This window comes from Flavobacterium algoritolerans (genome assembly GCF_030010385.1).
Classification (GTDB): Bacteria; Bacteroidota; Bacteroidia; order Flavobacteriales; family Flavobacteriaceae; genus Flavobacterium; species Flavobacterium algoritolerans.
Window position 1 is genome coordinate 403700 of the sequence record NZ_JASCRZ010000003.1, and the last position, 57671, is coordinate 461370.

Consider the following 57671-nt stretch of genomic DNA (forward strand, 5'->3'; position numbering starts at 1 on the left):
TTTCTAACTTTCGCAGCTTGTTGCTCGATAGTCATATTTTTATGTAAAACACCAATTCCTCCTTCTTGCGCCATAGCAATTGCCATTGCACTTTCGGTAACTGTATCCATAGCAGCAGATACAATAGGAACATTAAGTGTAATATTTCTTGAAAATTTTGATTGAATACTCACTTCGCGAGGAAGCACATTTGAGTAGTTAGGAACTAATAGAACATCATCGTAAGTTAATCCTTCACCGATAATCTTAGAGTTGTGTGCGATCATTGCAATTGTAGTTGGAGTTTAATTGCGTGCAAATATAGACAATCTTACGCAAAAAATCGCTATGATTTTACAATAAATAATTAAATTACAGTTCAAAGTCAATTCTTTGGTGCCAAATTACTCCTAAGTTTCCAATCAATAAAATTTAATTCATTCTCTTTTCAATAACAGAATATTTAGAAATTTACAAAGGATTTAAACGACAAAGACTCAAATAAAAACCAATATTATTTTTTACTATCCTTAAAAATAACATTAAGACCTAGCTGAAAAGACAGACTATTGGCTTTAGTGACATCCCTATATTCCAAAAGATTATCAGCAAGAATATAGAAATTAACTGGTCCAAGCATACTGGACAAGCCCAATCCTATATTTTTATATGAATAAGAATCTATGGTATAAGTTGCTTTCATTTGCAACGAATTGAAAATTTTTCTTCTGTAATAGGTCGTAAAAGCAACTAAAGGCGTTCTCGGTGTAGACATTATAAATAATTGAGCACCTACAGCACTTTTATAAGTAGTTTCAGGATCATAATTAAGACAATTACAATCTTCGGAGACTTCTTCTTCGAATGAAAACTGAATGGAAGTATTCAGTTTTGTAGGTCTCCAAGTTGTATAATCGGCATACAAGGTATCTAAAGGAACGGCATCCTTAAATTCCTGAAAGCCATCTTCTGCTGAATTTCCAGAGCTAAATTTGGGAATAACTCCTTCGTATTTATAAGTTCCTTTAAAAGTCAAACTTTCTACTTCATTCGTATGTTTTATAAAACCAAGATCTATCACACTTGCAGTAAATTGAATATTTTTCTTTGGATAATAAGTCAAACCGGCATCAAATCCCAAACCTAAATTACCGCCTAAAAAAGCTCTTTTAGTAATATCTTTTACCACATTTGGATCATAATCTTCATCATCATATTTAGCAACCCCTGATGTATTGAATTGCAAATCTGAATAAATCATTTGCTCATAAACACCTTGTGTGGAAGGAATGGTATAAATATAACCTGAATTATTAGTGGAGTTAACATTATAAATACTGGAATAAATCTTTCCTCGCGCTCCTAGAATTAATTTTTCATTTATCTTTTTATGAAACCCCAGATGAAAAACCGAAAGCATTTCTGCCTTTAGATTCAAATCGCCTAAATTGAATACTTTGCCCAAATAATCTCTATTTCCGTCCAAAACCAAAATTGCAATATCTTTAGGCACATAGCTCATAAAATCAAATTCTTGGTACATACCAAAAGAAACATAGGAATCTCCTTGCTCTCCAGCTATTTTAAAACCGCCATTAAATAATTCTATTTGTTCGTTTATGGCCATTCTGTCTTTTCTTGTAGTGGAGAATACTACATTTCTCAGTTTCACATTAAAATCGACTCCGTTATCTGCAAATAAATCATACGCCGAAAATCCACTGGAACCTACATTTGTGGAAATACCAGACAATAAAGGAATCCCAAAATACCAATTGTACTTGACATCAGACCCAGGATTAGTCAGCAAAGACTGAGGCACTGAAGTGAAATTATATAGAATTTGTTTGTTCTGTGAAAAGCAACCTATTGTTAGAAATAGAGCAAAAATTAAAATTATTTTTCTCATTCTACTACAAAATAAGCGGTTACTCCTGAACGTAATTTTAAATTTCCTACACTGCTTTCGCTTAATGGAGGACCTGCTAACATGGTGAGCCTAAAAGTAATTTTAATTGTTCTTTTTAATAAATCCAGTGAAGCATTTTGAAATGTTTCAGTTTTAGTAACTATATTTTCTGCACCGGAGTAAGCAGGTACGAAAAAATTTGAGGAATGAACTGGCTGATTATTTCTATCCAGAAACACTAAGTCTATTCTGTAACTTCTATTTATGGTATTGTTAATTTCAAAAAAAAGATCGATTCTATTTAACTTTTCCGTGAAAAATTTTTCGCTGAACACATCGACAGTTGGCGCATCAAAAATTACGTTTTGTTCTACTCCTCCAGTTACAAACTGATTGGCCTCAACATCAAAATAAGCTAAATTTGATATAATTACAGGTTCTAACTTTATATCATTTACTTGATTGTAATCTAAATCACTTGCGCATGAAGACGAAAATAAGATTAGAATTAGTACACTTAAAATTCTATGGATGGTCCGTAGTTGCATCATATTAGTCTATTAAAAGTAAATTGGGGAACTGTATAACTAACGTATCATTCATAAACTTATTATTTTCAAGATTAGAGTTCAAGTACAATTATCATTTTTTAATTTTAATGAAACTCACCAAATAGCTTAGAAGCCTCATTGTAAGCACTTTCAAAACTCATAGGACTCATGTCTGTTTTTTCTTTTTGCGAAGTAAAATAAGATAATAACTTCTCAGTAGGCATATTACCCGTTAAATCATCTGTTGCCATCGGACATCCGCCAAAACCTTGAATAGCACCATCAAAACGACGGCAACCCGCTTTATATGCCGCATCAATTTTCTCAAACCATTTATCAGGTGTGGTATGAAGATGCGCACCAAATTCTATTTTGGGATATTTCGGAATTAGATTCGAAAACAAATACGAAATCACATCTGGTGTTGAACTTCCTACCGTATCCGAAAGTGACAAGATTTTAACTCCCATTAATGCTAATTTTTCAGTCCATTCGCCTACAATTTCAACGCTCCAAGGATCACCGTAAGGATTACCAAATCCCATAGAAAGATAGGCTACTACTTCCTTATTAGTCCTATCGGCAATTTCAAGGATTTCATGTAAAGTAATTAACGATTCGGCAATCGTTTTATGGGTATTCCGCATTTGGAAATTCTCAGAAATCGAAAATGGGAATCCTAAATACTGTATTTCGGGATGATTTGAAGCCAGAGTTGCTCCTTGCGTATTGGCAATAATTGCCAATAACTTGCTTTTGGTTTGAGATAAATCTAGTTGTGCCAACACCTCTGCTGTATCCTGCATTTGCGGAATCGCTTTAGGCGAAACAAAGCTTCCAAAATCTATGGTATCAAAACCTACACGTAACAAAGACTGGATATAAGTCACTTTTCTTGCCGTAGGAATAAATGGTTTGATGCCTTGCATGGCATCACGTGGACATTCTATAATTTTTATTGGCTCCATAGAAAGCCAAAGATAGAAAAACAATTAAGAATTTTAAATTATGCGTTTCAAATTTTCTAAAATTGAAATTATTACATATTTCGGTAATAAATTAAAATATTACGTAATTTGGTAATAATAAATATTATTACGTAATTTGGTAATAATTTGGTTTTAAAATTGAAACTGATTTTTTAACTATATTTGAATTATGATAAGTATAATCACAGGAGACATTATTAACTCGAGAAAACTACCTTCTACAATATGGATTGACGGTTTGAAAGAACTATTGAATACCAGAGGTAAAAACCCGAGTGATTGGGAAATTTATCGAGGAGACGAATTTCAAATTGAAATTATAAATCCCGAAGAAGCCCTGATCGCGGCTTTGCAAATTAAGGCCTATTTAAAAACGCTAAAACTCGATGCGAGAATGAGTATTGGTTTTGGAGACAAAACTTATTCCGCAGCAACAATTTCTGAAAGCAACGGAACTGCATTTGTTCGTTCAGGAGAGCTTTTTGAAACTTTAAAAAAACTAAAAACGACCTTAGCCATTAATTCCGGCAATAGCGATTTAGATACCGAAATGAATTTAATGCTCCGTTTAGGATTGACCTTTATGGATAATTGGCTGGCGCAATCAGCTGAATTTGTTTTGGTTTCCATAGCTAACAAATCACTTTCTCAAGAAGAAATAGGTGTAAAATTAGGCATAAATCAAGCCGCAGTGAGTCGCAGACGAAAACGAGCGCAGTTTGATTTGGTACTGGAATTAGATAATCATTTTAGAAAAAAAATTAAAACCCTCAGTGTATGATTATTTTTGTAAAACTATTATTGGCACATTTACTTGGTGATTTTTTGTTACAGCCTACATCTTGGGTTTTAGACAAAGAAAACAGAAAATACAAAAGTATTTATCTTTATATCCATACACTCCTTCATTTTATTTTGGCTTGGATTTTAGTGAGTATTAGTGATTTTGTTTGGTTTGCCGTGATGTTGGCGGTAACTCATGGAGGGATTGATTTTTTGAAATTACATTTTCAAAAAAATAAAACAAAACGCAACTGGTTTTTGATTGACCAACTGTTACATCTTATTGTAATCATGACAATTACACTATTTTATACTAACAAACGTATTGATTTTACAGCATTCGACAATCAATTTTGGATTATTGCAACTGGCATCCTTTTATTGACAAAACCTACATCGATACTTATCAAAAATATCATTTCGATTTGGACTCCTGAAAACAAAACAAGTGACGAATCCTTATCGAATGCTGGAAATTACATTGGAATATTAGAACGCTTATTTGTTTTTTACTTTGTTATTACTGCCCATTTTGAAGCCATCGGTTTTTTATTGGCAGCAAAATCTATTTTCAGATTTGGAGATTTAAAAGAAGCCAAAGACCGAAAACTTACTGAATATGTTCTTATTGGAACTTTATTGAGCTTTGGCATTGCTTTATTGACAGGGATTTTAGTAAAATATGGAGTATTACAATCTTTCTAAAATCTTTTTGTTGATGGCTTTCACCAAAGCCGGACCTTCATAAATAAAACCAGTGTACAACTGAACTAAACTTGCTCCTGCATCTAATTTTTCTATTGCATCTTCTGCAGAATGAATTCCTCCTACTCCAATAATTGGGAAGGCTTTATTGCTTTTTTGAGATAAAAAACGGATGACTTCAGTAGAACGATGCATTAATGGTTTACCAGACAAACCGCCCATTTCAGTTTTATTCTCGGATTGTAATCCTTCACGAGAAATAGTAGTATTAGTAGCGATAACACCTGCAATTTTAGTTTCCTTGATAATATCAATAATATCAAGCAACTGTTCATCCGTCAAATCTGGAGCGATTTTTAAGAGGATTGGTTTCTGTTTTGGCTTAGCCAAATTTTTATTTTGTAAGGTTTGCAGTAATTGTGTCAATGGTTCCTTGTCTTGTAACGCTCGAAGATTTGGCGTGTTTGGGGAACTTACATTTACCACAAAATAGTCCACACAATCATATAATGCATCAAAACAGATTTCATAATCCAAAGTGGCTTCTTCGTTTGGTGTCAATTTATTTTTACCAATATTCCCACCTATTAAAACGCCTTTATTTTGTTTCAAACGTTCCACCGCTTCTTGAACACCGCCGTTATTGAACCCCATTCTATTAATGATTGCGCTATCTTCTTTCAGACGAAACAATCTTTTTTTAGGATTTCCTTCCTGTCCTTTTGGAGTTAGCGTTCCTATTTCAATAAAACCAAAACCAAAATTGGACAATTCTTTATACAGCTTGGCATCTTTATCAAACCCAGCAGCAAGTCCAACTGGATTTCTAAATTTTAAACCAAAAACTTCAGTTTCTAATCTTGAATCTTTTACTTCGTAAAGCAATCTAAAAAGGCTAGTAAAACCTGGAATTTTGGACAAAAATCGAATTAATGAAAAAGTAAAATAATGAACTTTTTCCGGATCAAACAAAAATAGAAATGGACGAATGAGTAATTTATACATGGTTGTAGTGTTGTTGGTGCAAAAATAGAACTATCTAATCGATAATTAAATATTTCGAAAAAAAATTATACAGCAACATTTGATTTGGCTCTAGCCAAAGAAGAAATAGTGTAAATAAACATTAGTTAAATAAAGTACAAAAACCTTACACCAATAAAAAACAAACAATTGACTACTAGCAATTTAAAATTAAAAAAAAATGATTCAACATCCTCAACACAAAATAAGAAATGATTTTTTCAATGATTTTTCTTATCTTGTAATAAATAAATTAGTGTTGAACATCAATTTTCATCAACTTAAAAACACATAGCCATGAATATAAAATTATTTCTCACTGTAGTATTGCTTTCTAGTTTTCAACTTTTCTTTGCTCAAGAAACTAAATCAGACACGATAAAGTTAGCCACAAAAACTACGATTACTACGGTTACAACAATCAAAGACACCATAAAAGTTGCTCCAGAAGTAGCAGCAAAATTAGCAACCACTGCCGAAAAAGAAGCATTAAAAAAAGAAGCTAAAGTACTCAAGGACAAAATGAAATTGGAGAAAAAAGCGCTAAGGGAAGCTAATAAAATTGAAAAAGAGCAGAAAGATTTTGAAAAAAAACAAAAAGCTTTTGATAAACGACAAGATAAAATTCTTTCGAGTGAGAAATCGATTAGTAAGATAAAAACAAAAATCTCAGATGAGGAAAGATATTTAACAAAACTCAAAGAAAAATTTGAACAGAGAAAATCAAAAGGAAAGCTTAGTTCTACTGAAATTGAAAAAGAAAATATCAAAATCAGTAAGCGACAAATAAAAATAAATAAGCTGGAAGGCGATCTAGATAAAGCAGAAGAAAAACTGCATAAAATGAGAGATTAATTTGAACCACCTTCGGGTGGTTTTTTATATGTAAAAAAGTTGATTTTTATCAAAAAAAATCATTGTTTATTGCTGTTTATACAATGAAATTATTATTTTTAATTTGCAAGATTTAGTTGCTTATTAACTTCAAAAAGCTCCTGAAAAAATGTTTATATTTGCATTAAAACAAATTTAAAATGCAACATATAATTGACCGTTTCATCAGTTACGTAACTATTGATACTGAATCTGACCACAAATCAGAAAGTACGCCAAGTACAGCAAAACAATGGGATTTAGCCAATAAACTGGTTGAAGAACTTAAAACAATTGGATTGCAGGACGTAACAATTGATGAAAAAGCATATATCATGGCTACTTTGCCAAGTAATGTAACTCATGAAGTTCCTGTAATTGGATTTATTTCTCATTTTGACACTTCCCCTGATTTTACCGGAGCCAATGTAAAACCTCAAATTGTATCGAACTATGATGGTAAAGACATTGTATTAAATGCAGAAAAAAATATTGTGTTATCACCAAGTTATTTCAAAGATTTATTGCTTTACAAAGGGCAAACTTTAATAACTACTGACGGAACAACACTGTTAGGCGCTGATGATAAAGCCGGAATTACCGAGATTGTTACTGCAATGGAATTCCTTGTTAACAATCCTGAAATCAAACACGGAAAAATCAGAATAGGTTTTACACCTGACGAAGAAATTGGCCGTGGTGCGCATCATTTTGATGTAGAGAAATTTGGAGCCGATTGGGCTTACACAATGGATGGTAGCCAAATAGGCGAATTAGAATATGAAAATTTTAATGCGGCTGGCGCCAAAATCACTTTCAAAGGAAAAAGCGTACATCCTGGCTATGCCAAAGGAAAAATGATCAATTCTATGTTGATTGCCAATGATTTTATTAATGAACTTCCCGCAGGAGAAACTCCTGAAGAAACTAAAGGATATGAAGGTTTCTTTCACGTACATCATCTAAATGGAAGTATTGAAGAAACCGTATTGGAATTAATCATTCGCGACCACAACAAGAAAAAATTTGAAAAGCGCAAAGAACTAATCGAGAAAATCGCTCGAAAAATCAATAAGAAATTTGCAAAACAATTTGGTGAAGACATCGTTATCACTGAGATTAAAGATCAATATTACAATATGAAAGAAAAGGTTCTGCCGGTGAAACATATTGTGGATATTGCTGAAAAAGCAATGAAAGAAATAGGAATTAAACCGCTTATAAAACCCATTCGTGGTGGTACTGACGGTTCTCAATTATCTTATAAAGGGTTGCCTTGCCCAAATATTTTTGCCGGGGGACACAATTTTCATGGAAAATACGAATATGTTCCAGTAGAAAGCATGCAAAAAGCAGTTGAAGTAATTGTAAAAATTGCTGAATTGACAGCTACAGAAGATTCTTCTAAAAAATAATCTATTTGGAACCTTCAAAAACGACTCATATCTGGGATAGAAACAACAGCTGGTCAGAAGAATTAGAACTTCTAAAATCAGTTATTGTCAAAACGGAACTTGTGGAAACAACCAAATGGGGCGGTATTATTTATGTCTTGAATGGTAAAAACGTACTCGGAATTGGAGGATTCAAAAATTACTTTGCGATTTGGTTTTTCAATGGTGTTTTATTGCATGATAAAAAAAAGGTTTTGGTTAATGCGCAAGAAGGCGTTACCAAATCATTGCGACAATGGCGATTTTCATCAAAAGAAGAAGTCAATGAAGCAGCAGTTCTAGATTACATTCATGAAGCAATTGCCAATGAAAAACAAGGAAAGAATAGTAAACCACAGAAAAAAGAACCTATCGTTTCTGAACTTCTTCAAAAGGAATTAGATGCAGATGCCAATTTAGCAGATGCTTTTCTAAAATTCTCTCCTTACAAACAATATGAATTTTTAGAATACATTGAAACTGCAAAACGAGAAGAAACCAAACGTTCCCGGATTGAAAAAATCAAACCGATGATAAAAGAAAATATTGGTTTGAATGATAAATACCGATAAAATTAAGTCCCAATTCTGAAACTCAGAGTTGGGACTTTTTTTTTGTTCAAAATCATATTAGAATAGCTCTTTATTCTCCCATAATCTTTTACACAATCTCTTTCTTTAAAAAAAGAAAACACTTCCTTACTAGGTTACTATTTGTTGTAAAACAGAATAAATTTCCTAAATCGTTCTGAAAAACTTAACACTGACCAGTCTATTAAATCACTATATTTACTTACAACCACGTAACAATTTAGTAACACCAGAATAACTATTCGATTAATTGCATAAAAACTAATACTATAAATTATGATACCAAAGAAAGAAGCGGAAACTGATCCAGTATCTCCGGCAAAACCTGAAATTGTTAAGCCAGTTAGAGCTCGAAGAACAAAAGTTGTTAAACCTGAAGTGGAACCCGCTGAAATTATAGTTCCTGTAATTGAAGAAATCATAACAGAAACTATAGAAATTTCGACTATTGATCTAGAAGACAATGATGATAGTGACGTTTCAAATCAGAAAAAAAGTAAAAACAAGATTAAAACCAAAGTAAAGATGAAAGATAAAGACAAGAAAAAGGCTAAGAAAGCCGACGCAAAAGAGAAAGCTAAGCAAAAAGCGAAAGCAAAAGCCAAAAAGGCAAAAAAAGCCAAAAAGGATAAAGCTAAGAAAGCAAAAGTTAAAGCCAAGATAAAAGCTAAAAAAGCCAAAGCAAAATCAAAAAAAGCGAAGAAGAATAAAAAGAATAAAAATTAGGATATTTTTTATCCAAAAAAAAAGTCCCAATCCGAACAATCGGTTGGGACTTTTTTAATTCATTAAAATGAGAATTATTTTTTGTTCAATACTGCACTCATTTCCATAGAAATAGCAGAACGCTCCATTTTCAATTTTCCTGACATCGTTTCAACAACAACAGTTGTATCCGCTAACTCAGAAACTTTTCCGTGAAGACCACTTTTTGTAATGATTTTATCACCTACTTTCAAGCTGCTTTCAAATTCTTTTTCATTTTTCGCTCTTTTCTGTTGTGGTCTGATCATGAAGAAATAGATTACCACAAACATTAATAAAAACGGTGCAAATTGAGTTAATTGTTCCATAATTTAAATTCTTTTTTTATTAGTTAATTATTACATTAAACCACGACCAGCTTTAATGATTCTTTTGCTGGATTCCAGTTCTTTTACTAAATTGTCTAAAATTCCGTTGATAAAAATACTACTTTTTGGCGTAGAATATTCTTTGGCAACTTCTAAATATTCGTTAAGAGTTACTTTTACTGGTATAGATGGGAATTTCAAAAATTCACAGATTGCCATTTTAAGAATAATGGTGTCAATTTCGGCAATTCTTTCAGTATCCCAATTTGGTGTTTTATCAAGGTATTCTTTTGCTAATTCCGTTTCGTTTAAGACTGTTTTTCTGAACAAATCTTTAACAAAATCCTTATCCTCATTGTCTTTATACAATTTTGGAACTCTAAAATTATCATCTTCACCAGATTTAATGGCTTTCAATTGCTTGATAATATGCGTATTCACTAATGGAATATCATCAACCCAAGTTAACTTATCATCCTCTAAATATTCGTATAATTTTTCATTTGGAACAATTACATCCATGAATAAATCAACGATAAACTGTCTGTCTTCTTCAAATGTATTTACTGAATTACTCATGTAATCCGCATACAATTTACTAGCTTTTACGTCATTCAAAAGCAGTAAGATATAATCATCGTTTAAAGACCAATTATTGATTTTACGGTTTTCCAGCGCAATACTTAATGAATTGTTTTCGGCAAGGATTTGAAAGATTCTGTTTTTGATGAACTTTTCGTTGGGTTTACGTTCCTCAGGAGTTGCTAGATGTTTCAAACTAGATTTATGTAAAAAGACAGTTTCTGTTTTACAAATTTCAATCAGGGAAGAAAGCATTATAAGGTATAAATCTTGAATATTGTCGATACTGTAAAAAAGGAATTTTTCTTCTTTTTCCAGATTATCTGAACCGCTTTGATGCATCGCATAAATGGATTGCATTACTTTAACGCGAATGTGTCTTCTATTTACCACCTTGTAAGAACTTTTATTAATTAGTCTGCAAAAATAAGTATTTCATTTTTTAAAATAAAATATATAATCGCTTATTTTAAAGTTTTCAATCAGCAGCATTCAGTGAACGGTAATAAATTGCTCACTGAATACTGATAACTGAGTACTATTTTTTACTTTTTACTGTTTTCTATTTTTCTTTGATTGATGCGATTTTGAGCAATAGTCAAAGCAGCATGATGTGTTGTCATCTTGTTAGCAATGGCAAAATCAAATATTTCTAATGTAGTGTTATAGATATTTTCTGTTTTACGCATAATCTCCACTTTGTCATAATGCGCTAATTCAGCATACACATTGATAATTCCACCTGCATTAATCAAGAAATCCGGAGCATAAAGAATACCTCTTTCCTGTAGAATTGCACCATGAACATTCTCATCAGCCAATTGATTATTAGCAGCACCAGCAATTACTTTTGCTTTAATTTTATAAACTGTATTGTCATTTAATGTTGCTCCCATCGCACAAGGCGCATAAATATCAACATCTGCACTGTACAAATCGTCTCCTCTGAAAATTTCTGCATTGTATTTCGCTCCCACTTCATACAATCTATCTTCGTTGATATCCGAAATGGTTACTATTACTCCTTCTTTTGTCAAATAATCAACTAAAGTTTCGCCAACGTGACCAATTCCTTGAACCAAAACTTTCTTGCCACTCAAAACATCAGAACCAAATTGTTGTTTCGCAGCCGCTTTCATACCTAAATACACACCGTAAGCTGTAACAGGTGATGGATTCCCAGAACCACCTCTTGATTCAGAAATTCCGGTAACATAAGGCGTTACATCTCTAACGATATCCATATCTGCGGTTTCCATTCCTACATCTTCAGCCGTAATATATCTTCCGCTTAAAGAATGTACAAATTCACCAAACTTACGCATCAACTCAGGAGTTTTTTGCGTTTTAGCATCTCCAATAATCACTGCTTTTCCTCCACCAATATTCAATCCTGTAATCGCTGCCTTATAAGTCATACCGCGAGAAAGACGCAATACATCGTTCAATGCTTCCCATTCATTTGCATAATTATACATTCGAGTACCACCTAAAGCTGGTCCCATAACCGAATTATGAATACCAATAATTGCTTTTAAACCTGTATCTTTGTCGTTGCAAAATACAATTTGTTCGTGATCATCAAATGATAATTGACCAAAAACGGGATCCATTTTTTGAAGTTCCTTTCCAGTTGTGAAAGCTGCATTCATAGTGTAAGTTTTTATAGTGATAAATTACGAATTCGTCAAAAAGACAATCCAAATTTAAACAAAAAATGAATATGTATTGATTTTTTGTTTAAAAATTATGAAATCAATAATTTAACTCACTGGCAATTCAACACTGAAATTATTAAAAAATACAATTATTTTAAAAAATAAAATCATTTCAACACAGAATATCTTAAAAAATGAAAGAATTACGTTATTTAAATAAATATTTCGTCAAATACAAATACAGCTTCTTACTGGGAATTATTTTTACCATTATCGCACAAATATTCATGCTTTTCACACCCAAGTTGATTAGCAAATCATTCAAGGTCATTGAGGCTTTCGCCAAAGATAAAACCGTAGCCAAATCAGTTATTCACGAAGAATTAATTTCGAATATCCTATTGATTATTGCTACTACGATTATTGCCGGATTTCTTACTTTCTTAATGAGACAAACTTTAATTGTGATGTCACGCCACATAGAATTTGATTTAAAAAACGAGGTATTCCGTCAATATGAGAATCTTTCGCAGAACTTCTACAAGCAAAATCGTACCGGAGATTTAATGAATCGAATCAGTGAGGACGTTTCTAAGGTAAGAATGTACGTTGGGCCAGCCGTAATGTATACCATAAATACCGTCATACGTTTTGCAATAGTCATTGTCTATATGTATAATGTATCGCCAATCCTGACCTTATACACATTGCTTCCTTTACCAATTTTATCATACGCTATTTTCAAACTGAGTTCCGAAATCAATGTAAGAAGCACCATTTTCCAACAATATTTATCTAAAGTTTCCAGTTTTTCACAAGAAATATTTTCAGGAATCCGAGTGATAAAAGCCTATTCATTAGAAAATCAACATCAAAATAACATGGTGAATTTAGCCAATGAAAGCAAAAGTAAGAGCTTGAATTTGGCCAAAGTGCAATCCTTATTTGGACCGTTAATGTTGGCGCTGATAGGAATCAGTAACTTAGTCGTAATTTATTTTGGTGGTTTAATGTACATCAACGGTTCTATAAAAAGCATTGGAACAATTGCCGAATTTATTTTATACGTCAATATGCTTACTTGGCCTGTAGCATCTTTAGGTTGGGTTTCTTCTATGGTTCAAGAGGCCGAAGCTTCTCAAAAAAGGTTGAATGAATTCCTTAAAATCGAACCGGAGATAAAAAATAAAAATCTGAATAAATCAGTGATTGAAGGTTCTATTTCTTTCGAAAATGTAAGCTATACTTACGAAGACACTAATATCAAAGCGTTGCAAAATATTTCTTTCACCGTAAAAAAAGGAGAAACTTTAGCTATTCTAGGAAAAACAGGATCTGGGAAATCAACTATTTTATCCTTAATTTCCAGGATGTATGATGTAACAGATGGAAAAATAACCATTGACGGAAGCGAAATAAGCACTGTCAATCTTTTTGATTTGCGAAACAGCATTGGTATCGTTCCGCAAGATGCATTCTTATTTTCAGACAGCATCAAGAATAACATCATGTTTGGCAAAGAGAATGCAACTATGCAAGAAGTGGAATCAGCCGCTAAAAGTGCCGTTGTCCATGACAATATTATGGGCTTTAATAAACAATACGAAACCATTCTTGGCGAAAGAGGAATTACACTTTCCGGAGGTCAAAAACAAAGGGTTTCTATTGCAAGAGCAATTATTAAGAATCCCCCTATTTTACTTTTTGACGATTGTTTATCTGCAGTAGATACAGAAACCGAAGAAACTATATTAAACAACTTGTATGAAATTTGCAAAGACAAAACAACTATAATTGTAAGCCATCGTGTCTCATCTGCTAAAAATGCCGATAGAATAATCATCATCGAAAAGGGTGAAATTATACAACAAGGTTCTCATAATCAATTGATAAATCAAGAAGGCTATTATGCCGCTTTGTATTTGAAACAACTTTCAGAAAAAGAAATGCTATAATTGTTGGATAATACATATATTTTTTAGATTTTTGAATACTACTTAACAACCATAAATTGATAGAAAGGATTATGAGAGAACATGACATGTTAGAAAAAGAAGAGATATTTTCTAAAGTTTTAAGAGCTGGAAGAAGAACTTATTTCTTTGATGTGAGAGCGACAAAAGCAGATGATTATTACATTACCATTACCGAAAGCAAAAAATTCACTGAAGAAGATGGATCATTCCATTTCAAAAAACATAAAATCTATTTATACAAAGAAGATTTTGCTGCTTTTGCAGAGATTCTTGGCGAAATGACTTCTTATGTTTTGAACCACAAAGGCGAAGAAGTAATTTCAGAAAGACACCAAAAAGATTTCAAAAAAGAATATGCATCTGAGAAATCAGATGATGAAATTATACCACAAACATCAACGTTCACTGATATTGAATTTGATGATATTTAATTTTTAGTTCCCTACTTACAAAAGTAAAAAGTCCAAAAGTCATTTGATTTTTGGACTTTTTTTGTACATTTAAAAAATAAATGATGCCAAATGAAAAACGTTTCTCTTTTTGTATTGCTATTCTTTTTCGGGTTTACTATATCAGCTCAAAAACTAGAATATACAACACAAACCAATCTTCCTTATTACACAGAAACCATCAATAAATCAGACACATACATAAAAGAACGATGTGTACTAGACGTATATTACCCAAAAAATAGTCCGGGATTTGCAACCGTGATTTGGTTTCATGGCGGTGGATTAACCGGTGGAAACAAAGAACTTCCTGAAGGACTAAAAAACCAAGGAATAGCAGTTATTTCAGTCAATTATCGCTTGGGTCCAAAAGTAAGTGCCCCAAAATATATTGAGGATGCGGCGGCGGCTGTAGCTTGGGTTTTTAAAAATATCCCTGCATTTGGTGGAGACGAATCTTTGCTATTTGTATCCGGTCATTCTGCAGGTGGATATCTGGCAAGCATGGTAGGTTTAGACAAAAAATGGCTGAACACTCAAGGAATCGATGCCAATAAAATAGCGGGTCTTATTCCTCTTAGCGGACAGGCAATTACTCATTTTTTAGTTCGAAAAGAACGCGATATTGCAGAAACACAGCCGGTAATAGATGATTTAGCACCACTTTTTCACGTTCGTGCAGATGCTCCTCCTCTATTACTAATAACCGGAGATCGTGAATTAGAAATGTTAGGCCGTTATGAAGAAAACGCTTATTTAATGCGCATGATGAAAATTGCTGGACACAAAAACACGAAACTATATGAATTAGACGGATTTGGTCACAACATGACAGAACCCGCTTTTCCTTTATTGCTTAATGAAGTCCGAAGAATTACTAAGGAAAAGAAACACTAAAACTAATGACAGAACCAATCGTAAGTGTCGCATGGCTTCAAGCTAATCTTAAAAATCCAAACGTAATAATCCTCGATGCCAGTTTAAAAGAGAATCAATCCAATTTAAAAACTGGCTTAGAAAATATCCAAATTAAAGGTGCCCGATTTTTTGACATAAAGAACACCTTCAGTGATACCGTTAATCCATTACCCAATACACTCCAGAGTCCCAAACAGTTTGAAACAGAAGCTAAAAAACTAGGAATCAATAAGAAAAGTACAATAGTAGTCTATGACAACTTGGGTATTTATTCGAGTCCAAGAGCTTGGTGGCTGTTTAAAATAATGGGACATCAAAATGTTGCTGTTTTAGATGGCGGATTACCCGAATGGGTAAAAGAAGGTTATCCTGTTGAGGAAATACCGGAAAATCCAACCTATGCCCTTGGAGATTTTGAAGCCAAATTTATCCCAGAATTAGTAAAAAGTAAAGAACAAATTCTAGAAAACATACAAACCAAAGATGCTATTTTGATTGATGCCCGTGCAGAAAACCGATTTAAAGGAATTGGCGATGAGCCCAGACCCGGATTACGAAGTGGCCATATTCCCGGTTCTATAAATATTCCGTACACACAGCTTTTACAAAACGGAAAATTTTTACCAAAAGAAGAATTAGTTACTATCTTAAAAACTGACGATAAACCGCTAATATTCACTTGCGGTTCCGGAGTTACAGCCTGTATTGATTTAATTGCCTACGAATTGATTGGTAAAAATCCGAAATCAGTCTATGATGGTTCTTGGACAGAATGGGGACAACTGGAAAATCTTCCAATAGAAAAATAGCCTAATTTATTTAAATATGGAACCAAAATTATTAATTCTAACAGGACTTGGAGATTCAGGAGAGAATCATTGGCAAAGTTATTGGCTGCGAAAATTTGACAACTCAACTAAGCTTATTCAGGATAATTGGGAAGAACCTCAACTTAATAACTGGCTTGCTAATCTCAATAAAACAATCCAAAAATTAGACACTCCAACTGTTTTAGTAGCGCATAGTCTAGCGGTTTCAATGGTTCTGCATTGGGCTTCCACCAATAGTAATCAGAATATAATAGGCGCTTTGCTCGTTGCTCCTGCGGATGTTGATTCGGCTGAACATACACCTGAGGTAACTTGGAACTTTTCTCCTATACCTAAATTAAAGCTTAATTTCCCTTCGATAGTCATCAGCAGCGAAAACGACCCTTATATTTCAATCGAAAGAGCCGAGCATTTATCCCAAAAATGGGGCAGTGATTTTATCAACATAGGCAAAAAAGGACACATCAATTCTGAGTCCAATTTAGAATATTGGGAAGAAGGGCAGTTGATTTTGCAACAATTACTAAATAAAAGGAATCCCTAATTATTTACCCAATTCGTAATCCGTTTTCTATTTTAAAATCAGGAGCCAGTAAAATCACATCGCCTTCGTCTCCAACTGCTCCCAATACCAAGCACTCGCTCATGAATTTTCCGATTTGTTTTTTAGGAAAATTGACTACGGCAACCATTTGTCGGTTGAGTAAATCTTCTTTTTGGTAACGTTTCGTTATTTGTGCGGATGTTTTTCGGATTCCGATTTCAGAACCAAAATCAATCGTCAATTGATACGCTGGTTTTCGGGCCTCAGGAAAATCATTGACTTCAAGAATAGTTCCTACACGCATTTCTACTTTTTCAAATTCAGACCAAGTCAGGTTTTCCATAGTTAGTTAATTTTATTAAACAAAGTACTAAATAACAAACCTATAAATTTTACAAGTATTTACACTAATTCTATAATACTATTTTCCGTTTATGCGCCTAATTTTACAAAAGACGAATATTAAATTCATCATGTAAATAGTAACTATTATGGGAACGAGTCAGAAAAATAGCCGTGAATCGAGAAGGGAAAATAATATTGGATTGGACATGTATATTGAAACAGCGCCAAATGTAAAATTATATGTTAAAGATTATGGCGAAGGAAAACCAGTAATTCTTATTCACGGATGGCCACTATCTAACGAAATGTGGGAGTACCAAATTGATACTTTAGTCCAAAATAACTTTAGAGTAATTACGTATGATCGTCGTGGTTTTGGTAAATCGTCACAACCTTGGGATGGCTATGATTATGACACTTTAGCAGACGACTTAAAGGCTATTATTGAGCAATTTGATTTAAAAGAAGCCACACTTGTTGGATTTTCAATGGGTGGCGGAGAAGTGGTGCGTTATTTTAGTCGTCATGGTGGAAAAGGGGTTTCTAAAGCAGTTCTTATCGCTTCGATTACACCATTTCAACTGCAAACGGATTCGAATCCAAACGGTGTTCCACAAGAAAAGTATGACGGTATGGCAACGCTAATCAAAGAAGACCGAATCAATTTTCTGGATAATTTTGGAAAAACGTTTTTTGGAGTGAGCTTTATCAGCAAACCTATAAGTACTCCTTTATTAGATTATTACAGAATGTTGTGTTCTTTTGCTTCACCACGTGCCACTTTAGAATGTGCCAAATCATTTTCTACAACCGATTTTCGTCATGAAATGGCATCTGTAAATGTTCCAACATTAATTATTCACGGTGACGAAGACAAAACCGTTCCTATTGAAATCACTTCAGAAATAGCAGCAAAATTAATCCCCGACAATAAATTTATTGTTTATGAAGGAGCACCACACGGTTTATTTTACATTGAAAAAGATAAATTAAACAACGATTTAATTGAATTTTTAAATTCCTAAATTCGGATTTTATAGACTTTATTAGTCGCGATTTATGTATTGCAAAAAAAATCCCAAAACTTTCGTTTTGGGATTTTTTAATTTTATGTGAATCGTTTAAACTATTTAACGTCCATTAATTCTACGTCAAAAATCAAAGTAGCATTTGGTGGAATTGCTCCTCCAGCACCACGAGATCCGTAACCTAAATGAGCCGGAATCACAAAACGTGCTTTATCACCTACGCGCAACAAGGCAATACCTTCGTCCCAACCTTCAATAACGTTTCCTCTACCTAATGGAAATTCAATTGGTTTTTTACGAGGATAAGAACTATCAAAAACTTTTCCGTCAGGAAGTTGTCCTGTATAATGTACAGAAACTGTTTTTCCGTTCTCTGCTTTTTTACCTTCACCTCTTTGGATGAATTGGTAACGCAAACCGCTTTCTGTTTTTTCAAAACCAGCAGCCAATTTTTCCATAGCCGCTTCAGCATCTGCTTTTAAAGCTGCATCACGCTTGTTACGAGCTCCTTTGAAAGTGATAAAAGCTTCGATTGCATTCCAATTTTCAGCTTCTTCTCCTACTCTAACAATCTCTAAAGACTCCAAAACATCCCCTTGAGCAACAGCATCAACAACATCCTGTCCTTCAACCACATGACCAAAAACAGTATGTTTGTTATCCAACCATTCTGTTGGGATGTGAGTAATGTAGAATTGAGAACCGTTTGTTCCGGGTCCTGAATTAGCCATTGCCAAAACTCCCGGACGATCGTGTTTCAAACTTGGATGAAACTCATCATCAAATTTATACCCTGGATCTCCAGTTCCTGTTCCTTGTGGACAACCACCTTGAATCATGAAATCAGGAATTACTCTGTGGAATTTTAATCCGTCATAAAATTTAACCCCTTGTGGTTTTACTTTATTTTCTAAATTTCCTTCTGCCAATCCTACGAAATTCCCCACTGTACCAGGAGTCAAATCGTGTGCTAGTTTTACTAAAATAGCACCTTTAGAGGTGTTGAATTTAGCATATATTCCGTTTTCCATGTTTTTTAATTTTTATTGAAGGGCAAATTTACGAAATTAATTTTAAAAAGGGAATTGGGAGATTCGTTGATTTGACTATTTGAAAGTTTGCAAATTATTTAGACTTTTTCAGATAATTATAATCTTTTCCGCTACGCAAATTCGGCTCTTTAATCTCATAATTCCACTACATCCTAGCCCAGATTGAAACAACATACTTTTCTTGCTTTCTTTAAGCAAGGAAAGATAGCGTGTAAAGCTGGAAATAGCTCCTAAAAAAAATGACATCCTTACGAATGTCATTTTAATTATTTATACCAAAATTTTATTATTTCACTAATAAACCCGCGTTTCTCAAATACGGTTCTATTTGCATGTCATGCCCAATAAAATCCTTGAAGGCTTTGTTTAAATCGACACTATTACCCACCGATAAAATGTATTTCCTGAAACGCTCACAATTGGCTCTTGTCATACCACCATTGGCTTGCATCCAGTCGAAAGCATTATAATCCAATGTTTTTGACCAAGTATACGCATAATATCCTGCTGAATATCCTCCACCCCAAATATGGGCAAAATAAGGCGTGTGGTATCTTGTTGGAACTTCATTTACCAACAAACCGAATTTTTGCAATGCTTCTTTTTCGAAAACTAAAGTCGGTTTGAAATCCGATTCTTTTTCGACACTATGCCAAGCCATATCTAGCGTTGCCGCTGCTAAAAGCTCCGTTACTACGTATCCTTTATTAAAGGTATCGGCTTTTTTAATTTTATCTATTAACTCCTGAGGAATGGCTTGTTTGGTTTGATAATGTATTGCATAGTTTTTTAAAACCAAAGGATCCAATGCCGCATGCTCATTGATTTGGGAAGGAAACTCTACATAATCACGCGGGACAGATGTCCCTGAAAGCGTTACATACTGCTGGTTTGCAAACAGTCCGTGTAAAGTATGTCCGAACTCATGAAACAGCGTGGTTACATCATCAAAACTAATCAAGGATGGATTTCCTCCGGCTGGTTTTGAGAAATTATATACATTGACAATAACTGGTTTTTGCATTAAATAATGCGACTGATTCACAAAATTACTCATCCAAGCACCTCCGTTTTTATTGTCTCTGGTGTAAAAATCTAAATAATATATTGCAATTGATTTTCCGTCATTATCAAATACTTCATACACTTTTACATCAGGATGATAGACCGGCAAATCATTCCTTTCTTTAAACGTGATACCATACATTTGTTGTGCTGCGAAAAACACGCCTTTTTCTAAAACAGTACCAATTTCGAAATACGGTTTTATTTGGCTTTGATCTAAATCATATTTTGCTTTACGCACTTGCTCTGAATAAAAGTTCCAATCCCAAGGCTCTAATTTAAATCCTCCGTTTTGTGAATCAATCAAATCTTGAATTTCTTTGGCTTCTACTTTTGCTTTTACAACTGCCGGACCTGCAATTTTCGCCAATAAATCCATCGCTGGTGCTGGTGATTGCGCCATTTGATCTTGTAATTTCCATTCGGCGAAACTTTTCTTGCCCATTAAATTTGCTTTTTGCAAACGCAATCTTGCCATTCGTTCTATTACTTCACGAGTATCACCATCATCATTTTTTTCGGCACGATTCCATGATGCTTTAAATATCTTTTCTCTTGTGGCTCTATTAGTAAGACTTTGCAATAATGGTTGCTGTGTCGTGTTTAACAACCCTATTAAATACTTTCCGTCTTGCCCCGCTTCTGTAGCTTTTGCTTTTGCAGCAGCGATTTCATCAGCACTTAAACCCGCTAAATCATTTACATTGTCAAATAAAACGGCTCCGTTTTTTCGGGCAATCAATAATTTATTTCCAAAGAGCGTGCTCAAACTCGCTAACTCTTCATTGATTTTTTTCATTTTATCTTTATCCGTAGCTGATAAATTTGCTCCGGCTAATTCAAATTGTTGCAAATAATACTGTGTTAATCTTTTATCCTCTCCTTTTAAAGCTGCAATATTCAATGCCTTGAAGCGATTATACAGCTTACTGTTCAAATAAATTTTATCATTATGAGCCGAAAAAATTGGAGCGTATTCCTCATCAATCGCTTGTAATGTCGGGTTAGTATTAGACCCCGTTAAATTATAAAAAACACCTGTTGCTCTCCCTAAATCCACACCACTGGTTTCTAATGCCAATACTGTATTTTGAAAAGTTGGTTTCGCCGGATTGTTTGCAATCTTTTCAATTTCTTGATCATGAATTTTTAAACCGTATTCAAAAGCAGGTTTAAAATGTTCGTCTTTGATTAAATCAAAAGTCGGTGCTTGATACTGCAACGTACTTTTTTGTAAAAGAGGATTTGTCATCTTAACAGATTTGTTTTGTGCATAGAGTGTTTCAGTTTGTATAGAAGCGACTAAAAACAAGGAACTAGCAACAATTATTTTCGAAAAAATTTGCATAATTAAGTGGTTTATTTTTAAGACATAAAAGTAGTTGAAAAAAGCATAGTATGAAATAGTGCACTAAAGAATTAATCCCTGTCAAAAGCATCATTAGCTCAGCAAAAAGCTAAAATAGTGCCTAAAAAAGTTTAATCATTGATTTGGTTATTTGAAAACCTCTGCAACTTTGTACCTTTGCACCTTTCAAACTAAGATTCAAAATTATGCGCATCGATATTGTTACCGTCCTCCCAGAATTATTGCGAAGTCCATTTGAGGCTTCAATCATGAAACGCGCTATTGACAAAGGTTTAGTAGAGGTTCATTTTCATAACTTACGGGATTACACCACAAACAGACAAAAAAGTGTAGATGATTATCCCTATGGCGGTGGTGCTGGAATGGTCATGACGGTGCAGCCTATTGATGCCTGTATTACCCATTTGAAAAGTGAAAGAACCTACGATGAGATCATTTATATGTCGCCGGACGGGGAAACCCTGAACCAGAAAATGGCGAATACGATGTCAATGTACGAAAATATCATTATTCTTTGCGGACATTATAAAGGTGTGGACCAACGCGTACGCGATCATTTTATCACCAAAGAAATATCAATTGGTGATTATGTATTGAGCGGAGGTGAATTAGGAGCTTTGGTATTATCGGATGCATTAATCCGATTGATTCCAGGTGTTTTGAGTGACGAAACCTCAGCATTGACCGATAGTTTTCAGGATGGATTATTGTCAGGACCTATATATACAAGACCAGCCGACTACAATGGATGGAAAGTTCCTGAGGTTTTGACCAGTGGTAATTTTGCTAAAATTGATAAATGGCGTGAAGATATGGCGTACGAACACACAAAGAACAGACGACCTGATTTACTGGAGGAGTAAAAATTTGTTTAAAGTTTTAGGTTTAAAGTTGGTATTCAAGAACTTCTAAACTTTAAACTAGAAAAACTTTAAACTTTAAACTTTTTTATTTACTTTTGCGCCCACATTAGTTCAACCTCTGGCGAGATCCGTGAATGTTGATTTAATACAAACCATAATTAAAAAAATTATCATGGCAGATTTAATGAAATTCGTTCAAGACGAATTCGTAACAAGAAAAGAATTCCCAGTTTTTGCAGCTGGAGACACTATCACCGTTTACTACGAAATTAGAGAGGGTGAAAAAACTAGAACTCAGTTTTTCAAAGGAGTTGTTATTCAAAGAAGAGGTTCTGCTAATACAGAAACTTTTACTATCCGTAAAATGTCAGGAGCTATTGGAGTTGAGCGTATCTTCCCAGTAAATCTTCCTGCTTTACAAAAAATTGAAATCAATAAGAAAGGTGCTGTACGTAGAGCTAGAATTTTCTACTTCAGAGAACTTACTGGTAAAAAAGCTAAAATTAAAGATAAAAGAAGATAGTTTACTGTCTCTTTATTATAAAAGTCCCAACATTGTTGGGACTTTTTTTGTTTAATATTTTCCTTATAAATTCCTAATTTAGGATTATTGAACCCATAAAACTAACAATATAAGAATAACAAGTTAGTAATCTTAAAATTCGTATTTTTCTACATAAAATCCACCTTCTATTACATCTGATTTTCATATATTTGTCCGCCTTATTTTAGGTGAAATACCTTATATAAGCTACATTTAACCGTGATTCGATTATAAAAATAAAAAAATGACACAGAAATCAAAAATTTTTTACACACTTACTGATGAAGCGCCTTTATTGGCAACTTATTCATTTTTACCTATTGTACAAGCATTTACATCAACTTCTGACATTGAAATTGAAACTAGAGACATTTCTTTAGCCGGAAGAATTTTAGCAAATTTCCCTGAATTTTTGACAGAAGATCAAAAAACAGGAGATGCTTTATTAGAACTTGGACAATTAGCTACAACCCCAGAAGCTAATATCATAAAATTACCAAATGTATCGGCATCTGTTCCTCAATTAAAAGCGGCTATTGCTGAATTACAATCTCATGGTTATAATTTACCGAATTTTCCTGAAGAACCGCAAAATGAAGCGGAAACAACTATCAAAGCTAAATACTCTAAAATATTAGGTTCAGCTGTAAACCCTGTTTTACGCGAAGGGAACTCTGATCGTAGAGCTCCAAAAGCAGTGAAAAACTACGCTAAAGCAAACCCACATTCTATGGGAGCTTGGTCTGCTGACTCAAAAACACACGTAGCCTCTATGGAAAGCGGTGATTTTTACGGAAGTGAAAAATCAATAACTCTTGCTGATGCAACTGATGTAAAAATCGAATTCGTTGCTAAAGATGGCTCAACTACTGTCTTAAAAGCGAGTACTCCACTAAAATCAGGTGAAATAATCGATAGTTCAGTAATGAACTTGAACGCTTTAAAAACGTTTATTACCAAAACAATTGCAGAAGCAAAAAAATTAAACGTTTTACTTTCGGTTCACCTGAAAGCTACTATGATGAAAGTTTCTGATCCTATTATTTTTGGAGCAATCGTAGAAGTATATTTCGCCGCTGTTTTCGAAAAATACGCTGCCTTATTTAATGAATTGAATATTGATACCAGAAACGGTTTGGGTGATGTATATGCAAAAATTGCAGGACAACCAATGCAGGCTGAAATAGAAGCCGCATTAAACCAAGCAATAGCAAACGGACCAGCATTGGCCATGGTAAATTCTGAAAAAGGAATTACTAATCTTCATGTTCCTTCGGATGTGATTGTGGATGCTTCTATGCCAGCCATGATTCGTACTTCAGGACAGATGTTCAATAAAGACGGTAAACAACAAGATACCGTAGCTATTATACCAGACAGAAGTTATGCCGGTGTTTATACTGCAACTATTGATTTTTGTAAAAAACACGGTGCTTTTGACCCAACTACCATGGGAAGTGTACCAAACGTAGGTTTGATGGCACAAAAAGCAGAAGAATATGGTTCTCATGATAAAACATTCCAAATGACTGCTGACGGAGTGGTTCGTGTTGTAGACACGAATGGAAACGTTTTAATGGAACAAGCTGTTGAAGCTAAAGATATTTTCAGAATGTGTCAGGCAAAAGATGCTCCAATTCAAGACTGGGTTAAATTGGCTGTAAACAGAGCGCGTTTATCTAATACTCCCGCTATTTTTTGGTTGGATAATAATAGAGCACACGATAGAGAACTTATTGAAAAAGTTACAAAATATTTAAAAGATCACGATACTACCGGTTTAGACATTCAAATCCTGAATCCTATTGAAGCAACAAACTTCACATTGGAAAGAATCGTAAAAGGATTAGATACTATTTCTGTTACAGGAAACGTATTACGTGATTATTTAACAGACTTATTCCCAATTTTAGAAGTGGGAACATCAGCAAAAATGCTATCAATTGTTCCATTGATGAATGGTGGTGGTTTGTTTGAAACTGGTGCAGGTGGATCAGCTCCAAAACACGTAGAGCAATTTACTGCTGAAGGATATTTACGTTGGGATTCTCTTGGTGAGTTTTTGGCTTTAGGTGCTTCACTAGAGCATTTAGGACAAACTTTAAACAATTCTAAAGCAATTGTTTTAGCGGAAACTCTTGATGTTGCCACGGAGAAATTCTTAGCAACTGATAAATCTCCAGCACGTAAACTAGGAGGAATTGACAACCGTGGTTCTCATTTTTACTTAGCAATGTATTGGGCAGAGGCTTTGGCAGCACAAGATAAAGAGGCTGGATTAAAAGCGATCTTTACTCCTATTACAGCAGAATTTACAGCAAATGAAGCCAAAATTAACGCCGAGTTAATTGCAGCACAAGGGAAACCACAAGACATTGGTGGTCATTACCAACCAAATCCTGAATTAACAAGTAAAGCAATGCGTCCAAGTGAAACGTTCAATACAATATTGGCAAAAATCGCTTAATAATTGCTTTATAAGTAATACTATTGAAAAGACGACTGGAAACGGTCGTCTTTTTTTTATATTAGCAATACCTTAACATCTGTTATAATGCAATTGAAATTCTATTTAATGTAATTTGCATTTCTTCCTTTCGATAAAATTTAAACAATGACTCCAAAGAAAATTATTACCTTTTTAGTTGTATTATTATCTTCGTTCTTTTCTTTCGCCCAAGAGAAATTTACGCTAAGCGGAACTATTATTGATGCCAACAGCAATGAAACTTTAATAGGTGTCAATGTTGTAATTCCAGAACTAAAAACAGGCGTAACTACCAATGAATATGGGTTTTACTCCCTCACTGTTCCTCAAGGAAAATATACTGTACAAATCAGCTATTTGGGATATCAGACCATCGAGGAATCAATAAGTTTGAACCAAAACATAAAAAATAATTTCAATTTATACAGTAATGAAACAGCATTGAAAGAAGTTATCATTACCGATAATAAAACAAAAACAGACATCAAGAAACCCGAAATGAGCGTTAATAATCTCTCTATTTCAACCATCAAGAAAATGCCTGTTGTTCTGGGTGAAGTTGATGTTTTAAAATCTATTTTATTACTTCCCGGAGTTACTAATGCTGGCGAAGGTGCCTCTGGTTTCAATGTTCGTGGTGGCGGAGCCGACCAGAATTTGATTCTATTGGACGAAGCAACTATATTCAACTCTTCGCATGTTTTTGGTTTTTTCTCTGTTTTTAATCCAGATGCCATCAAAGATTTAAAATTATACAAAGGTGGAATTCCAGCGCGTTATGGCGGAAGAGCTTCTTCTGTTTTGGATATTTATCAAAAAGACGGCAACAGCAAAGGATTTCATGTCAATGGCGGAATCGGATTGATTTCCAGCAGGATTTTGGCCGAAGGACCATTGGTAAAAGACAAAGGTTCATTCCTTATTGGCGGTAGAAGTTCCTATGCGCATTTATTCCTTAAATTATCCGAAGAACAAAAAAACAACTCGGCATATTTTTATGATTTGAATACCAAGTTGAGTTATAAATTGGATGCTAACAACAGCCTGTATTTATCCGGTTATTTTGGACGGGATGTTTTCAGCCTGAATAAAAGCTTCACCAACATTTACGGAAATGCAACTTTAAACCTTCGTTGGAACCACTTGTTTTCTGAAAGATTATTTTCGAATTTATCTTTAATTTACAGCGATTATTATTACGGCCTGGATTTAGATTTTGTAGGTTTCAAATGGGATTCCGGCATTAAAAACTACAATATCAAATACGATTTCAAGAATTATATTTCGGATAAATTCAAATTGAATTACGGGATAAATGGAATTTATTACGAGTTTAATCCGGGAACTATTCAGCCATCTGATGCTGACTCTGGAATTAATTTTGATCAATTGGATAAAAAATATGCTTTTGAACCGGCACTTTATATCAATGCCGATCACGAAATATCCAGTAAAATAGCACTTTCCTACGGACTTCGCTATAGTATGTTTTATCGCTTAGGACAATCTACCGTGAATATTTATGAAAATGACAATCCGGTAATCTTCAATTCAGAATTACAGATTTATGAAAAAGCAACTCCAATTAGCACCAAGTTCTACGATAGAAATAAAGTTATTCAAAGCTATAATTACTTGGAACCGCGATTTTCATTGGCGTATCAAATCAATGAAGACCAATCTATAAAAGCAAGCTACAACAGAATGGTACAGTATTTACAACTAATTTCGAATACCTCATCACCTACTCCGCTTGATGTTTGGACGCCAAGCGATAGTTTTATCAAGCCACAAATTGCCGATCAAGTGGCTTTGGGCTACTTTAAAAATTTCGAAAACGATATGTATTCACTTGAAGTGGAAACGTATTATAAAGAAGTGCAAAACCGATTGGATTATATTGATGGTGCTGATTTGATTGCCAATAAAGCCATTGAGCAAATAATCCTGAACGGTCAATTAAGATCCTATGGTTTAGAAATTATGTTCCGAAAAAATGAAGGGAAATTTAACGGCTGGATTTCGTATACGCTATCCAAATCAGAGCAACAAACTCCGGGAAGAACGTCAATAGAAACAGGAATCAACAATGGTCAATGGTACAATTCAGTATATGACAAACTGCATAATATAGCCATAACCACATCATATAATTTGAACGAGAAATGGTCTTTTGGAGCTAATTTCGCCCTGCAAACCGGACAACCGGTAACGTATCCCGTTGGGCAATATGAATACTTAGGAATCAATGTACCCAGTTATGGACTGAGAAACGAGAATCGTCTTCCGGCATACCATCATCTGGATATTGCCGCTACTCTGACTCCAAGAAAAAACAAAAACAGAGAATGGAAAGGAGAATGGGTTTTTAGCATTTACAATTTGTACAATCGGAAAAATGCAGCCTCTATCAATTTTAGACAAAACTCAGATACCGGAAGCAATGAAGCTGTAAAAACTTCGATTTTTGGTGTTGTTCCTGCGGTGAGTTATAATTTCAAATTTTAAGCTTCGAATTCAATAAAGCAAAGAAATAAAAAATAAAATCATGAAAAAAATAACACTATATCTGGTACTTTTCATTGCTGTTTTTTCGGCGAGTTGTGAAGATGTTGTCGAAGTAGATTTAGACAATGCACCACCAAAACTGGTTATTGAAGCAGCAATCAATTGGAAAAAAGGAACTTCAGGAAGCCAACAGAAAATAAAACTAACCACTACCACCGGATTTTACAGCACTGAAATTCCAAAAGTTTCCGGAGCAACAGTTTCCATTAAAAACAGCGCTAATGTAGTTTTCAATTTTTCTGAAATCCAAAAAACAGGCGAATATACTTGTGCTACTTTTATACCGGTAATCAACGAAACCTATACACTGACAGTGATCAGCAATGGCAATACGTATACCGCTACCGAAACGTTGAAACCCGTTACGCCTATAACAAAAATTGTTCAAAACAACCAAGGAGGTTTTACTGGCACAGATATAGAAATTAAAACATTTTATCAAGATCCAGCAGGTGAATCGAATTATTACCTCTACAAATATGTGTATTCAAACCAAGTAAAATCAAACTATTATGTAGACCAAGATGAGTTTTTTAACGGAAACGAATTCTTCAGTATCTCGCAAAATGATGATTTAAAAAAAGACGATAAAATCGAAATAAGCCATTTCGGGATTTCTAAAGCATATTACAATTACATGAGTGTTTTAGTAAGTATTGCCGGAAATAATGGCGGCGGACCGTTTCAATCTCCGCCAGCAACCGTTAGAGGAAACATCATCAACACCACCGATGCGGCTAATTATCCATTAGGCTATTTTTCCCTTAGTGAAGTCGATATTAGAAATTACACTATCGAATAAGTATATTTGCATGTAATTTTCAATTCATAATTAACTATGTCCTCACATCATATCGTTCGCGACGACCAAGAACCTGCTTTAATCATTGCCAACGGCGCTTCCTGCAACCCGGAACTATTGGATCAATTACTGGAATGGTCGCCACTTGTGGTAGTATTAGATTCGGCTATGGTGCGTGTTATGGAATTAGACATCAAAGTCGATGTGCTTTTAGGCGATTTTGACAGAGGATTTGATCCTGAAATTTACAGAACATCTCAATTTCCAATCGAAATCATTCATACTCCGGACCAAAATAAAACCGATTTAGAAAAGGCTTTTGACTATTTAATCGAAAGAAAAATTCCCGCAGTAAATGTGGTTTGGGCAACCGGACGAAGAGCCGATCATACGATTACCAATCTTACCAACATCACACGATACAGAAATCTATTGAAAATTGTGATTCTGGACGATCACTCGAAAGTGTTTTTATTGCCTAAGAAATTCGAAAAATGGTACACGGCAAACACTCCTATTTCTTTAATTCCCATCGGTCACGTTACTGGAATTCATTCGGATAATTTATTTTATCCGTTGAAAGATGATAGTCTGACCATTGGTTACAGAACCGGAAGCAGCAATCATGTCATCAAAGACGGCATCGTAACAATAGAACATGACGAAGGTGATTTATTGATGATGGAATGTCTGGATTAGGACTTATTGAATAGTCAACAATGCATTTCTCACAATTTCATAATGACTCCACGGGATAAAATGATTCGCTTTTTCGATCGTTATTGTATCCATTGATTTTGCATTGACAAACTTTTTTTGAATAAAGGCAACATTACTGTACGGTACCAAAACATCTTTAGTTCCATGAATAACGGTAACATCGCAAGTAATGTTTTTCAGTTCTGGCTCTAAGTCTACTAAATCTTGTTTCAGCCACCACAACTCATCATTAGAAGGTCGTAATGCTCCGGGAATCAAATACCGCAAAGGCGAAACCTTGATAACAGTTCTCCATTTTTCTGGGTTTTCTGCTTTTGGGTCCAATGATCCAGCCAGAATTACTAATCGTTTGTACCAAGTTGGATTATCTACAGCTAATTTAGCCACAACTGGTCCGCCAACGGAATGTCCTACCAAAATTAGCGGCTTTTTATTATCGATTTTTTTTATAAACTCCGAAATTCTTTTAGATTGCACATTTAAATTTTGAGCATCCCCAAAATCACTGTACCCAAAACCAGGTCGGTCAATAGCAATCATTCGGTATTTTTTCAACAATAAAGTGTCTTTAAGATATTCTTTAAAGGCATTCCAACTTCCTGGCGAACCGTGTACAAAAAACAATGTCGGATTTTGCGCATTACCCGTTTCTACATAATGAATTTTATAGCCTTCAAAAGCAATTGTTTTATCCTGAAATTCTATTTTTGATGGCGCAAAAAAAGTGATGGTTTCTTTATTCGAAAATCGCATCATCATACAAGACTGACACATTATGATATAGAAAAACATAAAACTGTAAGCTATGTATCTCTTTTTGAATTTAAATGAAGCGGGCATAAAAGTCATACTATTTGTAATTTTTATAAAAGTAACCGTTTTTATGTTTCAAAAAAGCGGCAATATTCTAATTTTATGATTTATTTTTCATCCGTTTAATAGGTCAAAGTCGTCATTATGCGTTTACAAAATAGTTATGCCTATCTTTGCATCGAAATATAGAAAATGAAACCGAAAACGATTACCGAAAAGACTAATTTACATCCCAGAAATCTTGATAGATTTGGATATAACTTTGAGCAATTAATAGAAAAATCTCCTGAACTGCAGCATTTTGTTTCTATCAACGAGCATAATATCGAGACTATTGATTTTAGTAATCCTGATGCTGTAAAATCACTCAACAAAGCGTTATTATTATCGCATTATGACATTAAAAACTGGGATATTCCTAAAAATTATCTTTGCCCTCCCATTCCCGGAAGAGCAGATTACATTCATTATATCGCCGATTTATTAGCTTCTGGCAACAACGGAATCATTCCTGAAGGAGAAACTGTTCAAGGTTTAGACATTGGTGTTGGTGCGAATTGCATTTATCCTATAATTGGTAATTCAGCTTACGGATGGAGTTTTGTAGGAACTGATATCGATTTACAAGCAATTGAAAATTGCAGCGCCATCATTGAAGACAATCCAAAATTGATTGATGCCATTAGTTTACAACAACAAACGGAATCGCGTTTTATTTTTAAAAATATAATTACTCCTGAAGACAAGTTTACATTCACCATTTGCAATCCTCCTTTTCATGCCTCACAAGATGAAGCCACAAAAAGCACCGTTCGCAAAATAAATAATTTAGAAAATACCAAAACTACAACCCGAGGCGCAGCCGAAAGAAGCGAAACTAAACCTGTTTTAAATTTTGGTGGTCATAATGCTGAATTGTGGTGTGAAGGCGGCGAATTAGGTTTCGTTACCCAAATGATTTACGAAAGTGCAAAATATCCGATGCAGTGTTTATGGTTTACGACTTTAGTGTCTAAAAAAGAAAATCTTTCCAGTCTTTACAAAACATTAAACAAGGTTAGTGCTGTCGAAGTTAAAACGATTGATATGGCTCAAGGCCAAAAAACAAGCCGAATTGTAGCTTGGACTTTCCTGAGTGAAGCGCAACAAAAAGCCTGGAAGTTCGAATAAAACTCCTATTCCGTTTTAGTATTCAATCCCACAATCATTCTTGATAGTCGGGATAATCCATATATTCCTATACTTTTTCACATTATTTACCTTAAATTATTTATTTAAAATCAAGGCATTAAAAAACCTCCATTATTAAATCTATAATTAAACTTCTAAAAATTTATTTTCTCGAAAAAAAAATACGTCTATCTATAAATAGTTGTATTTCTTCCTATTTTAAAGAGCAAAAATGAATTTTAACATAAATTTGCGTAATTTTGGTAAAGAAATCTTTAAATAATTAAAAAGAAATTTCTTTTACGATGCATCAAAAAGCTAACTGAAAATCGTAATTCTCAAACCAAAAAAGCACTTAAAATAAGATACTAACACCCCATTATTATTCTTTTTTATTTTATTTTTTTGGCATTTAATATCAAAAATACGTGTATCAAAATTTCGCATAAAACCAATGAACTAATTCAAAACAAATTGTGAAAAAGCAACTCTTACATACCGAAATACTTGAGGATTCCACACTTTGGAACAGCCTGAAGGAAGGGAATGAAAATGCTTTTTCAATACTTTTTAAAAGACATTATTCTCATTTAGTGCGTTATGGAAATTCATTTCTTCCTTTTCCTGAAAAAGTACAAGACTGTGTTCAAGATGTCTTTACAGATATTTGGATTTACAGAGACAAACTGAGTGATAAAGTGGTAGTAAAAGCCTATTTACTGGCATGCGTTCGCAAGCGAATTACAAGATCACAAGAACGAGATCGCATTTTTCGCCTCAGCACTTCTATAGATACTGTTGAATTTTTATTTGATTTCTCCATTGAACACAACCTTATCTCAGATGAAACGACAGCTTCTAAAGTTTCGCATCTCAATCATCTGATAAATAATTTACCTTCTCGACAAAAAGAAGCCTTATATCTTCGTTATTCCCAAGAACTTACCGTAGACCAAATTGCCGATACACTTGACATTAATTATCAATCAGCAAACAACCTTTTACATCGTGCTTTGTTGAGCTTACGCAAAGAATGGAAAGGAAATATCTTCCTTATTTTAGTGCTGTTTTCATTTGCATTTTAAGCTACAAAAATAAATTCAAAAAAATTTACGTTTTAGTGAGTATCAATTAAAGAAATGGTCCTCTATATAATTGTAACCCCTTTTTTTGATGCAACACCGTAATAATTATACCGAGATAGAACACTTTTTAGCTGATGAATCATTCCGACTATGGGTCTGTTTCAAAGACGACCAACAAGAATGGGAAGAATGGACTTTAGAGAATTCCAGTCGTGCTAAATTGGTTGAAGAAGCCAGATTATGGTTGTTAGCAATGAAAGTCCCTGCGGATAATTTAGCTGCGGATGACGTTCAACATGCTTTGGAAGCTACTTGGGGAAAAATTGAAAGAGCAGAAGAAAATAAAAAAGATACCGAAAAACCAGTTCTTAAATTTTTGAGAAAAAAATGGTTTAACGGAGTTGCTGCTGTTTTAATTTTAAGTCTTTTATCCGGCTGGTTGTACAATCAAAGCACCAGTTCTGAAAATTCCGCGTTAAGTTATAGTGAATTGATCAATGAAAATGAAGAAGGTTTGGTTGAGCAAACCAATAATTCAGACAAACCACAAATTATAACGCTATCCGATGGTAGTTCTGTTTTATTACAACCCAACAGTAAATTAAGTTATCCAAAAATATTTGTGGGCAATGAAAGAAAAGTGTACCTCTCCGGTGAAGGCTTTTTCGAAATCAGTAAAGACCCTAAAAAACCGTTTTTTGTATTCGCAAATGAAATCGTTACTAAAGTAGTTGGAACCAGTTTTAAAATAAAAGCATACGCTAATCAGCCAAATGTAGAAGTGGTAGTTCGAACTGGAAAAGTAAAAGTAAGATCTAATGAATTAATCTCAAATACAAAAGACGAATTGATTGTTCTATTACCGAATCAAGCCTTACGATTCGTTCGAAAAAATTTAAGTTTCAATAAAATTACGGATATAACGCAGGACGAATCATTGAGTCGTTCGACCAGCAATATAGAGCAATTGGGATTTGAATTCACCGATATTCCTGTGGCTCAAATTTTCAAAACTATTGAGCAGGCGTATTTAGTAAAAATTGATTTTCCTCAATCAAAATTAAAAGATTGCTATCTCACCACGTCTTTAAGCGATCAGCCTTTGCCTGAGAAACTAAAAATTATTTGTAAAAGTCTTGGAAACAATACGAGTTATGAAATGAATGGAAACCAAATTATTATTATATCAGATGGATGTAACTAACAGTAACTCGCCTATGAATTAAAGTATACCATAAAAAAGCGCCGAAAATGCTGTAACATTCCCGACGCCTTGAATAAAATCAATTCACTCTCTGTAAAGAGTAATTGTTGTGTTCTACCAATACCCTAACTAACGAATATTAATAAAAACAGACCAAAACTATGAAAAAAACCGTCCTTAAACAACGACTACTAATTCGAATTATGAAAATAACCTTATTTCAATTTGTTTTAGCCCTTGTCTTTTCAAGTGTAACTATAGCGAACAATATCAGAGGTCAAAAAAAGCTGGACACAAAGGTAACTATTACCGTGACCGACTTGAACTTAGATACTGCGCTGACGAAACTTGAAAAATTGGCACATGTGAAATTTTCGTACAATTCGAGAATGTCACAACTGAATCAAAAAGTGAGTGTATATGCTAATAATGAAGCATTATCAAGCGTACTTACCCGCATTTTAAAACCACTAAAAATTAATTACACTGAAGTAAGCAATCAAATTATTTTACAAAAGGAAGGAATTGCCAAAACAGGAATTAATGGAGAAGTTTTCCCGACTTTAAATCAAAACGCAATGGCTGAAATCATTAAAGGCCGTGTAGTGGATGAAAAAGGGGAATCTTTACCAGGCGTAACCATTCTTGTAAAAGGAACTACAAAAGGCACAACAACTGATATCGATGGAAACTATACTATTAGTGCCGAGATTGGAGATGTTTTACAATTTTCTTATGTGGGACTTGAAACTAAATCGGTAACTGTAACTGGGACTACATTAAACGTTACTTTAACGGGAAGTGGAGAAACATTGCAAGATGTTGTTGTGATAGGTTCCCGTAATCCTACACGAACTGTAACAGAATCTGCTGTGCCTATTGATGTAATTTCTATGAAAGAGATTGCTTCACAAGGAGCTCAAGTAAACTTAAACCAAATTTTGAACATGGTTGCACCATCGTTTACATCAAACACTCAAACAGTTGCTGATGGAACGGATCACATTGACCCTGCACAATTAAGAGGTTTAGGACCGGATCAAGTATTGGTTTTAATAAATGGAAAAAGAAGACACACTTCTTCATTAGTAAATATTAACGGATCTCCAGGTAGAGGATCTGTAGGAACAGATTTAAATGCTATTCCTGCTTTTGCTATCGAAAAAATTGAAGTATTAAGAGACGGAGCTTCTGCTCAATACGGTTCTGATGCTATTGCTGGTGTAATCAACATTAATGTTAAGAAAAACACGAATAAATTAGAAGTAAACCTTTTTGGTGGAGGAAATCTTTCTAAAGGTGCTAATGATCATGATGGTGGTTTTGATGGTGGTAACTACCAATTAGACTTAAACTACGGAACAAGTCTTGGTAAAGAAAAAAGTTTCATTAATGCTACTGGTAGTTTCCAATTGCGTGATGCTACAAGTAGAGCAAAAGATGTAACCGGAACTTTATTCAATGGGTACAATGCTGTTGAACAAAGAGCTGCTGAAGCTGGAACAAATATTAATGCATTGTTTGGAAACATAACAAATACTCCAAATACAACTCAAATTCTTACCACTATAAAACAGTATGCTCCGAGTGTATCTTATTTTACAGCTGCACAGCAAACTGCAATACTTGGTGCAACTAGTATTTCTCAAATGCAAACAGCATTAAATTTTGATGCTACTGCAGGTGAATTAGCTTACAGAGGTCTTGAAAGAAAAAATTTCAACATGAGAGTGGGACAATCTTCCTTGCAAAGTGCCCAGTTCTTTTTAAATGCTGCTTATCCAATCAATGATAAATTAGAAGCATATGCTTTTGGTGGAACCAGTTACAGAAATGGTGAAGCTGCCGGTTTTTACAGAAGACCGAATCAAGCAAGATCATATACAGGATTGTATTTAAATGGTTTTTTACCTGAAATACATTCTACAATCAATGACATCTCCGTTGCTGCTGGACTTAGAGGTATGCTATTCGAAAATTGGAATTTTGATTTAAGCAATACTTTTGGAAAAAATGCTTTTGATTACAACATTGAAAATACAGTAAATGCCTCTTTAAGAGAAAATTCTGCAACTGAATTTGATGCAGGTGGATTGGCTTTCTCCCAAAACACTACAAATTTTGATATGAACAGAAAATTTGATGTCCTGAAAGGACTAAACGTTGCTTTTGGGGCTGAATACCGTCATGAAAACTTCCAAATCAATGCTGGTGAGCCTGATTCTTACAATCAATACGACATTAATGGTGGTGTAGTAACAGGAACAACAGCTGCAAACATAAGAGTTACTGACTTTTTTGGAGCAGCCAGACCAGGAGGAGCTCAAGTGTTTCCGGGTTTCAGACCAGCAAACGCCATCGATAAAGACCGTAACAGTGTGGCTCTTTATACTGATTTAGAATTAGACGTTACTGACAAATGGTTATTAAACGGAGCAGTTCGTTTTGAGAATTATTCTGATTTCGGAAACACCACTAATTTCAAGTTGGCGACTCGTTATAAACTAACAGATAATATCAATTTACGTGGTGCTATTTCAACTGGATTTAGAGCGCCATCATTACACCAAATCTATTTTAATTCAACCGCTACACAATTCGTAGGTGGTGTGCCATTTGAGGTAGGAACTTTCAGTAATGATTCACAAGCAGCACAATTATTAGGAATTCCTAAATTGAAACAAGAAGAATCTCAAAGTGCCAGTGTTGGTTTTACTGCTAAAATACCAGAAGCCAATTTAACCTTGACTGCTGATGCTTACATTGTAAAAATAGACGACAGAGTGGTTCTTACCGATCAATTTTCAAGACCGGGTGGAACTCCTGCAGCTGGATCTCCAAATGCAGTTTTGAATGCATTATTTGATACAGCCGGAGCAACAGCAGCAACTTTCTTTGCTAATGCAATTGACACAGAATCAAAAGGCATTGATGTTGTAATAAGCCATAAAACAAGTTTTGGAAATAATATTTCTCTAAAAACAGATTTATCAGGAACTTTTTCTAAAACCTACAGAGTGGACGAAATTCACGCTTCACAAGTATTAGAAGCTGCAGGTCAAATCAACAGATACTATTCTGAAGCAAGTAGAGTGTACTTACAAGAAGCAATTCCTAGAGTTAAAGCTAATTTAACCAATTCTATTACCTACAAAAAATTCGATTTCTTCTTGAGAAATGTTTATTTCGGTAAAGTTACTGATCCAAATACTGCTGACGTAAATGGAGATGGAAGAGTTGAAGGTGTTATAGTAAACGGTCAAGCAGTAGAAATTGAGCACCCAATTTGGGGAGCTAAAATCATTACTGATTTATCTGTTGGCTTCAAAATTACTAGTGCTGCAAAAATTGTTATTGGAGCTAATAATATTTTTGATATTTATCCAGATGCAAATCTTGGAACACAAACTGCAATCAGACCTAGATTAGTATCAGGTGCTATTGATTACACCGCTGCTCCAGCAACAATCGATTTATCAAATGCAAATCAATTTGTATATTCAAGAAACGTGTCTCAATTTGGTCAAAACGGTCGTTTTGTTTTTGCCAGATTAAACTTCAGTTTCTAGAAAAACATTTTTATATTATGGAAAGCCATCAACAAAAAGTTGATGGCTTTTTTTTGGCTTAAACTTTGGTAAAAAAAGAATTCAAACTTTGTACCTTTACGGTTCTAAAACTTTGCCTCTTAATTAAATGAATTTCCAAGTAGTATCCGATTACCAGCCAAAAGGCGACCAACCGCAAGCGATTGACAAATTAGTCCAAGGGATTATTGATGGTGATAAATTCCAAACACTTTTAGGAGTTACCGGATCTGGAAAAACATTCACAGTGGCTAATGTGATTCAGGAAGTACAAAGACCAACATTGGTTTTGGCACACAATAAAACTTTGGCAGCTCAACTATATTCAGAATTCAAACAATTTTTTCCGAATAATGCTGTGGAATATTTCGTTTCATATTACGATTATTACCAGCCCGAAGCGTTTATGCCTGTAACCGGTGTTTTCATTGAAAAGGATTTATCTATCAATGAAGAATTGGAAAAAATGCGAATGTCAACCACTGCTTCATTGCTTTCTGGACGAAGAGATATTTTGGTTGTCGCATCGGTTTCCTGTTTGTACGGTATTGGAAATCCGATAGAATTTCAGAAAAACTTGATTCCGATTGAGAAAGGACAAATCATTTCCCGAACCAAATTATTGCATCAACTGGTGCAAAGTTTATATTCCAGAACCGAAGCCGATTTTAACCCCGGAAGTTTCAGAATAAAAGGTGATACAGTAGATGTTTATCCTAGTTATGCAGATGAAGCGTATAGAGTTCATTTCTTTGGTGATGAAATCGAGGAAATAGAAAGTTTCGACACAAAGAATTCTCAGGTCATCGAAAAATTTGACAGATTAACGATTTATCCTGCTAATATGTTTGTGACTTCTCCGGATGTTTTGCAAAATGCCATTTGGGAAATACAACAGGATTTAGTGAAACAAGTCGATTATTTCAAAGAAATTGGAAAACATTTAGAAGCAAAACGATTAGAAGAACGAACCAATTTTGATTTAGAAATGATTCGTGAACTTGGTTATTGCTCCGGTATTGAAAATTATTCCCGTTATCTAGATGGGCGTTTAGCTGGAACAAGGCCTTTTTGCTTGCTCGATTATTTCCCGAAAGATTACTTAATGGTGGTCGATGAAAGTCACGTGACACTTTCCCAAGTTAGCGCTATGTATGGCGGAGACAGAAGCCGAAAAGAAAATTTAGTGGAATATGGTTTCCGACTTCCCGCAGCAATGGACAATCGCCCTTTGAAGTTTGAAGAATTTGAAGCCATGCAAAATCAAGTTATTTACGTTTCTGCAACACCTGCCGATTATGAATTGCAAAAAACCGAAGGAGTTGTTGTGGAGCAAGTGATTCGCCCGACAGGATTATTGGATCCAATTATTGAAATCCGTCCAAGCTTAAATCAAATTGATGATTTAATTGAAGAAATTCAGGTTCGAGCAGAAATTGACGAACGTGTTTTGGTGACAACTTTAACCAAAAGAATGGCAGAAGAACTGGCCAAGTATTTAACCAAAGTCAATATTCGATGTCGTTATATTCACTCCGAAGTAGATACTTTGGAACGAATAGAAATCATGCAAGATTTACGAAAAGGAATTTTTGATGTGTTAATTGGTGTGAATTTACTTCGTGAAGGTTTAGATTTACCCGAAGTTTCTTTGGTAGCAATTTTAGATGCAGACAAGGAAGGTTTTTTACGAAGCCACCGTTCGCTTACGCAAACAATCGGTCGTGCAGCGAGAAATTTGAACGGAAAAGCAATTATGTATGCGGATAAAATTACGGCTAGCATGCAAAAAACCATTGATGAAACCAATTATCGCAGAACCAAACAAATTAATTACAATACTGCAAATAATTTGGTTCCTCAAGCATTGAACAAAAAAATAGAAAGTGCCTTTACCAAAAATCCTTTAGCAGATTACGAACTAGGTTATACGCTATCAACTGCAGCCGAACCTGTTACTGAATATCTATCAAAACCCGATATTGAGAAACGCATTCGAGAAAAACGAAAAAACATGGAAAAAGCGGCAAAAGAATTAGACTTTATGCAAGCTGCAAAATTACGTGATGAAATAAAAGCGTTGCAAGGGCAATTATCTTAATTGTGTTGTTCCTGAAAAACATTCAATAAAATCTCGCCATCAATAATAGCATTGGGCGCTTCATTCATCAACTTAAGAATTCGTTTTGTAGCTATAGGATTTAGTCCCATATCAATCGCAATTTGCTGAATCGTTGTCATTTCTTTTTCATGTAAAATCCCATCACAATACATCAACAAAGCCAATCTGTAAAATTGTTGAATGCGTAAAAACTCTGTTTTAATAGGCAATTGTGGTAATTCCTGATGAAACAAATCTTTAAAAACAGCTGTTTCAAAACTCAATTCCTTAGCAATAATGGCTAAAAAATCATATTCTCTCTTATGCAAATGTCCATCAACTGTGGAAAAAGCAATCATCTCTAAAAGTAAACTCCTCTTTTCTTCGAATGTATTCATCAAATTATTATTTTTAGCTAAAATATTGTTTTTAAATCAAAACACAAAAACTAATAATGATTCGACCACAGTTCCTACTGCTAATTTTCTTTTTTACAATAGCAAAAATTGCTGCTCAAGACTCTAACCAGTCAAAACAAAGCACTTCTTCAAAACAAGTTTCCACTTTTACTATTGAAGCACCACAACTGCAAGTGACAAAGAAAATTTGGGTGTATTTGCCAGAAAATTATGCAACTTCCAAAAAGAAATTCTCAGTAATTTATATGCATGATGCTCAGAATTTATTTGATGCTAAAACTTCCTATTCGGGTGAATGGAATGTGGATGAAAAACTGGACAGCCTAAAAGCGCCTGTTATTGTAGTAGGAATCGAACATGGAAATGATAAACGAATCGATGAATTAACACCTTTCAAAAATGAGAAATATGGTGGTGGAAAAGCAGACAGTTATTTAGAATTTATCGTAAAAACACTAAAACCACATATCGACAAAACGTATCGAACAAAAACCAAAAAGAAAAATACTATCATCATCGGAAGTTCTTTGGGAGGTTTGAATTCCTATTATGCGGTTTTAAAATACCCTGAAATATTTGGAAAAGCGGGTGTGTTTTCTCCTTCGTTTTGGTACAGTAAAGACATTTATGATTTGACTGAAAAATCCAAAAAAATAAAATCTAAAATCTATTTCCTATGTGGAGATCATGAAAGTGACGATATGGTTTCGGATTTGAATAAAATGGAATATTTATTAAATTCAAATCGATGTTATTGTCTTAATTTGAATGAAAAAAAAATTATAAAAGGCGGACAACACAATGAAAAACTCTGGCGTGATAATTTTGTAAAAGCAGTGTTATGGCTTGGTTATTAAATTTCCCGTTTAAAGAAACGTATTAATTTTAAGTGCAAAATCAGATTCAAATGAAACTAATATTAAGAGAATACAACCTCAAATTAAAACATACATTCACGATCTCGAGAGAATCGATAGACTTTCAACCTTCTTTGATTGTAGAGTTGCAGCTTGACGGCTTTTCAGGTTTTGGCGAAGCAACTTCTAATCCGTATTACAAAACAACTGTTCCAGTGATGATGCAAGATTTAGAAAAAATTCGTTCAGTAATTGAAGCTGCGACAAATGAAACACCTGAAGAATTTTGGGCAAAAATCCATACTTATTTAAAAGACGATATGTTTGCATTATGCGCTTTAGATATGGCATACAATGATTTATATGCCCGCAAAAAAGGAAAGAAACTGTACGAATTGTGGAATTACACCATTCACAAAAATCCATTAACAGATTATACAATTGGAATAGCGTCCATCGAAAAAATGGTTGCTAAAATGAAGGAACTTCCTTGGCCGATTTATAAAATTAAATTGGGAACCAAAGAAGATATTGCCATTGTTACTGAACTTCGAAAACATACAGATGCTATTTTTAGAATTGATGCTAATTGTGGTTGGAGCGTGGAAGAAACCATAAATAATGCTGTCGAGTTAAAAAAACTAGGGGTGGAATTTTTGGAACAACCCATGAAAGCGGACAATTGGGAAGGACATAAGGAAGTTTTCAAACACTCGGTTTTACCAATAATAGCCGACGAAAGTTGCATTATAGAAGAAGATGTAGCCAAATGTCACAACCATTTTCATGGTGTCAATGTAAAATTGGTAAAATGTGGCGGACTAACTCCTGGAAGACGAATGATTCAGGAAGCCAAGAAATTAGGTTTAAAAACGATGGTGGGTTGCATGACCGAATCAACTGTTGGAATATCTGCGATTGCACATTTATTGCCACAACTGGATTATGTAGACATGGACGGCGCATTACTTTTGGCAGAAGACATTGCAACTGGTGTAACCATAGATTTTGGAAAAATAAACTATTCTGACTTAAATGGAACCGGTGTAACTTTAATGTAGTTTTAAATGAAAGTCAGCCAATTTCCAAATCGAATAATTGAAATAGACAACGAAGAATATCTCTATTTTGGAGGAACAGCCTATTTGGGTTTACCGACACATCCCGAATTTCAAAAACTGCTCATCAAAAACATTTTACAATGGGGAACGGCTTATGGAAGTTCGAGAAGTGCCAATATTCAGCTAACCGCCTACGAAAAAGGCGAACGATTTTTAGCTAATTACATCAAAGCAGCTGCTACACTTACCCTTTCTTCAGGTATGCTGGCGGGCAAATTAGTTATTGAAGCATTAACACCTGAAACCGATTGCTTTTTTCATTTTCCGGATACGCATACTGCCATCAAAGCACAAAACAGTCTTCCTTTTTTTATTGGAGAAAAATTAAATCCTCGTTTGCTGGATAACACAACTAAAAAAATCACGATTCTTACGGATTCAGTTCCTTCATTTCATATTAAACCAATCGATCTTACGATTATAAATTCGATTCCGTACAATAAAGAAATTACTTTGGTTATTGATGAATCACATTCGCTTGGAATTTTGGGTATGAATGGTTGCGGAATTTTTTCGACAATCAATCTTCCCAATATTAAAAGAAAAATCATGGTATCCTCTTTAGGAAAAGCCTTTGGATTGACAGGAGGTGTAATTGCCAGTGATTCTGAGTTTATTAATCAAATGGCAACTCACGACACTTTTGTTTCCAGTGCCGGAATGAATGCTGCATTTGTACAGACAATGGCTGATGCGGACAATATTTATTTGCAACAGCATCAAAAACTAAAAGACAATCTTCAATATATAGATGTAAATTTGATTAAAAACAAAGCGATTCATTTTGATTCAAATTATCCTTTAATTTATCCTGAAATAGAAGGCTTAAATGAAATTTTCACAGCGAATAAAATTATCGTAACCAATTTTAAATACCCGACCGACAGTAAGAATCTAAATCGAATTGTAATTACTGCGAATCACCAAAAAGAAGATTTGGATACAATAATTCACATTCTGAACCAAAATCAATTCTAAATCTAAAATTGTGGTGCAATTGCTTTTAAACCGTACCTTTGTAAAAAATTAGAATATGATGACAAACAACGATATCTTTAAAAAACTTCGTGTAGCCTTAATGTTACGTGACGATCAAATAGTTGAAATATTAGAATTAGTAGATTTTAGAATCACTAAATCAGAATTGGGTGCTTTTTTCCGTGATGAAAAACATGAAAATTATATGGAATGTGGTGACCAAGTGTTGCGCAATTTCCTAAATGCATTGGTAATTCACTTGCGTGGAACTAAAGAAAATCCAAAAAATCCAAATGATGTTTTAGCTAAACACAAAGCTCAGATTCCTGTAAAAGAAGGAGCTCCAGAAAGAGCTGAATTCAAAGCAAAGCCAAGAGACGAAGAAAGATCAAGAGGTGACGAAAGTCCTTCAAAATCGAAACCTGCTGCTAAGAAACCGTTCAAAAAACAATTTACAAAAGGAACTCCAAAAGTTCAGGTAGTAGAGAAAGTGAAATTTAATTTCGGTAAGAATAAAAAATCGTAAATAGTAGCGAATCACTGCAGTGCCTTGCTAAATAAGTCAAAAAAACCTGTTTGCCGCGGCGAACAGGTTTTTTTTTGTATATTTAATTCATCATTACTACTTTATCCCTTGAAAAATGAAATTTATTCTCATCTTCTCTCTATTATTTTTTACTACACTCTTTTTTGGACAAAACAATAAAACTGAAGAACCAGCCATGTTTTTTGATTCAACCTTACTTTCAATAAATACAATGGAATATATTGAGCCAAATGAAATTGAATCTATAAATGTTGTCAAAAAAGACACCGTAATAAATGGTGTTTTGTATCGTGGCCAAATTAACATTACTTCCAAAAACCCTAAGAAATATGATTTTATAAGTTTGGAACAAATTAAATCTGAATTTACCAAAATCAAAAGTAACGATGTCATTTATATGGTAAATGGAGCATTTATAAAAGACAATATTGAAACTTTCAAATTAGATCGAAACTATATTTTAGAAGTTGAAATCACTAATTCAGAAGAATTTTATAACTTAAGAAAGAGTGATACCAAATTTGACATCATCAACATCTTAGGGAAAACCAAAGAAAATTTAGAAAATAAAAACAAGGTTTTATTAAGAGGTCATGAAGCAATAGGTGTTAAATAGATTCTGTTTTTAATAGTGTTGAAATCTAATTTAAGAACTACAGCTTAACATAGAACATCCCACTTTATCTCTCGCCCAATCGGGTCTTTTGGCAAACCATTTTTGCAAATTCGGTTGTTCGTTATAAGGATTTTTAAGCATTTCAAATAATTCGTTCAGCAACGAATAATCTCCCTTGTCCGCGTCATCAATACACAACTGCGCCATGTAATTTCGCAATACATATTTAGGATTTACGGTATTCATTTGCTCTTTTCTTTCAGAATCAGAAAGTGTTTCTTCATTGATTCGAATGGTGTACTTCTCAAACCAATCGTGCCAATCTTTCAATATTGCTTCATTCAAATCCTTTTCATTATAGAAGGCGTCTTTTATGGTAGTGAAAGCTGTTATTGTGGTATCGGCTTTGGTAACAGTGCTTAGATTTCTAAAGAAAACAGTCATATCAGTTTCTACTCGTTCCAACAATTGAGTCAAAGTCTGAATCAAAACCACATCTTGTTCTTTTTTGATTTGGAAACCAAGTTTATTTTGCATCATATTCAAATACTCCTTTTCGTAATCAACACTAAAAGTATCCAAAATAGTTTCTAGAGGTTTAGCATCCTGAATCAAAGGATACAAAGCGTTAGCCAATTGATACAAATTCCATAACGCAATTTCAGGCTGATTGCCAAAACGGTATCTTTTATGCTGTATATCGGTTGTATTGGGCGTCCAACTGGAGTTATAATCATCCAACCAACCGTAAGGGCCGTAATCAATAGTAATACCATGAATGGACATATTGTCGGTATTCATAACGCCATGAACAAAACCAACACGTTGCCAATGCACAATCATATTCAGTGTAGTTTGGGTAACTTCATGAAAAAAGTCCAGATATTTCCCAACACCTTCTCCTTGAATATGAGGGAAATGATGTTTGATGGTGAAATCAGCTAATAATTTGAGATTAACATAATCTTTTCGAGAAGAAAACAATTCAAAGCTACCAAAACGGATAAAAGACGGAGCCACTCTACAAACAATTGCTCCTTTTTCGTAGGCAGGATTTCCATTATACATTACATCACGTAATACTTGATCGCCAGAAAGCATTAGAGAAAGCGAGCGTGTTGTTGAAACTCCCAAATAATGCATTGCTTCGGCACACAAATACTCTCGAATGGAAGAACGCAATACGGCAAAACCATCTGCAGTTCTGGAATATGGTGTTGGTCCTGCTCCTTTTAGTTGCAAAGTGTATGTTTTATTATCATGAACTACTTCGGTAAGATTGATAGCACGCCCATCTCCTAATTGTCCAGCCCAATTCCCAAATTGATGTCCGGCATAACACAAGGCAAAAGGTTTTGTTTCCGGAAAAACAGTACTTCCTGAAAAAGTATTTAAAAAATCAGCGGAAAGTATATCTTCCTGAGAAAGACCAATAGCATTAGCCACTTCAATTGAAGCGTGAATCAGCGATGGATTTGAAGGTTTTTTTGGCAAAACAAACGAATAACAAGCTTGTTGCACTTGCCTTGGCATATTGATATCACTCGTATCAGCAGGTAACTCGGCTATAAAATTATTTTGCAAATGAAGTTTCATAATATTTAAAAAAGAATTTTTTACAATAGTAAAGGTAACGGTTGTAAGTCAGTATTATTTATACTTTTATTTATTTTTATGATTTTTAGGTCCTAAAAATTCTAGCTATAAAAAAACACGTTCCTTAAAAATAGATTTCAAAAAACAAATAATCTACTGGTAAAAACAAAAAAATCCTGAGTGAAAGCTCAGGATTTTTTGAATATATATAACAATTTTCTAATTAAGAAAGTGCTGCTTTTACTTGGTCAGCTGCTTCTTGAAATTCAACAGCAGATAAAATTGGCATTCCCGAATTATCAATTAATTCTTTTGCGATAGCTGCATTTGTACCTTGTAAACGAACAATGATTGGCACTTTAATTGCATCACCCATATTTTTGTAAGCGTCAACAACTCCTTGCGCCACACGGTCACAACGAACGATTCCACCAAAAATATTAATCAAAATTGCTTTTACGTTTTGATCTTTTAAGATAATACGGAAAGCAGTTTCCACACGTTTTGCATCAGCAGTTCCACCTACGTCAAGGAAGTTAGCAGGCTCAAAACCAGCATACTTGATTAAATCCATAGTTGCCATAGCTAAACCAGCTCCATTCACCATACATCCTACTGTACCGTCAAGATCAACATAATTTAAACCTACTTCTTTTGCTTCAACTTCGATTGGGTTTTCCTCACGAACGTCACGCATGTCAGCATACTTCTTTTGTCTGTATAAAGCATTATCATCGATATTTACTTTAGCATCTACAGCCATAATTTTATTATCAGATGTTTTTAAAACCGGGTTGATTTCAAACATCGAAGCATCAGATCCAATATAAGCATTGTATAAAGAATCGATGAATTTCACCATTTCTTTGAAAGCATTTCCAGAAAGACCTAAGTTAAAAGCAATTCTTCTTGCTTGAAAACCTTGTAATCCAACAGAAGGATCAACTTCTTCAGTAAAAATTAAATGTGGAGTGTGCTCCGCAACTTCTTCAATATCCATTCCACCTTCAGTAGAATACATAATCATGTTACGACCTGTAGCTCTATTCAATAAAACAGAAACATAAAACTCAGAAGTTTCACTTTCACCAGGATAATAAACATCTTCAGCGATTAAAACTTTGTGTACTTTTTTACCCTCAGCAGAAGTTTGAGGAGTTATCAATTGCATTCCGATGATTTGCTCTGAAATCTCTTCTACTTGTTGTAAATTTTTGGCAAGCTTAACTCCACCACCTTTACCACGCCCACCTGCATGAACTTGGGCTTTTACTACATACCAACTTGTACCAGTTTCGGTAGTTAATTGTTTTGCAGCAGCAACCGCTTCTACTGGGCTATTAGCAACGATTCCGCGTTGAATGCGAACTCCGTAGCTAGCTAAAATTTCTTTTCCTTGATATTCGTGTATGTTCATAATATAGAATTTGTCTGGATTCTGAATTTATTTCAGAATAAAAGTGGCACAAAAATAGCAAAATTAAACTTAACTGTTATTTTTTTTTCAATTTAAATGGAGTCTAAATTTAGATATTTTAAACCCGGCAATAACAGGCATCAAATTATAAAAAATATAAAAATTAATTACTAATTTGTTATAAATATTGAAGAAAAACCATCAGTAAAACATTTCTCTCAAAATTCTGGGCTTTACGGCTCAAAATTCATTTTGTTTTTGTCGAAAAATCAAATCAGATGTCCTTAAATCTTATTATTGTGATTTATTTAACCTTTTTCTATTAGAACTGTAAAAACAAGGCGTTTTTAACTTTTAAGCCTGTTATATGTTACTAAATCTTTAATTTTGTAAAAAAAATATTAAGCATGAAAGTTAAAGAACAAGGCCTTTATTTGCCCGAATTTGAACACGACAATTGCGGAGCAGGATTCATTTGTAATTTGAATGGAATTAAATCAAATGATATTATACACAAAGCACTGGACATTCTAATCAAATTAGAACACCGTGGTGCTGTGAGTTCAGATGGCAGAACTGGAGATGGAGCTGGAATATTATTTGATATCCCTCATGATTTTTTTAAGAAAGTATGTGATTTTGAAATCCCAGAAGCTAGACAATATGCTGTAGGAATGGTTTTTATGCCTAAAAGTCCAAACCAAGTAGCTTTTTGTAAAACAACTTTTGAAGCATCAATACGTGATCAAAATTTAGAAGTTTTAGGATGGAGAGATGTCCCTGTAGATGTTTCTAATTTGGGTCAAATTGCTGCTGAAAAAGAACCAACCGTTAAACAAGTATTTGTTGGTAAAAATGGATTAGACCTTACAGAACAACAATTTAACGCCAAAATGTTTGCGGGAAGAAAAATTGCTGAGCATACAATCAGGAATTCACGAATTTCAGAAAGTTACAGATTCTATTTTTCAAGTTTCTCCACTACAACCATTATATACAAAGGTTTGTTGATGCCGGAAGACATCAGTAGATACTATACTGATTTGTTAGACGATGACTTGGTAACCAGATTAGCTTTGGTTCACCAACGTTTCTCTACCAATACATTCCCATCTTGGGAATTGGCACAACCTTTCCGTTACATGTGCCACAATGGTGAAATCAATACACTTCGCGGGAATATTAGCCGTATGCGTGCTCGTGAAGAACTGATGAAAAGTGATGTTTTTGGTGATGACATCAAAAAATTATTCCCAATTATTTTAGAAGGAAAATCAGATTCGGCTTCTATGGATATGGTAATTGAACTGTTATTGATGACAGGTCGTTCTCTACCTGAAGCAATGATGATGGTTGTTCCTGAAGCTTGGGAAAAACACCAAACCATGTCGGAAGACAAAAAAGCGTTTTACGAATACAATGCATGCATCATGGAACCATGGGACGGACCGGCGTCTATTCCTTTTACAGATGGTAACGTTATTGGTGCTTTATTGGATAGAAATGGATTACGTCCATCTCGTTATACATTGACTAAAAGTGGTTTTGTAATTATGTCTTCAGAGATTGGTGTTCTTGACATCAAACCCGAAGATGTGATTCAACACGGTCGTTTAGAACCAGGAAAAATGTTTTTGGTTGACATGAATGAAGGTCGTATCATTGAAGATGATGAGATTAAAAATGCGATTGTAACCAAACGTCCTTACAAACAATGGTTGGATGAAAATTTATTGCAATTAGCAAAAATCCCTTATACTGACAATCCAATCCCTACGGAAAATATTGATTTCGAAACAAGACAACGTTTGTTTGGTTACACAATAGAGGATTTAAAAACAATTATAAACCCAATGGGAGCTGAAGGTGCAGAAGCATTAAGTTCTATGGGTAACGATACTCCGCTAGCTGTTTTATCTGATCAGCCACAACTGTTATACAACTATTTCAAACAATTATTTGCTCAGGTTACCAATCCACCTTTGGATGGTATTCGTGAAGAAATCATTACTGATATCAGTTTAGCGATTGGTGGAGATTTTAATATTTTTGATATTGAGCCTAAGCATTGTAAAAAATTAAAAATACAAAATCCTGTAATTTCAAACGAGGATTTAGATAAAATAAGAAATATTGATCATGCTGATTTCAAATCAGTCACTATTTCTACATTATACGATATAAAAAAAGGAGTAAACGGGCTAGAACGCGCTTTGGAAAGAGCGGTTCAGGCGACTTTCAAAGCAGTTTCAGAAGGTTGCAACATTGTGATTCTTTCGGATAGAGGAGTAAGCGAAAAAATGGCTCCAATACCAATGTTATTGGCGTGTTCTTACATTCATCATTCGCTTAACATTCTGAAAGTTCGTTCTAAATTTGGAATTATAATCGAATCCGCAGAACCTCGCGAACCACATCATTTTGCCTTATTATTTGGTTATGGTGCCAGCGCAATTAATCCTTACATGGTAAATGAAATTATTCATGACCAAGTTAACCAAGGTTTTATCACTGGTGTAAAAGCAGATTATGCTATTAAAAACTATAATAAAGCTATTGCAAAAGGGATTCTGAAAATCATGAACAAAATTGGTATCTCTACTTTACATTCGTATAGAGCAGCACAAATTTTTGAAATTTTAGGATTAAACAAAACATTCACTTCTAAATATTTCCCATATACTCCTTCCAGAATTGAAGGAATTGGGCTAATCGAAGTGGAAAAAGAAATTAAGAAAAGATACCAAAAAGCATTTCCAAATTCAAAAGTCAGCAATTTATTGCCTTTAGAAATTGGAGGTATTTACAGATGGAGAAGATCAGGAGAAAAACACATGTTTAATCCAACGACGATTTCTAAATTGCAACAAGCAGTACGTTTAAACAGTCCTGAGAGTTATAAAGAATACTCTAAAATGGTAAATGATCAAAGTGAAAACTTGATGACCATCAGAGGTTTATTTGAATTCAATAACTTAGATCCTATTTCAATTGACGAAGTGGAGCCTTGGACAGAAATTGTAAAAAAATTCAAAACTGGAGCCATGTCTTATGGATCTATCAGCCAAGAAGCTCATGAAAATCTAGCGATTGCAATGAACAGAATTGGTGGAAAAAGTAATTCTGGAGAAGGTGGAGAAGATTCTAAACGTTTCCAAAAAGACTTAAATGGTGATTCTAGAAATAGTGCTATTAAACAAGTTGCTTCTGGAAGATTTGGGGTTTCTATCAACTATTTGACAAATGCCAAAGAGATACAAATAAAAATGGCTCAAGGTGCAAAACCTGGAGAAGGTGGACAATTACCTGGCGAAAAAGTAGTGCCTTGGATTGCTGAAGTAAGAAATTCTACACCTTATGTTGGATTAATTTCACCTCCGCCACACCATGATATTTATTCTATTGAAGATTTATCACAGTTAATTTTTGATTTAAAAAATGCCAATCGTGAAGCTAGAATTAACGTAAAATTAGTTTCTGAAGTGGGTGTTGGAACAATCGCTGCCGGTGTTGCTAAAGCAAAAGCCGACGTGATTTTGATTTCAGGATACGACGGAGGAACTGGAGCTGCACCATTAACATCACTGCAACATACAGGTATTCCTTGGGAACTTGGATTAGCAGAAGCACAACAAACATTAATTCTAAATGATTTAAGAAGTCGTGTAGTTTTAGAATGTGACGGACAATTGAAAACAGGGCGTGATGTTGCTATCGCTGCATTACTTGGAGCTGAAGAATTTGGTTTTGCAACCGCTCCTTTAGTAGCATCTGGTTGTATTATGATGAGAGCGTGTCACTTGAATACGTGTCCTGTAGGTATTGCAACGCAAGATCCTGAATTGAGAAAAAATTTCAAAGGAACACCGGAACATATCATTAACTTTATGTATTTTATTGCTGAAGAGTTGAGAGAAATCATGGCACAACTTGGATTTAGAACATTAAAAGAAATGGTGGGACAATCTCAAAAATTGAATGTCAATAAAGCCATCAAGCATTATAAAGCAAGTGGATTAGATTTATCTACTATTTTATATAAACCAGAAAAAGCTAAAGAAGTTCCAAACCACAATACGACTACACAAGACCATGCTTTAGACCATGTACTTGATTTTGAAATTATAAAAGCAGCTATTCCTTCTATTTATAGAAAAGAAAAAACAAGAGTTACTTTTGATATCAAAAACACAGACCGTTCCGTTGGAGCTATATTGAGTAATGAAATTTCAAAAATATATGGTGCACAAGGTTTACCTGAGGACACAATATTAGTTGATTTTACAGGTTCTGCCGGACAAAGTTTTGGTGCTTTTGCAACAAATGGTCTATCTTTTAAAATTCATGGAAACTGTAATGATTATTTAGGAAAAGGACTTTCTGGAGGTAAATTAATTATAAAAGTCCCTCCTACTGCTACTTTCAAACCAGAAGAAAATATCATTATTGGTAACGTGGCACTTTACGGAGCAATCACTGGTGAAGCCTATATTAATGGTATGGCTGGAGAACGTTTTTGTGTGAGAAATTCTGGTGCAACAGCTGTTGTAGAAGGGATTGGAGATCATGGATGCGAATACATGACCGGAGGAACTGTAGTGGTTTTAGGAAAAACAGGAAGAAATTTTGCTGCAGGAATGAGCGGTGGTATTGCTTATGTTTTTGATCCAAATAAAAAATTCGATGCTACATTATGTAATATGGAAATGGTCGCTTTTGAAACATTGGAAGATGATGACTTTACTAAACTGAGACGTTTGATAAAAAATCATTCTATGTATACCAATAGTCCTTTGGCAAAAAGGATTTTAGAAGATTGGGAAAACCAACGCAACCATTTTATCAAAGTAATGCCTACTGATTACAAAAAAGCATTACAGAGATTGGCAGAAGAAAAAAAAATTGAAGAACTAATAGCACTATAGTCATGGGAAAGATAGGAGGATTTAAAGAATATACTAGAACCGACGAAAGTAATGTTGCTGTTCCAGAAAGAGTATCGAATTATGATGAATTTACAATTCCGTTAACCAAAGATAAAATCAAAGAACAAGGATCCAGATGTATGGATTGTGGGATTCCATTTTGCCACAGTGCCTGTCCATTAGGAAATTTGATACCAGATTTTAATGACATGGTACATCAGGAAGAATGGGAAAGTGCATTGAAAATATTGCAATCAACCAATAACTTTCCAGAATTCACAGGCCGTTTATGCCCTGCTCCATGTGAAAAATCATGTGTATTAGGAATTATAAGCGAGCCAGTAGCTATCGAGAATATTGAAAAAAATATTATCGAAAGAGGTTTCGCTGAAGGTTGGATTAAACCACAACCACCAGAAGTTAGAACAGGAAAAACAGTAGCTGTAATAGGCTCTGGCCCTGCTGGTTTAGCGGCTGCACAACAATTAAATCGTGCAGGACACACTGTTACGGTTTTTGAAAGAGACAATGCCATTGGTGGATTATTACGTTACGGAATTCCTAATTTCAAATTGGAAAAAGGAATTATCGACAGACGTGTTGCTGTTTTAGAAGCTGAAGGAATTACTTTTAAAACTAATGTAAATGTTGGCGTAAACTATAGTGTTGAAGAATTAAATTCTTTTGATTCTATCGTATTATGTGGTGGTGCAACCGAAAGACGAAGCTTGCCAACCAAAGGAATAGAAAGTAAAGGAGTTGTTCAGGCTATGGACTTTTTAACGCAACAAACTAAAGTATTGTACGGAGAATCCATTGCAGATCAAATTAAAGCAACTGGTAAAGATGTTATCGTTATTGGTGGTGGAGATACAGGTTCAGATTGTATTGGAACTTCAAACAGACACGGTGCAAAATCAGTTACTAATTTTGAGATTTTACCAAAACCACCAGTTGGAAGAAGTGAAACTACTCCTTGGCCATTTTGGCCACTGCAATTAAAAACATCTTCTTCACATGAAGAAGGTTGTAATAGAAACTGGCTAATCAATACCAAAGAATTTATTTCTAATGAAAAAGGAGAGCTTGTTGGTTTAAAAACCGTTGAAGTGGCTTGGAAAATGATACCTGGACAAAGACCTGAACTGATAGAAAAAGAAGGTTCAGAAAAAATTTGGCCTTGTGATTTAGCTTTATTGGCACTTGGATTTACAGGTCCGGAGAAAACTTTAAGCGATCAATTAGGATTAGAAATTGATATGAGAAGCAATTTTAAAGCGACTAATTATCAAACTAATGTTCCTCATATATTTACTGCTGGTGACATGCGAAGAGGACAATCTTTAATTGTATGGGCAATATCTGAAGGTCGTGAAGCTGCCAGAGAAGTTGATAAATACTTGATGGGTTATACCAATTTACCTACCAAAGGAAATGGCGATTTACCCAACTTATAGGTTTGAATAACATTTTATAACCCTTGATAGAAAAATTTGTCAAGGGTTATTTTTTTTATAAAATTTCAAATAAATGTTTAATTTATAACTTTTTGTTAGAATTTGTTAGAATTCATCTATTAGCTTGTGGGACTAAATAAAGAATAATAAATTTGCTCAAAATTAATAATCATGCAATCAAAAGACTTACTACAATTAGCAGAACAATTTGGCAGTCCATTATACGTTTATGATGCCGAAAAAATACAATCTCAATACAACAGATTAACGAAAGCTTTTTCAAAGGTAGATAAGTTGCGCATCAATTATGCAATGAAGGCTTTGTCTAATGTTGCTATACTTCAATTATTGAAAGAAATGGGGTCAGGATTAGATACTGTTTCCATTCAAGAAGTGTTATTAGGACTTCATGCCGGCTACGACCCAGACAAAATATTTTATACTCCAAATGGTGTTTCTCTTGAAGAAATTGAAGAAGTATCGGCGATGGGAGTTCAAATAAATATTGACAACTTATCCATATTAGAGCAATTTGGTACAAAATACCCAAATGTTCCAGTATGTATCAGAATAAATCCGCACGTAATGGCTGGTGGAAATGCTAATATATCTGTTGGTCATATTGATAGTAAATTTGGTATTTCTGTTCACCAATTACCTCATTTAGTTCGTATTGTTGAAAATACTAAAATGAACATTGTGGGAATTCATATGCATACCGGTTCTGATATTTTAGATATCGAAGTATTTTTATATGCTGCCGAAATATTATTTGATGCCGCTAGAAACTTTAAAAACCTTGAATTCTTAGACTTTGGAAGTGGATTTAAAGTACCTTATAAAAAAGACGATATCGAAACTGACATTGAAGAATTAGGTAAAAAATTATCCAAAAGATTCAATGCCTTTTGTACTGAATACGGGAAAGAATTAACGTTAATATTTGAACCTGGTAAATTTTTAGTAAGTGAAGCAGGTTTCTTTTTGGCTAAAGTAAATGTAGTTAAACAAACTACTTCAACTGTTTTTGCAGGAATAGATAGTGGTTTTAACCATTTGATCAGACCAATGTTTTATGGTTCACAACATCATATCGAAAACATATCACATCCAAAAGGGAAAGAACGTTTCTACTCTGTGGTAGGATATATTTGCGAAACCGATACTTTTGCTAATAACAGAAAAATTGCTGAAATAAAAGAAGGCGATATTTTATCTTTTAGAAATGCAGGAGCTTATTGTTTCTCTATGGCATCCAACTATAACTCTAGATACAAACCGGCCGAAGTATTATGGATGAATGGTGAAGGGCATTTAATAAGAGCGCATGAAACCTTTGAAGATTTATTAAAAAATCAAATTCCGCTGCCAGTTGCAGCAACAACAGCATAAATAAAAAATCCCATTCGCAGAGGCGAATGGGATTTTTTAATAATACGCAATACTATTATTTCTTATCTAACAGGGTATCTAAAACTTCAGATTCAGTTCCATTAGGAAATGGAATTTTCAACATTTGTGAAAGCGTAGGTGCTATTTGAGTAATGAATTTTTTAGAGTGCAATTCTCCTTTTGGAACTTGCCATCCATAAAAAAGCAAAGGCACATGTGTATCATAACTATTAGGTGAACCATGTGTAGTTCCTGTAGCTTGATATTGCATATACCCAGTTTTATCAAGTATAACAATATCTCCATTTTGTTTAGGATCATAACCTTTAGAAATAAAACTTAAAAAATAGTCATCTCCTGACGAAGCTAAAATTTCTTCTTCAGTATACACTCTTTTAACTTGTTCTTGCGTCATCAAAAAATCCTTAAAACTTTGCTTTACTTTTGCTAATTCTAAACCTTTCTGTTTAATAATTTCTTTATTGAAAAAAAGATTAAAGTTAGAATAATCTAATATTAAATCAGCGCCGAAAGTTTCGTTAGAATGTTTTTTTAATGCCTCTACAATGTCTTTAGAAGGAATATTTTTTACATCATATTTATTATCTTTTAGATAATTTGGATTTTCAGCACCGGCATGATCAGCAGTCAGAAAAAGCAAGTAATTATCCTTTCCAACCGTTTTATCTAAATAGTTTAAAAACTGAGCCAACGTCTGATCTAAACGTAAATATGTATCCTGCAACTCCATAGAACGTGGTCCAAAAGTATGTCCTACATAATCCGTTGAAGAAAAACTAACCGTCAAAAAATCCGTAATTTCATCTTTCCCTAACTCTTCTTTTTCTATAGCTTTCATGGCTAATTCTGCCAAAATATCATTCCCAAAAGGGGTAGTTCTCAAAACATCTGCTCCTTTTTCTTTATACATTTTACTTAAATCGTATGGAAAAACCGGTGCATTAGCTTTATCTAACTTTCCTTCATAAGGATTATCATCAGGAAGACTTTCATTATAAGTGGCTATGGGATTCAATAAATTCCATCCTTTATTGATGTAATTCATAAATCGTTTTTCTTGGTTAAATTCCGTAACCCAATTCGGTAATGCTGAACCATAAAAAGTGCTTGAGATAAAAGCTCCAGTTTTACTGTACCAAAATGCCCAATTAGCAAAATGACCCGCAGGTAAAATTGCTCCACGGTCTTTTATACTCATCCCAATTACTTTTCCTTTAAAATTTGTTGCCATTCGCAACTCATCGGTAATGGTTGTGGTTAACAAATTTTTTGGAGACATGGCTCCTTCTTTCTCTGTTCCATCGCCAATTATTTTAACTGAAGCATCATCAGTACAATACATATCTTTTCCGGTAGCTTTATTAAACCAATCATTTCCTACAATACCATGAGTAGATGGAGTAGTTCCAGTATAAACACTCGCGTGTCCCGGTGCAGTATAAGTAGGTACATAATTATAATGCATATTGTGAAAAGTATAGCCATTATTCATTAATCTTTTAAAACCATTCGCAGAAAAGTCATCTGAAAAACGATATAGATATTCCATTTTCATTTGGTCTACCACTATACCTACCACTAATTTTGGGCGTTGTTGAGCTTGTGAGTTTAAAGACATAATAAATGTCAAAAACAAAATAATTCTTTTCATATTATATTTTTATATAGTTTACCAAAAATACAATTTAATGTTTAAAAATTGTACGGAACAAAACTTAAAACCTATAAATTAATCTTCTCTTAACTCGGTTAAAATCGAATCTAAAAAAATATAAGCACTTAAAATATAAAGGCTCTTCAGATTTAATTATGACAGATTACATTTGAAATTTAAATCAATAAAAATAAAGTAATTATTGAAAAGTATTACAATGAAAAATACTACACACAAATCATTTGATAATAATTATTCATCCGAAGAGTTATTACAACTACAATAGGATAAGCTCATAGAAATAATCAAACTAATTGCTAAAATATACCTTAAAAAGGAAATCCTATAATTATTTTAGACATAGGAATTAGAAATGGAAGAGTAGAAAAACACTTATATGGAATACCAGAAATGTGGGACATGATTGAATTGTATGATGGTACTTGGCTATGTCGAAACAGGTGTTACTTTATCCCGTAACGCAACAAAAAAATTAAATATTGAAGACAAAGTAACTGTTTTTTAATTAGATGCAGTAAATTTAAATCAATTACAAAAGCATTATGATTTGATTATTACAACTTGGTTTACAGCAGGTAATTTTTATCCTGAAAACTTCCCTTTTGAAAATTATAATTTATTATCCGAAAAACTTGATTTATCAAAAAATTTGATACTATTTTCACCTTTGCCTATAAAATGCTGAATGCAAATGGAGAAATTTTAATTGGAGCCTGCTATATTGACAACGAAAATACAAGAAAAAAGCAAGAACTATCGTATCAGAAAATGGGAATAACAGTAATAACTGATACAAAAGATAGTTTTACGACTACTAAAGAAAGATTTTGGTCACAACGATTTACAAAAGGAAAAATATAGAGCTATTTTGAATTTGTGAAACAGGAGAAAATATCATTTACAACACTTGATCCATATAATTATGCAATGCAAATAAGGATAAAAAAATGATAACAATTCTCTAAATTCTAACATTAGAAT

General features: G+C 34.0%; 48 protein-coding genes (1 of these 48 cut by a window edge). 32 read left to right on the top strand and 16 right to left on the bottom strand.

Features of this window, described 5'->3' with window-relative positions; genetic code table 11:
- The 4 genes from guaB to QLS65_RS09555 all read right to left on the bottom strand — a co-directional run.
- Positions 1–266, bottom strand: partial view of an IMP dehydrogenase gene (guaB, locus tag QLS65_RS09540; RefSeq protein ID WP_099715965.1) — the start only. It extends 1207 nt beyond the left edge of the window; 266 of the gene's 1473 nt are visible here — the first part of the coding sequence; the start codon lies at positions 264–266; the stop codon falls past the left edge of the window.
- 227 nt (positions 267–493) lie between these two features.
- Complete coding sequence (locus QLS65_RS09545) at positions 494–1888, bottom strand: DUF5723 family protein (protein WP_282712252.1); 1395 nt, start codon at positions 1886–1888, stop codon at positions 494–496.
- Positions 1885–2439, bottom strand: coding sequence for a hypothetical protein (locus QLS65_RS09550; protein WP_233550007.1), 555 nt, complete (start codon positions 2437–2439; stop codon positions 1885–1887). Before QLS65_RS09550 ends, QLS65_RS09545 begins: the two co-directional genes overlap by 4 nt.
- A gap of 104 nt (positions 2440–2543) precedes the next feature.
- Positions 2544–3407, bottom strand: coding sequence for a hydroxymethylglutaryl-CoA lyase (locus QLS65_RS09555; RefSeq protein WP_282717082.1), 864 nt, complete (start codon positions 3405–3407; stop codon positions 2544–2546).
- A gap of 190 nt (positions 3408–3597) precedes the next feature.
- Here QLS65_RS09555 and QLS65_RS09560 point away from each other — a divergent pair, with 190 nt between their 5' ends.
- Positions 3598–4209, top strand: a complete 612-nt coding sequence (locus QLS65_RS09560; RefSeq protein WP_282717084.1) for a hypothetical protein — start codon at positions 3598–3600, stop codon at positions 4207–4209.
- Positions 4206–4916, top strand: a complete 711-nt coding sequence (locus QLS65_RS09565) for a DUF3307 domain-containing protein (protein WP_282717085.1) — start codon at positions 4206–4208, stop codon at positions 4914–4916. The genes QLS65_RS09560 and QLS65_RS09565 overlap by 4 nt, the downstream gene beginning before the upstream one ends.
- Here the strand turns inward: QLS65_RS09565 and QLS65_RS09570 are convergent.
- Positions 4902–5921: a quinone-dependent dihydroorotate dehydrogenase gene (locus QLS65_RS09570; protein WP_282712257.1), complete on the bottom strand. Its 1020-nt coding sequence runs from the start codon at positions 5919–5921 to the stop codon at positions 4902–4904. The genes QLS65_RS09565 and QLS65_RS09570 overlap by 15 nt on opposite strands.
- Before the next feature lie 315 nt (positions 5922–6236).
- Here QLS65_RS09570 and QLS65_RS09575 point away from each other — a divergent pair, with 315 nt between their 5' ends.
- From QLS65_RS09575 to QLS65_RS09590, 4 genes are all read left to right on the top strand, one after another.
- Positions 6237–6794: a hypothetical protein gene (locus tag QLS65_RS09575; RefSeq protein WP_282717092.1), complete on the top strand. Its 558-nt coding sequence runs from the start codon at positions 6237–6239 to the stop codon at positions 6792–6794.
- A 179-nt stretch (positions 6795–6973) separates the two neighbouring features.
- Positions 6974–8227, top strand: coding sequence for a peptidase T (gene pepT / locus QLS65_RS09580; protein WP_282712260.1), 1254 nt, complete (start codon positions 6974–6976; stop codon positions 8225–8227).
- A 5-nt stretch (positions 8228–8232) separates the two neighbouring features.
- Positions 8233–8817, top strand: coding sequence for a YdeI/OmpD-associated family protein (locus QLS65_RS09585; RefSeq protein WP_282717098.1), 585 nt, complete (start codon positions 8233–8235; stop codon positions 8815–8817).
- Positions 8818–9111: 294 nt separating this feature from the next.
- Positions 9112–9561 carry a hypothetical protein gene (locus tag QLS65_RS09590; protein WP_282717100.1) on the top strand — a complete coding sequence of 150 codons (450 nt, stop codon included), beginning with the start codon at positions 9112–9114 and terminating at the stop codon, positions 9559–9561.
- A gap of 74 nt (positions 9562–9635) precedes the next feature.
- Here the strand turns inward: QLS65_RS09590 and yajC are convergent, their stop codons facing one another.
- From yajC to QLS65_RS09605, 3 genes are all read right to left on the bottom strand, one after another.
- Positions 9636–9908 (bottom strand): preprotein translocase subunit YajC, encoded by a 273-nt coding sequence (yajC, locus tag QLS65_RS09595; RefSeq protein WP_099715973.1) that lies wholly within the window; start codon positions 9906–9908, stop codon positions 9636–9638.
- A gap of 30 nt (positions 9909–9938) precedes the next feature.
- On the bottom strand, positions 9939–10850 hold the full coding sequence (gene nusB / locus QLS65_RS09600; RefSeq protein WP_121343287.1) for a transcription antitermination factor NusB: 912 nt from the start codon (positions 10848–10850) through the stop codon (positions 9939–9941).
- Positions 10851–11035: 185 nt separating this feature from the next.
- Entirely contained in the window at positions 11036–12142 is a 1107-nt protein-coding gene (locus QLS65_RS09605) for a Glu/Leu/Phe/Val family dehydrogenase (RefSeq protein ID WP_282717102.1), read from the bottom strand.
- A 200-nt stretch (positions 12143–12342) separates the two neighbouring features.
- Between QLS65_RS09605 and QLS65_RS09610 the strand changes: the two genes are divergently transcribed.
- From QLS65_RS09610 to QLS65_RS09630, 5 genes are all read left to right on the top strand, one after another.
- Entirely contained in the window at positions 12343–14103 is a 1761-nt protein-coding gene (locus QLS65_RS09610) for an ABC transporter ATP-binding protein (RefSeq protein WP_121341447.1), read from the top strand.
- A gap of 71 nt (positions 14104–14174) precedes the next feature.
- Entirely contained in the window at positions 14175–14555 is a 381-nt protein-coding gene (locus QLS65_RS09615) for a PUR family DNA/RNA-binding protein (protein ID WP_099715976.1), read from the top strand.
- A 90-nt stretch (positions 14556–14645) separates the two neighbouring features.
- A complete protein-coding gene (locus QLS65_RS09620; RefSeq protein ID WP_282717104.1) occupies positions 14646–15470 on the top strand; it encodes an alpha/beta hydrolase in 825 nt (274 codons plus the stop codon).
- A gap of 5 nt (positions 15471–15475) precedes the next feature.
- On the top strand, positions 15476–16300 hold the full coding sequence (locus QLS65_RS09625; protein ID WP_282717105.1) for a sulfurtransferase: 825 nt from the start codon (positions 15476–15478) through the stop codon (positions 16298–16300).
- Positions 16301–16316: 16 nt separating this feature from the next.
- Positions 16317–16865, top strand: coding sequence for an RBBP9/YdeN family alpha/beta hydrolase (locus QLS65_RS09630; RefSeq protein WP_282717106.1), 549 nt, complete (start codon positions 16317–16319; stop codon positions 16863–16865).
- 4 nt (positions 16866–16869) lie between these two features.
- Here the strand turns inward: QLS65_RS09630 and QLS65_RS09635 are convergent, their stop codons facing one another.
- A complete protein-coding gene (locus tag QLS65_RS09635) occupies positions 16870–17208 on the bottom strand; it encodes a tRNA-binding protein (protein WP_282712269.1) in 339 nt (112 codons plus the stop codon).
- A gap of 148 nt (positions 17209–17356) precedes the next feature.
- On the opposite strand from QLS65_RS09635, the gene QLS65_RS09640 reads away from it, so the two are divergent.
- Positions 17357–18235 carry an alpha/beta fold hydrolase gene (locus QLS65_RS09640; RefSeq protein WP_345959602.1) on the top strand — a complete coding sequence of 293 codons (879 nt, stop codon included), beginning with the start codon at positions 17357–17359 and terminating at the stop codon, positions 18233–18235.
- 101 nt (positions 18236–18336) lie between these two features.
- Here QLS65_RS09640 and QLS65_RS09645 read toward each other — a convergent pair whose 3' ends face one another.
- Together QLS65_RS09645 and QLS65_RS09650 are read right to left on the bottom strand one after the other, a co-directional pair.
- On the bottom strand, positions 18337–19269 hold the full coding sequence (locus tag QLS65_RS09645; RefSeq protein ID WP_282712271.1) for a peptidylprolyl isomerase: 933 nt from the start codon (positions 19267–19269) through the stop codon (positions 18337–18339).
- Positions 19270–19576: 307 nt separating this feature from the next.
- Positions 19577–21607 carry a M3 family metallopeptidase gene (locus tag QLS65_RS09650; protein WP_428831875.1) on the bottom strand — a complete coding sequence of 677 codons (2031 nt, stop codon included), beginning with the start codon at positions 21605–21607 and terminating at the stop codon, positions 19577–19579.
- Between the two features lie 302 nt (positions 21608–21909).
- On the opposite strand from QLS65_RS09650, the gene trmD reads away from it, so the two are divergent.
- The 6 genes from trmD to QLS65_RS09680 all read left to right on the top strand — a co-directional run bounded on the left by trmD (position 21910) and on the right by QLS65_RS09680 (position 29688).
- Positions 21910–22587: a tRNA (guanosine(37)-N1)-methyltransferase TrmD gene (trmD, locus tag QLS65_RS09655; protein ID WP_074723946.1), complete on the top strand. Its 678-nt coding sequence runs from the start codon at positions 21910–21912 to the stop codon at positions 22585–22587.
- A 172-nt stretch (positions 22588–22759) separates the two neighbouring features.
- Positions 22760–23110 carry a 50S ribosomal protein L19 gene (rplS, locus tag QLS65_RS09660; protein ID WP_073354306.1) on the top strand — a complete coding sequence of 117 codons (351 nt, stop codon included), beginning with the start codon at positions 22760–22762 and terminating at the stop codon, positions 23108–23110.
- A gap of 265 nt (positions 23111–23375) precedes the next feature.
- Entirely contained in the window at positions 23376–25598 is a 2223-nt protein-coding gene (locus QLS65_RS09665; RefSeq protein ID WP_282717110.1) for an NADP-dependent isocitrate dehydrogenase, read from the top strand.
- A 147-nt stretch (positions 25599–25745) separates the two neighbouring features.
- Positions 25746–28127, top strand: a complete 2382-nt coding sequence (locus tag QLS65_RS09670; RefSeq protein ID WP_282717112.1) for a TonB-dependent receptor — start codon at positions 25746–25748, stop codon at positions 28125–28127.
- 40 nt (positions 28128–28167) lie between these two features.
- The gene (locus tag QLS65_RS09675; RefSeq protein WP_282717114.1) at positions 28168–28989 is read left to right on the top strand and encodes a DUF4249 domain-containing protein; all 822 of its coding nucleotides are present in this window, start codon (positions 28168–28170) and stop codon (positions 28987–28989) included.
- Positions 28990–29025: 36 nt separating this feature from the next.
- Positions 29026–29688, top strand: coding sequence for a thiamine diphosphokinase (locus QLS65_RS09680; RefSeq protein ID WP_282712279.1), 663 nt, complete (start codon positions 29026–29028; stop codon positions 29686–29688).
- A 3-nt stretch (positions 29689–29691) separates the two neighbouring features.
- On the opposite strand, the gene QLS65_RS09685 is transcribed toward QLS65_RS09680, so the two are convergent.
- Positions 29692–30558, bottom strand: a complete 867-nt coding sequence (locus QLS65_RS09685; protein WP_282717119.1) for an alpha/beta fold hydrolase — start codon at positions 30556–30558, stop codon at positions 29692–29694.
- Between the two features lie 156 nt (positions 30559–30714).
- Between QLS65_RS09685 and rlmF the strand changes: the two genes are divergently transcribed.
- The 5 genes from rlmF to uvrB all read left to right on the top strand — a co-directional run bounded on the left by rlmF (position 30715) and on the right by uvrB (position 39669).
- Positions 30715–31692, top strand: a complete 978-nt coding sequence (gene rlmF, locus QLS65_RS09690; RefSeq protein ID WP_282717124.1) for a 23S rRNA (adenine(1618)-N(6))-methyltransferase RlmF — start codon at positions 30715–30717, stop codon at positions 31690–31692.
- A gap of 476 nt (positions 31693–32168) precedes the next feature.
- Positions 32169–32777 (top strand): RNA polymerase sigma factor, encoded by a 609-nt coding sequence (locus QLS65_RS09695; RefSeq protein ID WP_282717126.1) that lies wholly within the window; start codon positions 32169–32171, stop codon positions 32775–32777.
- An 88-nt stretch (positions 32778–32865) separates the two neighbouring features.
- On the top strand, positions 32866–33981 hold the full coding sequence (locus tag QLS65_RS09700) for a FecR family protein (RefSeq protein WP_282717128.1): 1116 nt from the start codon (positions 32866–32868) through the stop codon (positions 33979–33981).
- A 578-nt stretch (positions 33982–34559) separates the two neighbouring features.
- On the top strand, positions 34560–37550 hold the full coding sequence (locus QLS65_RS09705) for a TonB-dependent receptor (protein ID WP_282717175.1): 2991 nt from the start codon (positions 34560–34562) through the stop codon (positions 37548–37550).
- 127 nt (positions 37551–37677) lie between these two features.
- Complete coding sequence (uvrB, locus tag QLS65_RS09710; RefSeq protein ID WP_282712283.1) at positions 37678–39669, top strand: excinuclease ABC subunit UvrB; 1992 nt, start codon at positions 37678–37680, stop codon at positions 39667–39669.
- Here uvrB and QLS65_RS09715 read toward each other — a convergent pair.
- Complete coding sequence (locus tag QLS65_RS09715; protein ID WP_282712284.1) at positions 39666–40067, bottom strand: excinuclease ABC subunit B; 402 nt, start codon at positions 40065–40067, stop codon at positions 39666–39668. The genes uvrB and QLS65_RS09715 overlap by 4 nt on opposite strands.
- Positions 40068–40123: 56 nt before the next feature.
- Here QLS65_RS09715 and QLS65_RS09720 point away from each other — a divergent pair, with 56 nt between their 5' ends.
- The 5 genes from QLS65_RS09720 to QLS65_RS09740 all read left to right on the top strand — a co-directional run bounded on the left by QLS65_RS09720 (position 40124) and on the right by QLS65_RS09740 (position 44207).
- The gene (locus tag QLS65_RS09720) at positions 40124–40945 is read left to right on the top strand and encodes an alpha/beta hydrolase (RefSeq protein ID WP_282712285.1); all 822 of its coding nucleotides are present in this window, start codon (positions 40124–40126) and stop codon (positions 40943–40945) included.
- Between the two features lie 50 nt (positions 40946–40995).
- A complete protein-coding gene (locus QLS65_RS09725) occupies positions 40996–42006 on the top strand; it encodes a dipeptide epimerase (RefSeq protein WP_282717131.1) in 1011 nt (336 codons plus the stop codon).
- A 6-nt stretch (positions 42007–42012) separates the two neighbouring features.
- Positions 42013–43044: an aminotransferase class I/II-fold pyridoxal phosphate-dependent enzyme gene (locus QLS65_RS09730; RefSeq protein ID WP_282717133.1), complete on the top strand. Its 1032-nt coding sequence runs from the start codon at positions 42013–42015 to the stop codon at positions 43042–43044.
- A 58-nt stretch (positions 43045–43102) separates the two neighbouring features.
- Entirely contained in the window at positions 43103–43570 is a 468-nt protein-coding gene (locus QLS65_RS09735; protein ID WP_282717177.1) for a DUF1456 family protein, read from the top strand.
- Between the two features lie 115 nt (positions 43571–43685).
- Positions 43686–44207: a hypothetical protein gene (locus QLS65_RS09740; RefSeq protein ID WP_282717135.1), complete on the top strand. Its 522-nt coding sequence runs from the start codon at positions 43686–43688 to the stop codon at positions 44205–44207.
- Positions 44208–44237: 30 nt separating this feature from the next.
- Here the strand turns inward: QLS65_RS09740 and QLS65_RS09745 are convergent, their stop codons facing one another.
- Together QLS65_RS09745 and sucC are read right to left on the bottom strand one after the other, a co-directional pair.
- Positions 44238–45806 carry a protein adenylyltransferase SelO gene (locus QLS65_RS09745; RefSeq protein WP_282717179.1) on the bottom strand — a complete coding sequence of 523 codons (1569 nt, stop codon included), beginning with the start codon at positions 45804–45806 and terminating at the stop codon, positions 44238–44240.
- 220 nt (positions 45807–46026) lie between these two features.
- The gene (gene sucC / locus QLS65_RS09750) at positions 46027–47220 is read right to left on the bottom strand and encodes an ADP-forming succinate--CoA ligase subunit beta (protein WP_099716000.1); all 1194 of its coding nucleotides are present in this window, start codon (positions 47218–47220) and stop codon (positions 46027–46029) included.
- A gap of 407 nt (positions 47221–47627) precedes the next feature.
- On the opposite strand from sucC, the gene gltB reads away from it, so the two are divergent.
- The 3 genes from gltB (at position 47628) to lysA (ending at position 54994) form a co-directional block, all read left to right on the top strand.
- Complete coding sequence (gene gltB / locus QLS65_RS09755; protein WP_282717137.1) at positions 47628–52145, top strand: glutamate synthase large subunit; 4518 nt, start codon at positions 47628–47630, stop codon at positions 52143–52145.
- A gap of 2 nt (positions 52146–52147) precedes the next feature.
- On the top strand, positions 52148–53602 hold the full coding sequence (locus QLS65_RS09760) for a glutamate synthase subunit beta (RefSeq protein WP_282717139.1): 1455 nt from the start codon (positions 52148–52150) through the stop codon (positions 53600–53602).
- A 171-nt stretch (positions 53603–53773) separates the two neighbouring features.
- Entirely contained in the window at positions 53774–54994 is a 1221-nt protein-coding gene (gene lysA, locus QLS65_RS09765) for a diaminopimelate decarboxylase (protein ID WP_099716003.1), read from the top strand.
- Between the two features lie 55 nt (positions 54995–55049).
- Here lysA and pafA read toward each other — a convergent pair whose 3' ends face one another.
- Positions 55050–56666 carry an alkaline phosphatase PafA gene (gene pafA, locus QLS65_RS09770; RefSeq protein WP_282717142.1) on the bottom strand — a complete coding sequence of 539 codons (1617 nt, stop codon included), beginning with the start codon at positions 56664–56666 and terminating at the stop codon, positions 55050–55052.
- 702 nt (positions 56667–57368) lie between these two features.
- Between pafA and QLS65_RS09775 the strand changes: the two genes are divergently transcribed.
- Positions 57369–57551, top strand: a complete 183-nt coding sequence (locus QLS65_RS09775) for a hypothetical protein (protein ID WP_282717144.1) — start codon at positions 57369–57371, stop codon at positions 57549–57551.
- The last annotated feature ends 120 nt before the right edge of the window (positions 57552–57671 follow it).

Bases quoted from the DNA above. Each gene is read 5' to 3' on its own strand.
- QLS65_RS09545 (WP_282712252.1), bottom strand. From the start codon at position 1,888: ATGAGAAAAATAATTTTAATTTTTGCTCTATTTCTAACAATAGGTTGC.
- QLS65_RS09550 (WP_233550007.1), bottom strand. From the start codon at position 2,439: ATGATGCAACTACGGACCATCCATAGAATTTTAAGTGTACTAATTCTA.
- QLS65_RS09555 (WP_282717082.1), bottom strand. From the start codon at position 3,407: ATGGAGCCAATAAAAATTATAGAATGTCCACGTGATGCCATGCAAGGC.
- QLS65_RS09560 (WP_282717084.1), top strand. From the start codon at position 3,598: ATGATAAGTATAATCACAGGAGACATTATTAACTCGAGAAAACTACCT.
- QLS65_RS09565 (WP_282717085.1), top strand. From the start codon at position 4,206: ATGATTATTTTTGTAAAACTATTATTGGCACATTTACTTGGTGATTTT.
- QLS65_RS09570 (WP_282712257.1), bottom strand. From the start codon at position 5,921: ATGTATAAATTACTCATTCGTCCATTTCTATTTTTGTTTGATCCGGAA.
- QLS65_RS09575 (WP_282717092.1), top strand. From the start codon at position 6,237: ATGAATATAAAATTATTTCTCACTGTAGTATTGCTTTCTAGTTTTCAA.
- pepT (WP_282712260.1), top strand. From the start codon at position 6,974: ATGCAACATATAATTGACCGTTTCATCAGTTACGTAACTATTGATACT.
- QLS65_RS09590 (WP_282717100.1), top strand. From the start codon at position 9,112: ATGATACCAAAGAAAGAAGCGGAAACTGATCCAGTATCTCCGGCAAAA.
- yajC (WP_099715973.1), bottom strand. From the start codon at position 9,908: ATGGAACAATTAACTCAATTTGCACCGTTTTTATTAATGTTTGTGGTA.
- nusB (WP_121343287.1), bottom strand. From the start codon at position 10,850: ATGCAATCCATTTATGCGATGCATCAAAGCGGTTCAGATAATCTGGAA.
- QLS65_RS09605 (WP_282717102.1), bottom strand. From the start codon at position 12,142: ATGAATGCAGCTTTCACAACTGGAAAGGAACTTCAAAAAATGGATCCC.
- QLS65_RS09610 (WP_121341447.1), top strand. From the start codon at position 12,343: ATGAAAGAATTACGTTATTTAAATAAATATTTCGTCAAATACAAATAC.
- QLS65_RS09615 (WP_099715976.1), top strand. From the start codon at position 14,175: ATGAGAGAACATGACATGTTAGAAAAAGAAGAGATATTTTCTAAAGTT.
- QLS65_RS09620 (WP_282717104.1), top strand. From the start codon at position 14,646: ATGAAAAACGTTTCTCTTTTTGTATTGCTATTCTTTTTCGGGTTTACT.
- QLS65_RS09625 (WP_282717105.1), top strand. From the start codon at position 15,476: ATGACAGAACCAATCGTAAGTGTCGCATGGCTTCAAGCTAATCTTAAA.
- QLS65_RS09630 (WP_282717106.1), top strand. From the start codon at position 16,317: ATGGAACCAAAATTATTAATTCTAACAGGACTTGGAGATTCAGGAGAG.
- QLS65_RS09635 (WP_282712269.1), bottom strand. From the start codon at position 17,208: ATGGAAAACCTGACTTGGTCTGAATTTGAAAAAGTAGAAATGCGTGTA.
- QLS65_RS09640 (WP_345959602.1), top strand. From the start codon at position 17,357: ATGGGAACGAGTCAGAAAAATAGCCGTGAATCGAGAAGGGAAAATAAT.
- QLS65_RS09645 (WP_282712271.1), bottom strand. From the start codon at position 19,269: ATGGAAAACGGAATATATGCTAAATTCAACACCTCTAAAGGTGCTATT.
- QLS65_RS09650 (WP_428831875.1), bottom strand. From the start codon at position 21,607: ATGACAAATCCTCTTTTACAAAAAAGTACGTTGCAGTATCAAGCACCG.
- trmD (WP_074723946.1), top strand. From the start codon at position 21,910: ATGCGCATCGATATTGTTACCGTCCTCCCAGAATTATTGCGAAGTCCA.
- rplS (WP_073354306.1), top strand. From the start codon at position 22,760: ATGGCAGATTTAATGAAATTCGTTCAAGACGAATTCGTAACAAGAAAA.
- QLS65_RS09665 (WP_282717110.1), top strand. From the start codon at position 23,376: ATGACACAGAAATCAAAAATTTTTTACACACTTACTGATGAAGCGCCT.
- QLS65_RS09670 (WP_282717112.1), top strand. From the start codon at position 25,746: ATGACTCCAAAGAAAATTATTACCTTTTTAGTTGTATTATTATCTTCG.
- QLS65_RS09675 (WP_282717114.1), top strand. From the start codon at position 28,168: ATGAAAAAAATAACACTATATCTGGTACTTTTCATTGCTGTTTTTTCG.
- QLS65_RS09680 (WP_282712279.1), top strand. From the start codon at position 29,026: ATGTCCTCACATCATATCGTTCGCGACGACCAAGAACCTGCTTTAATC.
- QLS65_RS09685 (WP_282717119.1), bottom strand. From the start codon at position 30,558: ATGACTTTTATGCCCGCTTCATTTAAATTCAAAAAGAGATACATAGCT.
- rlmF (WP_282717124.1), top strand. From the start codon at position 30,715: ATGAAACCGAAAACGATTACCGAAAAGACTAATTTACATCCCAGAAAT.
- QLS65_RS09700 (WP_282717128.1), top strand. From the start codon at position 32,866: ATGCAACACCGTAATAATTATACCGAGATAGAACACTTTTTAGCTGAT.
- QLS65_RS09705 (WP_282717175.1), top strand. From the start codon at position 34,560: ATGGCTGAAATCATTAAAGGCCGTGTAGTGGATGAAAAAGGGGAATCT.
- uvrB (WP_282712283.1), top strand. From the start codon at position 37,678: ATGAATTTCCAAGTAGTATCCGATTACCAGCCAAAAGGCGACCAACCG.
- QLS65_RS09715 (WP_282712284.1), bottom strand. From the start codon at position 40,067: ATGAATACATTCGAAGAAAAGAGGAGTTTACTTTTAGAGATGATTGCT.
- QLS65_RS09720 (WP_282712285.1), top strand. From the start codon at position 40,124: ATGATTCGACCACAGTTCCTACTGCTAATTTTCTTTTTTACAATAGCA.
- QLS65_RS09725 (WP_282717131.1), top strand. From the start codon at position 40,996: ATGAAACTAATATTAAGAGAATACAACCTCAAATTAAAACATACATTC.
- QLS65_RS09730 (WP_282717133.1), top strand. From the start codon at position 42,013: ATGAAAGTCAGCCAATTTCCAAATCGAATAATTGAAATAGACAACGAA.
- QLS65_RS09735 (WP_282717177.1), top strand. From the start codon at position 43,103: ATGACAAACAACGATATCTTTAAAAAACTTCGTGTAGCCTTAATGTTA.
- QLS65_RS09740 (WP_282717135.1), top strand. From the start codon at position 43,686: ATGAAATTTATTCTCATCTTCTCTCTATTATTTTTTACTACACTCTTT.
- sucC (WP_099716000.1), bottom strand. From the start codon at position 47,220: ATGAACATACACGAATATCAAGGAAAAGAAATTTTAGCTAGCTACGGA.
- gltB (WP_282717137.1), top strand. From the start codon at position 47,628: ATGAAAGTTAAAGAACAAGGCCTTTATTTGCCCGAATTTGAACACGAC.
- QLS65_RS09760 (WP_282717139.1), top strand. From the start codon at position 52,148: ATGGGAAAGATAGGAGGATTTAAAGAATATACTAGAACCGACGAAAGT.
- lysA (WP_099716003.1), top strand. From the start codon at position 53,774: ATGCAATCAAAAGACTTACTACAATTAGCAGAACAATTTGGCAGTCCA.
- pafA (WP_282717142.1), bottom strand. From the start codon at position 56,666: ATGAAAAGAATTATTTTGTTTTTGACATTTATTATGTCTTTAAACTCA.
- QLS65_RS09775 (WP_282717144.1), top strand. From the start codon at position 57,369: ATGCTGAATGCAAATGGAGAAATTTTAATTGGAGCCTGCTATATTGAC.